The sequence below is a fragment of the Thermotoga petrophila RKU-1 genome (assembly GCF_000016785.1).
Lineage (GTDB): Bacteria > Thermotogota > Thermotogae > Thermotogales > Thermotogaceae > Thermotoga > Thermotoga petrophila.
This window is the reverse complement of record NC_009486.1, coordinates 230,687-286,449: the sequence shown is the minus strand read 5'-3', so window position 1 is coordinate 286,449 and position 55,763 is coordinate 230,687. Positions and strand designations below refer to the sequence as shown.

Annotated in this window: 67 protein-coding genes (2 of these 67 running past the window's edge); 36 read left to right on the top strand and 31 right to left on the bottom strand. The window is 47.5% G+C overall.

The window, feature by feature from the left end; translation table 11 throughout:
* On the top strand, window positions 1-313 hold the 3' portion of the coding sequence (locus tag TPET_RS01530) for an AAA family ATPase (protein ID WP_011942970.1). It extends 845 nt beyond the left edge of the window; the window shows 313 of its 1,158 coding nt (coding positions 846-1,158); its start codon lies off the left edge, out of view; its stop codon occupies window positions 311-313.
* 54 nt (window positions 314-367) lie between these two features.
* Here the strand turns inward: TPET_RS01530 and TPET_RS01525 are convergent, their stop codons facing one another.
* From TPET_RS01525 to TPET_RS01470, 13 genes are all read right to left on the bottom strand, one after another.
* Window positions 368-718: a nucleotidyltransferase domain-containing protein gene (locus TPET_RS01525; protein WP_011942969.1), complete on the bottom strand. Its 351-nt coding sequence runs from the start codon at window positions 716-718 to the stop codon at window positions 368-370.
* Window positions 669-1,079: a HEPN domain-containing protein gene (locus TPET_RS01520; RefSeq protein ID WP_011942968.1), complete on the bottom strand. Its 411-nt coding sequence runs from the start codon at window positions 1,077-1,079 to the stop codon at window positions 669-671. The genes TPET_RS01525 and TPET_RS01520 overlap by 50 nt, the downstream gene beginning before the upstream one ends.
* 18 nt (window positions 1,080-1,097) lie before the next feature.
* Complete coding sequence (locus tag TPET_RS09260) at window positions 1,098-1,217, bottom strand: WD40 repeat domain-containing protein (RefSeq protein ID WP_010865162.1); 120 nt, start codon at window positions 1,215-1,217, stop codon at window positions 1,098-1,100.
* A 267-nt stretch (window positions 1,218-1,484) separates the two neighbouring features.
* Window positions 1,485-2,564: a non-hydrolyzing UDP-N-acetylglucosamine 2-epimerase gene (gene wecB / locus TPET_RS01515; protein WP_011942967.1), complete on the bottom strand. Its 1,080-nt coding sequence runs from the start codon at window positions 2,562-2,564 to the stop codon at window positions 1,485-1,487.
* 4 nt (window positions 2,565-2,568) lie between these two features.
* Window positions 2,569-3,732, bottom strand: a complete 1,164-nt coding sequence (locus TPET_RS01510; protein ID WP_011942966.1) for a glycosyltransferase — start codon at window positions 3,730-3,732, stop codon at window positions 2,569-2,571.
* 209 nt (window positions 3,733-3,941) lie between these two features.
* Window positions 3,942-5,009, bottom strand: coding sequence for an EpsG family protein (locus TPET_RS01505; RefSeq protein WP_011942965.1), 1,068 nt, complete (start codon window positions 5,007-5,009; stop codon window positions 3,942-3,944).
* 181 nt (window positions 5,010-5,190) lie between these two features.
* Window positions 5,191-6,306 carry a glycosyltransferase gene (locus TPET_RS01500; protein ID WP_011942964.1) on the bottom strand — a complete coding sequence of 372 codons (1,116 nt, stop codon included), beginning with the start codon at window positions 6,304-6,306 and terminating at the stop codon, window positions 5,191-5,193.
* Window positions 6,285-7,511: a sugar transferase gene (locus TPET_RS01495; RefSeq protein ID WP_011942963.1), complete on the bottom strand. Its 1,227-nt coding sequence runs from the start codon at window positions 7,509-7,511 to the stop codon at window positions 6,285-6,287. The genes TPET_RS01500 and TPET_RS01495 overlap by 22 nt, the downstream gene beginning before the upstream one ends.
* 25 nt (window positions 7,512-7,536) lie before the next feature.
* Complete coding sequence (locus TPET_RS01490; protein WP_011942962.1) at window positions 7,537-7,944, bottom strand: glycoside hydrolase family 73 protein; 408 nt, start codon at window positions 7,942-7,944, stop codon at window positions 7,537-7,539.
* A gap of 42 nt (window positions 7,945-7,986) precedes the next feature.
* Window positions 7,987-8,367, bottom strand: coding sequence for a sigma factor (locus TPET_RS01485; protein WP_011942961.1), 381 nt, complete (start codon window positions 8,365-8,367; stop codon window positions 7,987-7,989).
* Window positions 8,360-8,593, bottom strand: a complete 234-nt coding sequence (locus TPET_RS01480) for a hypothetical protein (protein ID WP_011942960.1) — start codon at window positions 8,591-8,593, stop codon at window positions 8,360-8,362. The genes TPET_RS01485 and TPET_RS01480 overlap by 8 nt, the downstream gene beginning before the upstream one ends.
* A gap of 18 nt (window positions 8,594-8,611) precedes the next feature.
* Window positions 8,612-8,821, bottom strand: coding sequence for a DUF2922 domain-containing protein (locus tag TPET_RS01475; protein ID WP_011942959.1), 210 nt, complete (start codon window positions 8,819-8,821; stop codon window positions 8,612-8,614).
* A gap of 14 nt (window positions 8,822-8,835) precedes the next feature.
* Window positions 8,836-9,030 carry a DUF1659 domain-containing protein gene (locus TPET_RS01470; protein ID WP_038033775.1) on the bottom strand — a complete coding sequence of 65 codons (195 nt, stop codon included), beginning with the start codon at window positions 9,028-9,030 and terminating at the stop codon, window positions 8,836-8,838.
* A 225-nt stretch (window positions 9,031-9,255) separates the two neighbouring features.
* On the opposite strand from TPET_RS01470, the gene TPET_RS01465 reads away from it, so the two are divergent.
* From TPET_RS01465 to TPET_RS01445, 5 genes are read left to right on the top strand one after another with little or no spacing between them, the layout of a single operon-like run.
* Window positions 9,256-12,234 carry an SLBB domain-containing protein gene (locus TPET_RS01465; RefSeq protein ID WP_011942957.1) on the top strand — a complete coding sequence of 993 codons (2,979 nt, stop codon included), beginning with the start codon at window positions 9,256-9,258 and terminating at the stop codon, window positions 12,232-12,234.
* A gap of 1 nt (window position 12,235) precedes the next feature.
* The gene (locus TPET_RS01460) at window positions 12,236-13,438 is read left to right on the top strand and encodes a hypothetical protein (RefSeq protein ID WP_011942956.1); all 1,203 of its coding nucleotides are present in this window, start codon (window positions 12,236-12,238) and stop codon (window positions 13,436-13,438) included.
* Window positions 13,428-14,039, top strand: coding sequence for an HAD family hydrolase (locus TPET_RS01455; RefSeq protein ID WP_011942955.1), 612 nt, complete (start codon window positions 13,428-13,430; stop codon window positions 14,037-14,039). The genes TPET_RS01460 and TPET_RS01455 overlap by 11 nt, the downstream gene beginning before the upstream one ends.
* 4 nt (window positions 14,040-14,043) lie before the next feature.
* Complete coding sequence (locus TPET_RS01450) at window positions 14,044-15,471, top strand: hypothetical protein (RefSeq protein ID WP_011942954.1); 1,428 nt, start codon at window positions 14,044-14,046, stop codon at window positions 15,469-15,471.
* A 13-nt stretch (window positions 15,472-15,484) separates the two neighbouring features.
* Window positions 15,485-16,951 (top strand): clostripain-related cysteine peptidase, encoded by a 1,467-nt coding sequence (locus tag TPET_RS01445; protein ID WP_011942953.1) that lies wholly within the window; start codon window positions 15,485-15,487, stop codon window positions 16,949-16,951.
* A 29-nt stretch (window positions 16,952-16,980) separates the two neighbouring features.
* Here TPET_RS01445 and TPET_RS01440 read toward each other — a convergent pair whose 3' ends face one another.
* Window positions 16,981-18,912 carry an exopolysaccharide transport family protein gene (locus TPET_RS01440; protein WP_011942952.1) on the bottom strand — a complete coding sequence of 644 codons (1,932 nt, stop codon included), beginning with the start codon at window positions 18,910-18,912 and terminating at the stop codon, window positions 16,981-16,983.
* Window positions 18,913-18,938: 26 nt separating this feature from the next.
* A complete protein-coding gene (nadE, locus tag TPET_RS01435) occupies window positions 18,939-19,784 on the bottom strand; it encodes an NAD(+) synthase (RefSeq protein WP_011942951.1) in 846 nt (281 codons plus the stop codon).
* Between the two features lie 66 nt (window positions 19,785-19,850).
* Between nadE and ispF the strand changes: the two genes are divergently transcribed.
* Window positions 19,851-20,333, top strand: coding sequence for a 2-C-methyl-D-erythritol 2,4-cyclodiphosphate synthase (gene ispF, locus TPET_RS01430; RefSeq protein ID WP_011942950.1), 483 nt, complete (start codon window positions 19,851-19,853; stop codon window positions 20,331-20,333).
* Entirely contained in the window at window positions 20,315-20,674 is a 360-nt protein-coding gene (locus tag TPET_RS01425) for a nucleotidyltransferase family protein (protein WP_011942949.1), read from the top strand. The genes ispF and TPET_RS01425 overlap by 19 nt, the downstream gene beginning before the upstream one ends.
* 1 nt (window position 20,675) lies before the next feature.
* Here TPET_RS01425 and TPET_RS01420 read toward each other — a convergent pair whose 3' ends face one another.
* From TPET_RS01420 to TPET_RS01390, 7 genes are all read right to left on the bottom strand, one after another.
* Window positions 20,676-21,404 (bottom strand): hypothetical protein, encoded by a 729-nt coding sequence (locus TPET_RS01420; protein ID WP_238374309.1) that lies wholly within the window; start codon window positions 21,402-21,404, stop codon window positions 20,676-20,678.
* Entirely contained in the window at window positions 21,373-22,176 is an 804-nt protein-coding gene (locus TPET_RS01415) for a Cof-type HAD-IIB family hydrolase (protein ID WP_012895992.1), read from the bottom strand. The genes TPET_RS01420 and TPET_RS01415 overlap by 32 nt, the downstream gene beginning before the upstream one ends.
* On the bottom strand, window positions 22,154-23,014 hold the full coding sequence (locus tag TPET_RS01410) for a phospholipase D-like domain-containing protein (RefSeq protein WP_011942946.1): 861 nt from the start codon (window positions 23,012-23,014) through the stop codon (window positions 22,154-22,156). The genes TPET_RS01415 and TPET_RS01410 overlap by 23 nt, the downstream gene beginning before the upstream one ends.
* On the bottom strand, window positions 22,977-24,308 hold the full coding sequence (gene miaB, locus TPET_RS01405; protein ID WP_011942945.1) for a tRNA (N6-isopentenyl adenosine(37)-C2)-methylthiotransferase MiaB: 1,332 nt from the start codon (window positions 24,306-24,308) through the stop codon (window positions 22,977-22,979). The genes TPET_RS01410 and miaB overlap by 38 nt, the downstream gene beginning before the upstream one ends.
* 73 nt (window positions 24,309-24,381) lie before the next feature.
* Window positions 24,382-25,263, bottom strand: coding sequence for a polyamine aminopropyltransferase (speE, locus tag TPET_RS01400; RefSeq protein WP_012895994.1), 882 nt, complete (start codon window positions 25,261-25,263; stop codon window positions 24,382-24,384).
* A 13-nt stretch (window positions 25,264-25,276) separates the two neighbouring features.
* Window positions 25,277-25,669: an adenosylmethionine decarboxylase gene (gene speD / locus TPET_RS01395; protein WP_011942943.1), complete on the bottom strand. Its 393-nt coding sequence runs from the start codon at window positions 25,667-25,669 to the stop codon at window positions 25,277-25,279.
* Window positions 25,670-25,693: 24 nt separating this feature from the next.
* The gene (locus TPET_RS01390) at window positions 25,694-26,224 is read right to left on the bottom strand and encodes a cupin domain-containing protein (RefSeq protein ID WP_012310429.1); all 531 of its coding nucleotides are present in this window, start codon (window positions 26,222-26,224) and stop codon (window positions 25,694-25,696) included.
* Between the two features lie 281 nt (window positions 26,225-26,505).
* Between TPET_RS01390 and TPET_RS01385 the strand changes: the two genes are divergently transcribed.
* The 5 genes from TPET_RS01385 to TPET_RS01365 all read left to right on the top strand — a co-directional run bounded on the left by TPET_RS01385 (window position 26,506) and on the right by TPET_RS01365 (window position 29,475).
* Window positions 26,506-27,018 carry a rubrerythrin family protein gene (locus TPET_RS01385; protein WP_004081119.1) on the top strand — a complete coding sequence of 171 codons (513 nt, stop codon included), beginning with the start codon at window positions 26,506-26,508 and terminating at the stop codon, window positions 27,016-27,018.
* A gap of 12 nt (window positions 27,019-27,030) precedes the next feature.
* Entirely contained in the window at window positions 27,031-27,426 is a 396-nt protein-coding gene (locus TPET_RS01380) for a class II SORL domain-containing protein (protein WP_004081116.1), read from the top strand.
* Window positions 27,427-27,436: 10 nt separating this feature from the next.
* Window positions 27,437-27,598: a rubredoxin gene (gene rd, locus TPET_RS01375; protein ID WP_004081114.1), complete on the top strand. Its 162-nt coding sequence runs from the start codon at window positions 27,437-27,439 to the stop codon at window positions 27,596-27,598.
* A 159-nt stretch (window positions 27,599-27,757) separates the two neighbouring features.
* On the top strand, window positions 27,758-28,549 hold the full coding sequence (locus TPET_RS01370; RefSeq protein ID WP_004081113.1) for an SAM hydrolase/SAM-dependent halogenase family protein: 792 nt from the start codon (window positions 27,758-27,760) through the stop codon (window positions 28,547-28,549).
* Window positions 28,546-29,475: a PIN domain-containing protein gene (locus tag TPET_RS01365; RefSeq protein WP_238374308.1), complete on the top strand. Its 930-nt coding sequence runs from the start codon at window positions 28,546-28,548 to the stop codon at window positions 29,473-29,475. The genes TPET_RS01370 and TPET_RS01365 overlap by 4 nt, the downstream gene beginning before the upstream one ends.
* A gap of 6 nt (window positions 29,476-29,481) precedes the next feature.
* On the opposite strand, the gene TPET_RS01360 is transcribed toward TPET_RS01365, so the two are convergent.
* The 5 genes from TPET_RS01360 to cysE are packed head-to-tail and all read right to left on the bottom strand — an operon-like array spanning window position 29,482 to window position 33,148.
* Window positions 29,482-29,727: an acyl carrier protein gene (locus TPET_RS01360; RefSeq protein ID WP_004081111.1), complete on the bottom strand. Its 246-nt coding sequence runs from the start codon at window positions 29,725-29,727 to the stop codon at window positions 29,482-29,484.
* Window positions 29,728-29,760: 33 nt separating this feature from the next.
* Window positions 29,761-31,329 (bottom strand): MBL fold metallo-hydrolase, encoded by a 1,569-nt coding sequence (locus TPET_RS01355; RefSeq protein WP_011942940.1) that lies wholly within the window; start codon window positions 31,327-31,329, stop codon window positions 29,761-29,763.
* Window positions 31,268-31,699 carry a GIY-YIG nuclease family protein gene (locus tag TPET_RS01350; protein WP_011942939.1) on the bottom strand — a complete coding sequence of 144 codons (432 nt, stop codon included), beginning with the start codon at window positions 31,697-31,699 and terminating at the stop codon, window positions 31,268-31,270. Before TPET_RS01350 ends, TPET_RS01355 begins: the two co-directional genes overlap by 62 nt.
* A complete protein-coding gene (cysK, locus tag TPET_RS01345) occupies window positions 31,696-32,571 on the bottom strand; it encodes a cysteine synthase A (protein ID WP_011942938.1) in 876 nt (291 codons plus the stop codon). Before cysK ends, TPET_RS01350 begins: the two co-directional genes overlap by 4 nt.
* On the bottom strand, window positions 32,486-33,148 hold the full coding sequence (cysE, locus tag TPET_RS01340; RefSeq protein WP_011942937.1) for a serine O-acetyltransferase: 663 nt from the start codon (window positions 33,146-33,148) through the stop codon (window positions 32,486-32,488). The genes cysK and cysE overlap by 86 nt, the downstream gene beginning before the upstream one ends.
* A 164-nt stretch (window positions 33,149-33,312) precedes the next feature.
* Here cysE and TPET_RS01335 point away from each other — a divergent pair, with 164 nt between their 5' ends.
* Together TPET_RS01335 and TPET_RS01330 are read left to right on the top strand one after the other, a co-directional pair.
* Window positions 33,313-34,083, top strand: a complete 771-nt coding sequence (locus tag TPET_RS01335; RefSeq protein ID WP_011942936.1) for a TatD family hydrolase — start codon at window positions 33,313-33,315, stop codon at window positions 34,081-34,083.
* Window positions 34,080-35,213 (top strand): DegT/DnrJ/EryC1/StrS family aminotransferase, encoded by a 1,134-nt coding sequence (locus tag TPET_RS01330; protein WP_011942935.1) that lies wholly within the window; start codon window positions 34,080-34,082, stop codon window positions 35,211-35,213. Before TPET_RS01335 ends, TPET_RS01330 begins: the two co-directional genes overlap by 4 nt.
* Here the strand turns inward: TPET_RS01330 and TPET_RS01325 are convergent.
* Entirely contained in the window at window positions 35,210-35,806 is a 597-nt protein-coding gene (locus TPET_RS01325) for a hypothetical protein (RefSeq protein ID WP_011942934.1), read from the bottom strand. The two genes, TPET_RS01330 and TPET_RS01325, sit on opposite strands and share 4 nt — an antisense overlap.
* A gap of 24 nt (window positions 35,807-35,830) precedes the next feature.
* On the bottom strand, window positions 35,831-36,142 hold the full coding sequence (locus tag TPET_RS01320) for a hypothetical protein (RefSeq protein ID WP_238374307.1): 312 nt from the start codon (window positions 36,140-36,142) through the stop codon (window positions 35,831-35,833).
* A gap of 145 nt (window positions 36,143-36,287) precedes the next feature.
* Here TPET_RS01320 and TPET_RS01315 point away from each other — a divergent pair, with 145 nt between their 5' ends.
* Genes TPET_RS01315 through fliY form a run of 10 tightly spaced genes read left to right on the top strand, consistent with a single transcriptional unit; the run spans window position 36,288 to window position 46,168 of the window.
* Complete coding sequence (locus TPET_RS01315) at window positions 36,288-37,202, top strand: MotE family protein (RefSeq protein ID WP_011942932.1); 915 nt, start codon at window positions 36,288-36,290, stop codon at window positions 37,200-37,202.
* A complete protein-coding gene (gene fliK, locus TPET_RS01310) occupies window positions 37,199-39,205 on the top strand; it encodes a flagellar hook-length control protein FliK (RefSeq protein ID WP_048810847.1) in 2,007 nt (668 codons plus the stop codon). Before TPET_RS01315 ends, fliK begins: the two co-directional genes overlap by 4 nt.
* The gene (locus tag TPET_RS01305; protein ID WP_011942930.1) at window positions 39,202-39,876 is read left to right on the top strand and encodes a flagellar hook assembly protein FlgD; all 675 of its coding nucleotides are present in this window, start codon (window positions 39,202-39,204) and stop codon (window positions 39,874-39,876) included. The genes fliK and TPET_RS01305 overlap by 4 nt, the downstream gene beginning before the upstream one ends.
* Window positions 39,876-41,747, top strand: coding sequence for a flagellar hook protein FlgE (locus tag TPET_RS01300; RefSeq protein WP_011942929.1), 1,872 nt, complete (start codon window positions 39,876-39,878; stop codon window positions 41,745-41,747). Before TPET_RS01305 ends, TPET_RS01300 begins: the two co-directional genes overlap by 1 nt.
* Before the next feature lie 6 nt (window positions 41,748-41,753).
* The gene (locus tag TPET_RS01295; protein WP_011942928.1) at window positions 41,754-41,957 is read left to right on the top strand and encodes a flagellar FlbD family protein; all 204 of its coding nucleotides are present in this window, start codon (window positions 41,754-41,756) and stop codon (window positions 41,955-41,957) included.
* Window positions 41,958-41,961: 4 nt separating this feature from the next.
* The gene (locus tag TPET_RS01290) at window positions 41,962-42,750 is read left to right on the top strand and encodes a motility protein A (protein WP_011942927.1); all 789 of its coding nucleotides are present in this window, start codon (window positions 41,962-41,964) and stop codon (window positions 42,748-42,750) included.
* Window positions 42,750-43,616 carry an OmpA/MotB family protein gene (locus tag TPET_RS01285; protein ID WP_011942926.1) on the top strand — a complete coding sequence of 289 codons (867 nt, stop codon included), beginning with the start codon at window positions 42,750-42,752 and terminating at the stop codon, window positions 43,614-43,616. Before TPET_RS01290 ends, TPET_RS01285 begins: the two co-directional genes overlap by 1 nt.
* Before the next feature lie 9 nt (window positions 43,617-43,625).
* Window positions 43,626-44,135 (top strand): flagellar basal body-associated FliL family protein, encoded by a 510-nt coding sequence (locus TPET_RS01280; protein WP_011942925.1) that lies wholly within the window; start codon window positions 43,626-43,628, stop codon window positions 44,133-44,135.
* A gap of 9 nt (window positions 44,136-44,144) precedes the next feature.
* Window positions 44,145-45,131, top strand: a complete 987-nt coding sequence (gene fliM, locus TPET_RS01275) for a flagellar motor switch protein FliM (protein ID WP_011942924.1) — start codon at window positions 44,145-44,147, stop codon at window positions 45,129-45,131.
* Window positions 45,128-46,168 (top strand): flagellar motor switch phosphatase FliY, encoded by a 1,041-nt coding sequence (fliY, locus tag TPET_RS01270; protein ID WP_011942923.1) that lies wholly within the window; start codon window positions 45,128-45,130, stop codon window positions 46,166-46,168. The genes fliM and fliY overlap by 4 nt, the downstream gene beginning before the upstream one ends.
* Here fliY and TPET_RS01265 read toward each other — a convergent pair.
* The gene (locus TPET_RS01265) at window positions 46,158-46,898 is read right to left on the bottom strand and encodes an MBL fold metallo-hydrolase (protein WP_011942922.1); all 741 of its coding nucleotides are present in this window, start codon (window positions 46,896-46,898) and stop codon (window positions 46,158-46,160) included. The genes fliY and TPET_RS01265 overlap by 11 nt on opposite strands.
* A 62-nt stretch (window positions 46,899-46,960) precedes the next feature.
* Between TPET_RS01265 and csaB the strand changes: the two genes are divergently transcribed.
* The 3 genes from csaB to TPET_RS01250 are packed head-to-tail and all read left to right on the top strand — an operon-like array spanning window position 46,961 to window position 48,992.
* The gene (gene csaB / locus TPET_RS01260) at window positions 46,961-47,911 is read left to right on the top strand and encodes a polysaccharide pyruvyl transferase CsaB (protein ID WP_011942921.1); all 951 of its coding nucleotides are present in this window, start codon (window positions 46,961-46,963) and stop codon (window positions 47,909-47,911) included.
* A complete protein-coding gene (locus TPET_RS01255) occupies window positions 47,905-48,522 on the top strand; it encodes a site-2 protease family protein (protein WP_011942920.1) in 618 nt (205 codons plus the stop codon). The genes csaB and TPET_RS01255 overlap by 7 nt, the downstream gene beginning before the upstream one ends.
* A complete protein-coding gene (locus TPET_RS01250; RefSeq protein WP_011942919.1) occupies window positions 48,519-48,992 on the top strand; it encodes a tartrate dehydratase subunit beta in 474 nt (157 codons plus the stop codon). The genes TPET_RS01255 and TPET_RS01250 overlap by 4 nt, the downstream gene beginning before the upstream one ends.
* Here TPET_RS01250 and TPET_RS01245 read toward each other — a convergent pair.
* Entirely contained in the window at window positions 48,989-49,558 is a 570-nt protein-coding gene (locus TPET_RS01245) for a transglycosylase SLT domain-containing protein (RefSeq protein ID WP_148186681.1), read from the bottom strand. The genes TPET_RS01250 and TPET_RS01245 overlap by 4 nt on opposite strands.
* Before the next feature lie 88 nt (window positions 49,559-49,646).
* On the opposite strand from TPET_RS01245, the gene dnaX reads away from it, so the two are divergent.
* The 8 genes in view from dnaX to TPET_RS01205 are tightly spaced (at most 52 nt apart) and all read left to right on the top strand, a layout consistent with a single transcriptional unit that may run on beyond the window.
* Window positions 49,647-51,083 carry a DNA polymerase III subunit gamma/tau gene (gene dnaX, locus TPET_RS01240; RefSeq protein WP_011942917.1) on the top strand — a complete coding sequence of 479 codons (1,437 nt, stop codon included), beginning with the start codon at window positions 49,647-49,649 and terminating at the stop codon, window positions 51,081-51,083.
* Between the two features lies 1 nt (window position 51,084).
* The gene (locus TPET_RS01235; RefSeq protein WP_011942916.1) at window positions 51,085-51,441 is read left to right on the top strand and encodes a YbaB/EbfC family nucleoid-associated protein; all 357 of its coding nucleotides are present in this window, start codon (window positions 51,085-51,087) and stop codon (window positions 51,439-51,441) included.
* A gap of 16 nt (window positions 51,442-51,457) precedes the next feature.
* The gene (gene gap, locus TPET_RS01230) at window positions 51,458-52,459 is read left to right on the top strand and encodes a type I glyceraldehyde-3-phosphate dehydrogenase (RefSeq protein ID WP_011942915.1); all 1,002 of its coding nucleotides are present in this window, start codon (window positions 51,458-51,460) and stop codon (window positions 52,457-52,459) included.
* 52 nt (window positions 52,460-52,511) lie between these two features.
* Window positions 52,512-53,711, top strand: coding sequence for a phosphoglycerate kinase (locus TPET_RS01225; RefSeq protein WP_011942914.1), 1,200 nt, complete (start codon window positions 52,512-52,514; stop codon window positions 53,709-53,711).
* A 32-nt stretch (window positions 53,712-53,743) separates the two neighbouring features.
* On the top strand, window positions 53,744-54,475 hold the full coding sequence (tpiA, locus tag TPET_RS01220) for a triose-phosphate isomerase (protein ID WP_011942913.1): 732 nt from the start codon (window positions 53,744-53,746) through the stop codon (window positions 54,473-54,475).
* Between the two features lie 45 nt (window positions 54,476-54,520).
* Window positions 54,521-54,970 (top strand): GatB/YqeY domain-containing protein, encoded by a 450-nt coding sequence (locus TPET_RS01215; protein ID WP_011942912.1) that lies wholly within the window; start codon window positions 54,521-54,523, stop codon window positions 54,968-54,970.
* Window positions 54,967-55,617: a tRNA1(Val) (adenine(37)-N6)-methyltransferase gene (locus tag TPET_RS01210; RefSeq protein WP_011942911.1), complete on the top strand. Its 651-nt coding sequence runs from the start codon at window positions 54,967-54,969 to the stop codon at window positions 55,615-55,617. Before TPET_RS01215 ends, TPET_RS01210 begins: the two co-directional genes overlap by 4 nt.
* Window positions 55,614-55,763, top strand: the start of a protein-coding gene (locus TPET_RS01205; RefSeq protein ID WP_011942910.1) for a holo-[acyl-carrier-protein] synthase. The gene runs 360 nt beyond the window's last position; 150 of the gene's 510 nt are visible here — the first part of the coding sequence; it begins with the start codon at window positions 55,614-55,616; its stop codon lies beyond the right edge, outside the window. Before TPET_RS01210 ends, TPET_RS01205 begins: the two co-directional genes overlap by 4 nt.

The window sequence follows — 55,763 nt, the reverse complement described above, 5'->3', positions numbered from 1 at the left end:
ATTGACAAAGGCGATCTACGACAACATTCACAAGGAACTGTTGAGTAAAGAGGATCTGATCAACACGATCAACAGGACGATATCAGAGTACACCGGGCTGACTCTGAACCTGACAGAAAACCAGAAAAAGGCCATTCGAGTCCTGAGAGGTTCTGTCTACTCCAGAGAAAAGATCATAGAAACACTTCAGAAAGAGGGCTTCAAGCGAACAACGGCGTACTCAGTCATGGATCAACTCCTTCAAAAGCGGATACTCCTTGTTGAAAAGGAAGGCTACAGGATCTCTGGAAAGTTCAGTTACATGGAGATCTGACGGTTTGTCGATCCCGTTCGATGTCTGTCGAGTTTGTCGAGGTTGTCGAGATTTCTATAACGCTTTATAAACAACCACTCCACCCTCGATCATCTTCGAGATGGTCTTTTCCATCTGTTTGTATTCACTCAGAGAGTAGACGTGCGGTTCCAGTCCTTTCAATTTGATGGTCCTTTTCACGATTTTATAAGCGTCTTCTCTGAACGGGTCTTCGTACACGACAAGAAGATCGACATCGCTGAAGGCGGTGAAATTCCCCTTTGCATAAGAGCCAAAAAGCACAACAAGCTTTACAGGAAGTACCTTCAAAAGCTGTGGGAGGGAGTTTCTGATTATCTCCAGGACCTTTTCCCGATCATATTCTGGATAGAAGATCTTCGCAGAACCTGACAATCTTTTTGACATAGTCCACCAGCCTTTCGGCTTCAATTCTGGAGTACCTGTTTCTGGGAGATCCGGAAGGAAGGGCATCCGGGTACCTGGTGGGGATATAGGCTTTGTCCAGTTCAAGGGCGAAATCCATGAGTTCTTCAGGGATTTCAAAACGGCTGGAGAGTTCCCCGAGAAAATCCGGTACAGAATATCCCCATGCCTGTGCACCCATTCTCTGGAACACAGCTTTCACGGCTTTTTCTGCTGCCTGCTGGGAAGAAAAGCATGCCCAGTTGTAGAAGCCGTGCTCCAAATCGTGTTTTGCATGCTCCAGATCATCTTTTGCCGCATCCAACCAGTCTTTGCTTCTCTCCAGATCAATACCACCTTTCAATGGGGACTTCTCAAACTATTATAAAACACGCCAGATCTCAACGGTGCCGCAAATATCACCTACAGCCAGGTATTTTCCATTCGGTGAAAAGGTAACAGATCTCACGATTTTTGTGTGCTCTTTCAACGTTTTGATCAATCTACCATCAGAGACTCTTCAGATTCTGAGGGTATCGTCAAGATCTCCCGAAACCAGGTACTCACCACATTTTACTGCTCCATCTCACACTCTCGCTCCACAGCATAGACAGAGCTTTTTCATGACTTCCTTTCAATCCCTTAGAGGGATTCTGACGACTCTCGGGTGTATCTGAAACCACGGGTGGATGTTTTTCTCGTGTAGTTCTGGATTTTTTAGTTTGTGTTATCACCGGGACTTGTGCGCTCTTTCTTCACTCAAAGAGACTCAATGAATTCCTCGAAGGCTTCGAAACCATTCCTCTATCACCTCAACGATCTTTCCAGCGGCGTTTCCGTCACCGTACAGTCCTGATGGATATTCTGAACAGTCTTCTTCCATGGTCACGTCGAAGAGGTTCTCTTCGCTGGCCAGCTTGTTCCATCCCGCTTCAACGAGTTCTCTCCATCCCGTGTCCGGCATTATGACTATCGCTCTTTTCCCTGCAAAATACGCTTCTTTCTGAAGACCACCGCTGTCTGTCACCACCTTCCAACACCTTTTTACGAGTCCCATGAGGTTCAGATAATCTACCGGGTCTATCACAACCATACCTTCCAGGAGGTTTTCGAGGCCGAATTCCTTCACTCTATTTTTCGTCCTGGGATGGATGGGAAAGACTACTTTCTTCTCTCTGGAGATTCTTTTGAGTTGCTCTAAAATCTTTCTCAGCTTCACTGGATCGTCCACGTTGAAATCCCTGTGGAGAGTAACGAGAATGAATTCGTTCTCTTTCAGCCCCAGCTTTTCGAACACATCGTATCTGAATCTATCCTCCATTTTAAGGAAAAGATCGTACATCACATCCCCCACAAAGTAAACTCCTTCTGTGATTCCTTCTCTCTCGAGATTCTTCACCGCGAGTTTGCTTGGACAGAAAAGAATCTGAGAGACTCGATCTGTGACGATCCTGTTTATCTCCTCGGGCATGTCTTTGGGATGTTGCCTCAAACCCGCTTCAACGTGGGCAACAGGTATTTTGAGTTTTGCAGCCACGAGCGCACCAGCAAGGGTTGTGTTGGTGTCACCGTAAACCAGAACAAGATCAGGTTTTTCCTTCAAAAGGACCTTTTCGAACTCTATCATGATCTTTCCGGTCATTTCACCGTGGGTTCCGGATCCCACGTTGAGGTTGTAGTCTGGCTTTCTGATTTGAAGGATCTCAAAGAACACGTCAGACATGTTGTAGTCGTAGTGCTGTCCGGAGTGAACAAGAACTTCTTTGATCCCCTTTTCTTTGAACCTTCTGTGAAGCACCGCCTCTTTTATGATCTGAGGCCTTGCACCAACCAGTGAGAGTACTTTCATTCGATCACCTCATCTCCATGATCCTTTCAACAAGTGGTTTCATTTTGATTTCCCAACTGAGGTGCTCTTCCGCGTATTTTCTCATCAAAAGAGGATAGTCAGGATGTGTCTTTTTCAACTCTTCGTAGAAGGATATCACTTTCTGGATATCAACGGGTGACTCATCCGAAGGAATTCTCAGCAAGAATGGAAAATCTTCGGGAAAATCAGGATCGTAACTTGCAGAGACGAATGGAATGCCTCTCGCACAGTATTCTCTAATTTTCAGTTCTGAAGTTGTCAATAGTTTTTTTCTATGGTTTCCCAGAGCACCAATACCAACATGCATTTTCTCGAACATCTTATCTAATTCTTCACCGTGCTTTGGTCCATGGAAAACAACGTACTCTTCCAGTTCCAGTTTTTTGGTGAGTTTTCTCAGCCTGGGAAGTTCCGGTCCGTCACCTACGATGTGAAAGTACACCTTCTTTCCAGGGGTTTTCCTGTAATACTCCCAAAGCCCTTTTATCACTCGATCGTAGCCGTGCCAATATGCAACGTTGGCAACACCTATTAGATGTAATTCTTTCTCAAACTTTGGAGGATCGATCACGGGAATTTCGTTAAGATCAATACCGTTTCCTATCACAAGTACCTTATCTTCTAATCCCTTCAAAACGGGAGACATTTCACCTATTGAAACTATTAAATCGGCAAGCCTGTATATCTTTTTGTGGTAGAGCAGGAAATTGAAGAGTTTGTACCAGCCTTTTGGAAAGCTGTTGATGTACTCTTTTACAAATGCTGGCGTCGGTATTTCCAGAACGATCTTAAAGCCTTCCTTCTTCAAAGCTGTCAGAAGATTGAGAAGGTGTTTATCGTAAACCACTGTCCTTGTGTAAGCAACCTTGAACCGCAAAGAACTGTCAGCGGTTAACCTCGGAAGAACACCGAGGAGTTTTCTGTAATAACGGCTCTTTTCGAAGATGCCGTTGACATCGAAAAGCTTTTCTGAAAACAGAATATCTTTACCGGCCGTCAGCACCTGCCAGAACGTGGCTCGATTCTTCGTGAGAATGATATGCGTGTTTTCGCCAGTGTAATGGGCAAACCATCGTGATTGTGAGTAAATTTTCTTTCGAACTCCCGGTGTAAATTCCAGATCTTCGAATGTGGAAATATAGATCATAAGTTTATTTCACCTCAGTCGTATAATATGGTAAAGTAAATATTACTCAGCAGACTTTCTATCTTTTCCTCCTTGAGATGCTGTTCTTTTATAGTGTAGCTTTTTATTTACTGATAAAGTTCTCTCCCATCTTCTTATCTGTCGCAAGGTTATGTCTATTTTAACTATTCGGTATTTCAAGATGCTCTCTTGCCTTAATGGTTCTGGGTTTATTCTAATAGCTTTAAAATAAGATTTTTATAAGGTATCCAGTACGGAGCGTGCTTAGCAAATAGTAACCATACAGTCATTGCCAGGCAGTATACAAAGATAATACTGATAAACAACATAGCCTTAACCTCAATCTCTTTTAAAACGTATTCTAGACGTACAAAAACAAGGGGCTGTATCATGGAGAAATACAGTAAAAGTCTATCGGCAAATGTAAATTTCAGGATACTTGGTATGGATAGTATCAACACTATAACAGATATTATCAGCCAGAACTTGCTGTCGGGATATCTTCTTTCAAAGTATCTAAACAGGACTATAAAAATCAAAGCCGGTACCAGGTTCATTACAGCCCTTATTGTACCGCCCTCTGAGTACATGGGATTTTCCACATATAATGCATAGTACCTGACGAAAAGTTGCCCGAAAAAACTGAAGGCAATTGCAAGAATCGCCAGAATTAGTGGCAGAATCCATTTTAGTGTTTTTCTATGAAATAGAAAAATTATGAAGCCAATCGCAGATGTCTTATGAAAGAAAAAAGCCAACATTTGGCAGAGGAAGGAGGACATATACCTTTCTTTCAAAAACAGTGAATATGACAGCATGATCAATCCAAGCGCCACCGATTGTCTTGTGTACCCGTTTGCCACAACCATTATCAGATATGGATAAGAAACCAGAAGGCCCAGATAGAATCCTCGGTCGTTTCCCAGATAATCAAGGAAGGCAAACAAACCTATCAAGAAAATAGAAGCACAGAGCAGATTAACCCCGTAGATTCCCCATCCAATTTTTGATGATAGCCAGTTGAAAAGGTTATAACCAAAATCCTTGAGGAATATATCTTCAAAAGACAATGTCAAACCACCAGAAGAAACCCTTCGGAACCAATCTAAATAACCAAACCAGTCACCTCCAACCTCATGTCTCAAACCTATAAAGAGAACCAGAAGAATAAAGAGAAGCGATCTTACAGTTACGCTCGTTTTTCTATCAAACTTATATTGATAGCTCAGGAATAATGTTGAAGCTATGACAAGAAAAATAAAAATGTACCAGAACATTTTTTATAGTTCCTCCCTCTATGCATGCTTACTGTCTTATCAGGCCATAGTACATGTAGAACATTTAGCATGATTTTATAACCTCCGAGGCATCCTTAGCCAATCCTGTTTCAAAAATGTCGTTCAAGCAACTGATAGAGATAGGCATCTTCTCTTGATTGATAAACCCTCCATCAATCGATCACTTCCTATAGATCGATATATGATTTTCTATGAACCTGTCGTATATCTCTTTATATCTATGACTTACATAGTCGTTTTCATTCAGTATCTTGAGGAGATTTAATGCAAGATCCTCTTTTTTTGAATAAACGCTGTCTATCATCTCTCCCACACACCCTACATCTGTGCTCACCACAGGTATTCCAAGCTGTTGCGCTTCAAGAACAACAAGCGGCATTCCTTCATTGTCAGAAGTCAACAAAAACACATCAAAATCCGCCATCAGTTCTATCGCATCTTTTCTGAAGCCAAGGATTTTTACCTTTTCTTTCAACCAAGGTCTTTCATCAAGATACTGCTGAACTTGCTTGGCGTAGAAGTCTTCAACTATACTTCCACCTATCCATACAAATATCACGTCATCTCTTTCCTGAACAACCTTTTCTGCGACTTGGAGAAATCGCATAGGATTTTTTGGTCTATCAAGCCTTGCTACGTTTCCAACAATTTTTACGTGATCTGGTATTCCAAGCTCTCTTCTCAGTTTCCCTTTCTGAATGTTACCAATTGGCAGTATCGCGTTTGGAATTATCACGTATTGGGAAGGATTCCCGATTCTGTATTTTTCAGCTTTCTCTTTCTCTCTGTTACAAAGAAATACGAGATAATCGGAGTATCTCGCCGCGAATCGTTCTGCCCAGATGAGGAGACTCTTCTTAATACCCCTGTACTGCTCTATTCCCCAGAAACCATGGTATGTATAGATGACCTTTTTCACTCCACACTTTTTCGCCGCAATTCGAGCCAGAAAACCTGCTTTTGAAGAATGAGCATGGACAATGTCGTAATTTCCCTGCTTTATGAGTTTTTTTATCTCAAAGTACGCTTTCAAATCCTTTACCGGATTTATCTCACGGACGAGATTTTCTACCACATGATACTTGACACCTACTTTGTCCAGCTCTTCAAATAACATTCCATTTTCCTTTCCAGCTGCAACTTCAACTTCGAATTGATCTGAATAATTTTCTTTAAGACCATAAACAATTCCGTACAGAACCTTTTGTGCACCTGTCCAATCTGAACGCGTTATGATATGTAAGATCTTTTTCCTCACTTCGCCCCTCTCCTCCATAGCACAGCCTCCAGTGTTTGAAGAATTATTCTCAGATCCAGAAAGATGTTTCTGTTTTTCACGTACCAGAGGTCGTATTCGGTTTTCACCCTGTAATCTTCGAGTGTCGAAGTGTGTTTGTAGCAAAGTTGAGCCCATCCTGTGATACCCGGTTTGACGATTAATCTTTTGCAATAGAAAGGAATTTGCTCCTTCATCATATTGTGAAACTCCACCATCTCAGGACGGGGACCCACCACACTCATATCACCTTTTAAAACGTTCAAAAACTGAGGAGATTCGTCTATTCTGAGTTTTCTAATGATTTTTCCTACTTTCAAAGGTCTCTCATCGATTGCTTTGTTTGGATTGTTCGGATCAATTTCCCCTTTCCTCAGGGAGCGCAGTTTGTAGATAATGAATGGTTTTTCATCTTTCCCCACCCTCTCCTGCTTGAAAACCACCGGCAGTCCATCTTCCAGGTATATTATTATAGCAACGATCAGCATGATCGGCGAAAAGACAGTGAGCGCAACAAGTGAAACAGCAACATCGAGTATTCTCTTTGCGGGTGAGTCGTCTTTTACGTTGCTGAAGGCAACTTCGTAGTACTCCCTGAACTTTTCCATGACCACGAGGGGAATTCTCTTGAGGGTCTTTTCCACAAGATTTGGAAGGTATTCCAGATTCTCGACGTGGACTTTCTCTAAGATGTGTTCGAACCGAGGATCTGCGAGGAGAACGGCATCGTAGAGTTTTTGCTTTGCCTTCACCGTCTCGGCGGAGGGATTGATGTACTCAACGAATCTGTATCTTCCAAGGGATTTTTCCTCGATCTCTTTCAGAACGGGTTCTATCTCTTCTCTTCTTCCCAGAACGAGATATCTCTTCACGGGCAGTTTCTCTTTGATAAGTCTGTGCACCAGAACGTTTAAAACGGGAACCCCTGTCACGGAGAACAGGAAGTTCCCGAATAAATGGTGTCTGTTTATTTCGTTTTCAAGCAAAGGATAGAACATCAACACGATGATGAAACCCGCCATCGTTCCAGCGATGGTTCTTATCAATTGTTCGTTGTAACTTTGAAGACTTTCCGTGTCATAGAGTCTGAAGGCAAAAAAAGAGAGGGTCAAGCTTGCAGTGAACAGGAGGCCCAAATACCAGTTAAAAAAGAGGAGGTTGAATGTAAAAACCGCCAGAAAATCCACGAGGATTAACCCGTTCAACCTGTCTCCTCCTCTTCGTCAATTCTCAGAAACACCTGTACACTCCTATGCACTTTTCCGCGTACGATGGATCTGTCGCGTACCCGAATTTTTGAAGAAGTTCGAAGTATCTCTCTGGTTCCTTTCTACACTCCCAAGCCTTATTATAACACTCTTTGATAAGAATCAAGTAGGCGATCATACTGTTTTCTGGACTGACAAAAGTTTGAAACATATCGATCGTTTTCACTCCATCGAATTCTTTTGTTTCTGCTTCGATTCCTCCTTCGAGCCAGGAAAGTTTCTTTATGCCAAAAAGGTTGTTTCCCACCGTGTGTCTTCCCCAGCCGGTTTCGAGGGCGGACTGGGCAAGGAGTATCTTCGGATCCATCCCGGTGAGCTTTCCCAGAAGAAAGGCGGTCTCGCTGAACCTTTTGAGAAATTCCTCTTTCATTTTATCACCTCCGGAAGAAAGAAAGCGGGGATGGCCCCGCTTTCAGTTTTCGATCTTTTCGTCGTCGAGGTCTTCTGGATAACACGGCTCTTTGAGATACTCAGGTTTGAGCACGTTGAAAGGATAATCGCAACAGCGAGGAGGTGTTTTCCCTGCTACGATGTCGTTCATCTTCCTGTTTACAATGCATCTGAAGTAGGGTTCGAACTCTCCTTTGTCTTTGTCCCACAGTTTGTGCGCGTAACAAAACAGATAACAGATCGTCTGGTAGAGGTCTTCGTAGGAAATGAACTTGTATCCGAACTTCTTGAAGAAATGTCCTGCCTTCTTCTTCAGATCTGGTTCGTATTTTTGAAAAAGCAAATCGATGGAGAGATCTTCGTCCTTTGTGTTCTCGAGTTTTCTTCTGATGTGATCAGGCATTGTTCCACACCCGATCGTTGAAGAAGTCCACCACGAAGTCTATGGCGTAGTCTAAGATGTGATCCAGGATATCGTCGTCGAAGGGAAGGTCGATTCCGAAGCTGTCGAAGAGGCTAAAGACGATCTCTTTCACTTCCTCCTTCTTGGACTCACCGTCCCCCGGCCTTTCGACCAGGGAGACGGCGAGCGGGAGGACGTCCTTGAGAAATGGAAGTATTGTCATCATACAGACGCCCTCCCTTCGTCACTGGATGAGATCGAAGAATTCGTTGGAGTTGGTTTCAACTATCACTGCTCTATCGATCGTGTAGCCTTCCAGGACTTTTGAGTCCAGAAGCGTCTGCATGGCTGCCTGAACCTGATCAGCTGTGAGACCGTCAGCTGGACTGTTCACTATGATTCTCCTTCTCTTTCCCTCTGCCTCGTTGTAGAAATCCATGTACAATCTCTTCATGCCGCTTCACCTCCTCATATGGTTTCGTACGTGACGAGCTGGGCGGAAACGTAGGTGTAGCTCGAGAGAGAATCGAGGGCGTTCACCGCATTTGCAAGGTCCTGTGCCGTCGCGTTTGAACTGACGGAGATGGTCTGTCTTCTCGTCACAGGGTTTCCGTTTTCGTCCACTTCACCTGTTGCCCACACGATCCTGAGGGCCTTTTCCATGATAACACCTCCTGTGAATTTTTTGGTGGGCTGCGCAGCCGCTCCATATATTATAGTCCGTGTTTTTGACATAGATTGTGTAACGATTGTGTTAGGATGAAAAATCTATTTTATGTATTCAACATATTAATGAATAAAAGACGGTTAACGAATCAGTTCTGATTCGGTCTTTTTACAGACATAAGGTATAATCTTCAACAGAAAAGACGAAGAGGAGGGTTCGGCATGAAAAGAGTGCTGATCTTTCTGTTTCTCTTAGCTGCGGTGTTTTCTCTATCTTACACCATAAGAAAGGGAGACGTTCTGAGAGTAGAAGTGGTGGGATACCCGGACCTGACGAGAAATTGCGCGGTGGACATAGAAGGAGCGATCACTTTTCCGTACGTGGGACGTGTGAAGGTGGAAGGCCTCAGTGTGGACCAGGTGACAGAGTTTCTCAAAGAGAGGCTCTCCAAGAGTTTTTCTGATCCTGAGGTGATCGTGTCTCTTCAGCAGATCGCACCAAGGAACGTCTACGTCTCCGGTGTTGTGAACAGAGTGGTGGACATGGGAATAGAAGATCTCAGCGTTTCTGAGCTTCTCTCTCTTCTCTCTGTGGATCTTTCCTCCGTTGACCTTTCGAAGGTGAAGGTCCTCAGGGATGGGAAGGTCTTTGAACTGGATCTCTCCTCGCTTCTCTGGGGAGAAGCTCCCGATAAGGACGTGGTGCTCCAGGAAGACGATCAGGTGATACTTCCAGAAAAGAGCTACACGGAGTTCGTGAAGGTCGTTGGGGCTGTGGCAAAGCCCGGGATCTACCCCTACAGAAGAGAGATGACCCTGCTCGACGCCATCGCGGCAGCGGGTGGCACCACGCAGGAGAGTTCAGGAAAGATAATCGTCCTCTCGAAGGACCAAACGACCGAGATATCTGAGAAAGATCTCTATCAAAAGAACCTTCTTCTGAAGCCGGGAGATACGGTGCACGTTCAAAAGCTCGACGAGAGGTTCGCTTACGTTGTGGGAGCGGTGGCAAGACCGGGGATGTACACCTTCTCCAGAGAAGAGTCTCTCACACTCAAGAATCTCGTGGCGAAGGCCGGTGGCACCTCCGTTGAGGACAGGTACATAGAAAAGGTTCTGATCACAAGGGATGGAAAGACCACCGAGTACACACCGGAAGTGCTGAACGAAAACGTTCAGCTGAATGTCGGAGATGTCGTTGAGATAAAGAAGTACGAAGAAACGAGGGTTTACGTATCTGGATACGTCTCAAGACCCGGTGTTTACGAGATCTCCCCGAAAGAGTCGGTGACCTTAGAAAAGCTCCTCTCGATGGTGGGAGGGTTCAAGGGAAGTGTGGAGGGAGTCGATTCGATCGTCATCACAAGAGATGGGAGTGTCATAGAGCTCTCACCAAGCGAGCTGGACTTTCCGGTGAAACCGGGTGACATTGTGAACGTGAAGGAGTTCGTTCCGAAGAAGGCCTACATCCTCGGATACGTGAGAAATCCTGGACTTTACACCTTTGGAAAGGGCGAGGCGTTCACACTGAGAAACCTCATAGCGAAGGCCGGTGGTTTCATCGATGAAAATCAGGTTGTCTCCGTGAAACTGTCTGGAAAGGAATACTCGCCGGATGAGATCGTGAAGATCGATATCCTGCTCGAAGATGGCGTGTTCGTCTACGTGGAGAAGTACACGGACAGGTTCGTTTACATGGTGGGAGACAATACCGCGAGGAACGGAAGGATGAGCTTTGCAAAAGACGAACCGTTCACTCTCTCGACGGCCCTGAAGAAGTACGGTATCGAGGATTTCTCTCTTGTGAAGAGTCTTTCACTTTTGAGAGACGGCGAGGAGAAGATCTTTGATCCGAAGAAGATATTGACGGAGGATGTTTCCCTCAAGACCGGTGACACGGTTCTCGTGAAGACCGTTCAGGCGAAAAGGGTCTATTTCACCGGAGACGTGTACGGATACGTCGATTTCACTAAGGACGAAGACATCACGCTCGAAAAGGCCCTCGCAAGGTTTGGAAAGATACAGAAGAAGTACATCGCGGGATTGAAGGTTCACTCAAACGGAAAAGTGCAGGAGCTGACGGAAGTTGCCGATCTTCCGCTCGAAGACGGCGCAGTTGTCGAGGTGGACGTGAAAGAGGCCGTCAGGGTGTATGTGGACGGCTTCGTGAAAGTTCCTCAGATGGTTGTCTTTGAGCCCGATGAACCGGTACTCCTGGACAGGGCCATTGTGAAAGCCGGAGGATACAAAGAAGACGCTCTCTTCGAAGCGGGAGACGTCGTTGTTCTGAGGGACGGCGGTGAGATCAACGTTCCCGAAAACCAGCTGAGTTCGTTCGAGCTGAAGGACGGCGACCTCGTGTACGTGAAGTACACCGAAAGACCACACGTTTACGTCTTCGGAGAAGGTATCACGAACACGCTTGTGACCTTCAGGGACGAAGAGACGCCTACACTCAGGAACGTTCTGGGCAAGGTGTGGGGCATAAAGAGCACAGGATCGAGAAAGATCGTCGTTGTGAGTCCATCGGGAGAGAAGAAAGAAGTGGACTATGAAGACGTGATCAACACGGGCGGTCCTGTTCTCGAGAGTGGAAGCGTGGTCTTCGTGCCTCTCGAGACGGAGAACTTCGCCTACGTTGTGGGAGAGGTGGCAAGGCCCGGTGCGTACGAACTCAAAGGAGATGTGACACTTCTCAAACTCATCGCACAGGCCGGGGGCTTGAGCAACTGGGCGCTGAAGACGAAGGTGATCTTGAGAAGGGGAGAAAACGAGACAGCCTACGACTTCACGAACATGGACGAGGTGCAGAAAGTAAAGATAGAGCCGGGGGACGTGGTGTACGTGCCACCCGTTGAGACGAACTACGTGTACGTGCTCGGTAATGTGAGAACACCAGGTATCGTGAAGGTAGACAGGTACTCGACGGTGTTCGATGTGGTGATGAGGGCCGGTGGGTTCACAGACAGGGCCGCCACGGGAAGGATATTCCTCTTCAAAGGAGGGCCTCAGGGAGAGGTCACCGTCTGCGATCTCTCCGGAGTTCTCTCTGGAAAGGGTGGAGGAGTGAACCCGAACGTCGCGCCGGGTGATGTGGTCTTCGTTCCCGACAACCCGCTCATACAGGTGACAGAAGCGCTCTCCATAGTGAACACCATCCTGAACACGATAAGCAACGTCAGAGACTTCATGGGGTGGTAACGTGAGGAGATTGGTTGCATTTCTGATCGCTCTACCGGTTTTCATCTTTGCGGGCACGAACGTTTTTTTGGATCTGTCTTATGAGAACGGTTTCAAATGGACGGGAGAGCTTTATGGGAATGTCTGGCTCGACGAGGACTGGCGGTTCAACTACAGAGCAGGTGTTGGCAGGGGCTTTGGGATAGTTCACACCGGGATCATAGACGAACTCAAAAACTTCGTGGAGTTCTACTACTTCCCGGAGACGAATCTTTCTGGAAAGATAGGCCCCTTCGAACTGAAAGCGGGAATTCTGAACGAGGAGAGAGGCCCCGGGATCGACAAGCTCTTTCTGGACGACAACTCACGTTTTTACGGCTTTCCCGGGTTCTCTCTGAAGTACACCCAAAACAACTGGCACGTTGAATCCCTCTGGCTTCGCATAAACGACAAGAAGAGTTTCAACTACAGAACGGTGGTGTTCGACCTTGGGCTTTTGAAGATCGCATACGAAGACGCTGTGGTTTATCTGAACGAGGTGTTCAACCCTTACTACTTCCTTGTTCCCATACCGACAATCGCCATACAGGAGATCTGGCAGTATCAGGAGGGGTCTCCCTGGAGAGATCCCTTGGAGAACGCGAACGCCCTCATGGGTGGATGGGTCGAGTTCAGCTTCGGTGCGGGAAAGATCTATTTCGAAGCGCTGATAGACGATATGAGCCTGAACAGACTCCTCGGGACGGGAGATTATCTGAACCCGGACAAGATAGCGCTCCTCCTCGGCGGTGAGTACAGAACAGGTCTCTGGAGGTTCTACGGGGAAGTCTCCGGTGCGAGCGCGTACACCTTCGAAAGGACAAGCTCAAACGTTCCCTACGAGTACACGTACTTCTCTGAAGGAGCGATCGAAGACAGGATGATCGGATACAGATACGGTGAGAATTCCTTCTCTTTGAAACTCGGCCTTGAACGCACCTTTGGCTGGTACTCTCTCGGTGTGATGTACCACTACCTCGTCTACGGAGACAGAACACCGGAGGAGCCCTGGCACGGTGAAGAGATGCCACCCGACACGAAATGGCTCATCGGAGAACTAACAAAGGAGCACACAGTGAAGTTGTCCCTGAACGCCTTCTTTGGAGAGTACGGAGGAAACGTGGATGTCTGGTGGAACAGTCTCGACGGTCTCGGCCTGGAGGTGAGGTTCGAAGTTGGTTTTTGAGGTGAAAAACATCGTTTTCGATCTTGGAGGGGTTCTGATCGACTGGAGACCCTGTGAGTACCTGCTCGAGTCCTTCCCGGAGGAAGTGGCGAGGGTCCTTGAAAAGGAGATCTTCAAACACGAGGACTGGAAGCTGATGGACAGAGGGGTTCTGCCTGAAAACGAGTTGTGGGAAAAGAAAAAGAGAGAGCTTCCAGAGTTTAAAGAGTACGTGGAAAGACTCGAAAGGGAAGTTCCAGAACTTTTGAGACCCATCGAAGAGAACGTGAGACTGCTTCCAGCCCTGAAAAAGAGCTTCAAGCTCTACGCTCTTTCCAACTACGGAAAAATCTACTTCGAGATGGTGAGAAAGAAATACGATTTCTTCAAGCTCTTCGACGGCATGGTGATTTCCTCTCACGTGGGTTATCTGAAGCCGGAGAAAGAGATATACCTCGAACTGATCAGAAGATACGGGATCGCTCCGGAAGAGAGCCTCTTCATAGACGACACACCGGAAAACGTCGAGGCCGCAAGAGAACTTGGTTTTCGAGCTGTTCGTCTTGAAGAGCCGTCGAGATTGAAAGAGATTCTGACCAGAGAGCTGAACATCGAATTGTGAGGGGATGATCGTGAGAAAGTGGTGGATTCTTTTTGGTTTAGTCTTCTCTTCTGTTTTGTTTTCAGAGCCGCTGATCACAGAGCTTGCACCTCAGATGGTTTACGAGTACGTTCTTGAAGGAAGAGCACTTCCCGGCGTTCTTCCTCTGCCGTCCGGTGAGAAGGAGAATAGAATTTCTCTTGAAGTCTCACCGTTTTTTTATTTCGGGAATTTCCAGAGAAATACGAAAACGGGCTGGTTCGTTCTCTCGGATCCTCCATGGGAGAACTTTTACCTGTACGAAAACACCCCTCCCTTTTTGAACGTTTCTCTGGAAGGAGTTGTGGGAAAGGTTTCGTTTTACACCGAGATTCCCTTCACGAACAACTACAACGCCTTTTATATGGATTTTCACAGCAACGTTCCTCCCCTGTGGAAAGAGCTCTCGAGTGCCGATTCGACTTTTCCGTACACTGCCTACGGTGTCTACGATGATGAGAATTTCTACGTGGTCGTGGGAAGATCAAAGCTCAGATGGGGAAGCGCCGAGTTCCCCGTTGCGATCTCTGATGTGAGTCCTTATTTCAACCATTTCACGTTCTCGACGAAGGCGCAGATACAGTACACGTTCCATCTGGTTTCGATAAATCCCGTTCTGACGACTGAAGAGTGGGAAAAACAGAGCACTTTCAGGCCGGTGAACGCCGATCCCCTCTCTCCGTACACCGAGAAGGTGAAAACCTTGGTGGCCCACAGAATCGATCTGTATCTTCTTGAGAACTTCAGGTTCGGTGTGGGAGAGCTCACAATGATCGGTGGAAAGTACCCCGATCTTTTCTCCGCGAGTCCCTTCGCGATCTGGCACAACAACTACAACGAGGGCTACACAAACTCCATGGCGGTGCTCGACTTCTCTTACGTTCCACTGAAAGGATGGGAGATCCACGGAGAGTTCGCTCTCGACGACCTTGTGGGAACGACGGAGAACGAATCGAAACCCACAGCCTGCGCGTTCAACGTGGGAGCGAGAAAGGTGTTTTCTGCGGGAGGCTTGAGAGGTGTTCTGGGTGTCGAGTACGTCTTAGCCACAAAGTTCGTCTACAACACGTTCCTTCCCTACTTGAAATTCAACAACAGATTTCTCTACCTCACGAACTTTCCTTCCTCCAGAACGATCGTTGACTATCCAGTGGGGTTTGCCTTCGGGCCGGACGCGAGGATCTTCAACGTCTCGCTCGATCTGTTCAGCGGCGATCTGAGCGTTGGAGTGGATGCCTTCTATCTCGTGAAAGGACCGAACACGCTGCATTCGGAGTATCCGAAGGAGGAAGAGGGAGAACCAAAGAGGACGCCCGGTTTGAGCATCAGAGGAAGTGTGAAGAATTTTCTCTTTTCTTTAGAGCTGTTTGAAGGGAATGCAAGTGTGGGACTCGGCATGAAATGGGAATTTTGAGGGAGGCGAAGAGATGAGGTGGTTTCTTCTTGTGGCATCTATGATCCTTCTTGTTGCAGGATGTACGCTACCTGATTTGACGAGCAGTTTACAGACCCCCGCTTCTCTTGTGGTGAACACGAGTGGAGAACACGTAGCGGGAAGGTACGCGCTGATCGATGTTCAGGTGCTCGATAAGAGCGGAAATCCTGTTCCTGGTGTGACAGTGGAACTCTACAGGAAGATTAAAGATTCCAATGGTTATTACTACGTGAAAGAAGATGAGGCGGAAACGAATTCTTCTGGATGGGCTGAAGTTTCGTTCTTTTCCCCGAAAGAAGGTGAGTACGATCTTTACGTTCAGGTGAAAGAGAATCCTTTCCTCATGAAAAGCTTTTCCCTCGATTTCACCCCTCCTGAGTGGCTCTTTGTGGTGTGGATGTGTGGAGACAACAATCTGTGGGGAGCCGGTGATAAAGACCTTGAAGAGATGAGAAATTCCAACGAAAATGTCTCCGTGGTGGTGTTTTACGATGGAGGAGGTACGAGCGACGGAATTCTTGTTCTCGACGATGATGGAAACTGGAAGGCGATCATGGGAATAACTGGGGTGGACTTCAACAGCGGTTCTTACGAAGACCTCGAGTACTGGTTGAAGTATGTCTTTGAGAACTTCTCGTCAACTTACAGGGCGCTGATCATGTGGGATCATGGAAGCGCTTGGATATATGATTCGATTTACGTTTCTTCAAAAGCGATCAGCTTCGATGATACCTCTGGAAGCGCCATAGCAGTGAAAGATCTGGGGACAGCTCTTAACAACGTGGTCAACAGCGTTCTTGCCGGACAGAAGATCGACATTCTCGGGTTCGATGCGTGCCTTATGGGTTCTCTGGAGGTGATATACGAACTCAGAAACACAGCTCAGTACATTGTGGCTTCCAGCTTCAACGAACCAGTGGATGGATGGGATTACAGTTTCTTGGGTGAGGTAACTCCAGATAGTACACAGCTCGATGTGGCAAAAATGATAGTTGACAGTTACAAATGGTACTATTCTTCTTACGATTCTTATCGTCAGAATGGACTGAGTCTTGCGGTGTACGATACTTCGCAGGTGGAAGATTTTGTTTCTGATTTGAATTCGTTCATCAGTGATCTGAAAGCAGATCTGAACAAGGTTAATTCTGTCTACAGCGAAGTTGTGAAGAGTTGCGATGATGCGAGCGGTAAAGCTATCCTCGTTGATCTCGGTGATTTTATAGACAGGTGGGTTAAATGGGATGAAACAAAGGATGTTTTACCGGTTCCAGATCCATCCTCGTTCGTTGTTTATTCCTATGGTGAAAAAAACGGACAAACTCTTTCCGCTCCTGTCAGTATCTTTATGCCTGAGAATCTGGATATTTATCGAGCTTATGAGAACGACTATATGACTCTCTCCTTCCCCATCGACACACAGTGGGACGAGTTTTTAGGATACTGGCTATCGCAACCGTGAAAAAAATGAAAGGAGGGGATTTCCCCTCCTCATTTTTCTTCTACGTACGCTGAGTTTCTCCGTGTCAGGCCGTTCAGGATGAAGCCGTCTATCTTCTTCAGAGAGTGGAGCATTTTCAAGTCTTCTGAGTAGGTGTGTTCGAGTCTGATCACGATGTAGACAGTGTCGCTTTTTTCCGATACCGGGAGGAACTCCGGTGTTCTCTTCAGTGAGGGTGCGTCGATGATGATTCTGTCGTAACTCTGTTTGAGATTCTCTAAGATCTCTGGATCCTTCAGAAGTTCGAACAAGTCCCTTTTATCGAAAGAGCCTTCCGCGTTTTCTTCGGTGAAAAGAAGCACTTTCTCTTTCTTTGAGACAAGATTTGCCATGTGTTTTGCTATGGTGCTCACACCCGCTCCGTCTTCGATGGCGGTGATGAACACCACCTTTCCAGCTTTCACCGCGGGGATTCCGAGGGCTTTTTCTATCACTTCACTTTTGCTTGTCAGAGGAACTCTCGCCACGATCTTTTCTACACCGAGGAGGTACTCCGCTTCACTTTCCGATTTGATCCTTCTGTCAGAGAACTCTGCAAAGAAGACAGCGAGAATTCCGAGGAAGATTCCGAGCACTCCTCCGACCGCGAGGGTGAGTTTTTTGTTCGGCTTCGAGGGTGAGAGAGGCGGAACAGCCCAGTCTATGACGTTGACGTTGGCCGTGATCGCTGCTTCAGATATGAGCGACTCGTATTTTGCCTGAAGAAGCGTGGTGTAGATCGTTTCTTTCACTTTGTAGTCTCTTTCGAGCTCGATGAGTTTCTGTTCGAGTTCCGGAAGCTTTGAGAGTTCCTTTTCAAAGTTTTCAAAGAGCTTTTTGAAGGCTTCGTACTGTGTCTGGTAGAGGATCCTTTCAGACTCTGCCTTTATGAGATTGCTGAGCGCTTCTCCGTAGATGGTGTAGCCTGTCTTTTTCACCTGAGATGTGAGGAGTCTTTCGAGTTCCGCCTTGAGCTGTTTCTGAGTTTCTTCGAATTCCGCTTTCTTTTGAACTACCGCAGGGTTCGATTCGGTGTAGCGCTCCATGAGCCCTGCGAGTTCTATTTGAATGTTGATCAGTCTGCTCTTGAGCTGGGAGATGATCGGATCGAACGTGATACTGTCTCTGAGCTGTTCTATCTCAACATCGAGATCTTTGAGTTCGTTTGAGAAGAATTCAGCCTGTTTCTGTGCTGCTTCCATGGCGATCTGAGATTCTTCCATCTTTTGAAGAAGAGAAGCGTAACGTTCTATAAGCGTTTGGTACTGTGCTTCAACGGAGTAGATTTTGTTCTGTTCTTTGAAGACCTTGAGTTTGTTCTCTGCTTCTCTGAGTTCCTGCTCTACCTTGGGGATTTGCTCTTCAAGAAATTCTTTTTTCGCCCCGAGCTGGGTTTTGGCGATGCTTTCACTGATCTTGACGTAGTTTTCTACGATCTTGTTCGCTACCTCGGCAGCGAGTTTTGGATCCCGCCAGGTGAATTTAACTTCCAGTATGTTCGAATTTTTCACAGGTTCTACGGTTATGAGCTTTTCTACCATGTAACTGTAAAGAGAGAGTTTTAAATCGTCTTCTGTGAGGCCGTTTCCCATAGCTTTCTTTATATCTTTCTCGTCGAGAAGTTTGTGAACGAGATCGAGTTCGTCTATCACAGCCACGATGTTTCTTCGAGAGAGCATGATCTGTATTTCGTCTTCAAGGCTTCCTCCTCCACCTCCTAGAAGACTGGAGAGGCCTCCGAGAAGCCCTTCAATGGAGAGTCCAAGACTCATACCCTTCTGTGTGGAGACCTTCACCTTCGCGGAGGCTTCGTATTTTGGTGTGGCGAAGAGAAGATAAATCCCCGTTGCAAGGACGGTCAGAACAAGAACGAGCCAGAAGAGTTTTGATCTTCTTTTGAACATCAAAAGAATGTCACCGAGTGTTAGTTCTCTTTCTTCCACGTCTTTCCCTCCTTAGTGTGTTCTGTTCATATTTTATCAAATGTGACAGGAATTCCACGGCGGTGCTTTTCTGCAAGTTCGAGGATTTTCTTCACTCTCTCTACTTTCTCCGGGTCCTCATCTGATAGGTCTTCTTTTCTTTCGATCTTCATCAGGATGCGGTCGAGTTCTATGTAGCTCATCCCGAAGGCCATTTCGTCCGTGACACCGGGAATGAGATCTGGTGAAGGTGGTTTTTTCTGGATTTTCTCCGGAATGTTCAGTTCTCTTGCGAGTTCAAAAACCTGCGTCTTGTACAGGTGCATGATGGGTTCTATATCTACCGCTTCGTCACCCCACTTCACGTACAGACCCGTGAGATACTCTGTTCTGTTCGTTGTTCCCACGACGGCGTAGCCTCTCTTCTCTGCTTCGAAGTAGAGAAGACACATTCTGATTCTGTGTTTGATCCTGTAATAGGCGAGGCCTTTCAGAAATTCGTCGGGGCCGGAGTTTCTGAGATCGTCCAGGAAGGGATCCTTCGAGAGAGAATTCCATTTGTTGAGGACGTATCTTTTCACCACCGATTCTGGAAAGAAGAGCTTTGGAGGGAAGAGCCTGTAAACACCTATTTTTCTCAAGATGGGAGTGATGGATTTTATTTTGTACTCAACGTTCAGGCTTTCGCAGAGTTCAACGGCGTCTTTCACCGAGTCTTTCGAGGAGTCGCGCTCGGGGAGAATGAGACCAAACACCCGATCTTTTCCGAGAGCTTGAACACACAACGAGAGAACTACAGCGGAGTCGATCCCACCGCTCACACCGACGACCGCTCCTTTGTAATTGTACTCTTCTATCTTTTCTCTTATGAAACTGATGAGACTTTCTTTCATTGTGGTCACCCTGATGAATTCTACCATGGTAGAATTCCGGTGGGGAAAGAAAAGGAGAGTGATCCCGTGTTCATCGGTTTTGGATACGACAGACATCCACTCGTTGAGGGAAGAAAACTTGTTCTGGCAGGTGTGGAGATAGACTCCCCCGTGGGAAGTCTCGGGCACTCGGATGGGGATGTTCTCTCACACGCGATCATAGATGCCCTGCTCGGTGCTGCTGGTCTTGGCGACATAGGAACGTGGTTTCCGGAGACGGAGGAGTACAAAGACGCGAACAGTCTTGAGCTTCTGAAGAAGACGATGGATATGATAGAGGAAAGAGGGTTCAAGGTGATAAACGTTGACTCGACGGTTGTTCTCTCCGGTGTGAGACTGTCGACCTACAGAGACAGAATCCTCGAAAATCTGAAAAGCGTGTTGAAAACTCCTCACGTGAACGTGAAGTTCAAGAGCGGAAACACACTGGGGTTCGAAGGGGAAGGCAGAGGCATTTCGGCTTACGCGGTGTGCCTTGTAGAGGAGAAAGAATGTACGAAGAGTACATAAGGGCCTGGGTAGAGAGAAAAAAGAGAGAAGAAGAAAAGATGAAATTGCTGGCTCAGAAGGCCCTCAAAGAGGCGAAGAGGGTCGCAGAAGTGTTGAGGGAAAGGTACGGTGTGAGGAGAGCGGTTCTTTTTGGCTCGCTCGCAAAGTACCTGAGAGGAACAGGCGAGTTCACAGAAAGGTCCGACATCGATCTTGCGGTGGAAGGCCTTCCGAAAGAGGAATATTTCAGGGTGCTTTCTGAAATCAACAGGTTCTCTGAGTTCGAGATAGATCTGATCGATCTTGAAGGATGTCCCGAGTTTCTCAAAAGATTGATCGAAAGAGAGGGGATAGAGATTTGAACTATGGTGTCCTTCCTGTAGGGGCTCTTCTCCCATCGAGCACGTCCTGTGCGATCTTCAAAAGCCACTCTTCATCAGAGAAAACGAGCACTCCACCGCTCCACGGATCGTTCACACTGATTTTTTTGACGTTTCTATCAAGAAGGACGATAGAATTTTCCAGTACTTCCCTTCTGAGAGATTCGTAGTCTATCTCTTTTTCATAGGCCCAGGAGAATCTCAAGGGTTTTCCAACAAGAACGTTTCCTTCCGTGTCGATGACGAGCGTTGTTGTGTAGCCGAGCCTTTTCAGCCGTTCGTACTTTTCCACGCTTTCCACCATCATGGGATAGGTGGCCTTTCTTGTGATGAGAGCACTGATCACCTGCTCGTTCACCTCTCCAGCTGCGCTGAAAACGGGCACAACTCCCGCTGTGGAGAGTCCCTCCGCGAGAAGAGATAGCACCTGAGCGGTGATATATGGGGAAGTTGAGACCTTTGCGAGGGGATCTGTGTCGGTTATTCTCAAAACGTCGAAACTGCCGAAGACGTAGTAGGTCACACCTTTTTCTTTCAGGATCTTTCCTACAGCGATTCCGACGTCTTTTGCGAGGGTCAAATTTCCAGAACTTCCAAGGCACAGAAGAGAGACGTCTTTCAAAACGTTCTGAAGAGGAACTCTCACCGCCACCAGACCCGTGGAGTTCTCTGGAATCTCATCAATCAAGACAATCTGTGGAAATAAGCTCAAGAACGTGAGACACACCAGAATCGTTGTTAGTGAGCGTGACAACGTCCGCCGCCTCCTTCACCTTGTCGATGGCGTTTCCCATGGCCACGCGAAGCCCCGCTTCCTCGAACATGAACAGGTCGTTCTCGTTGTCGCCGAAGACGACGATCTCTTCTTTCTTCCATCCCATTCTCTCCCGGAGAAACCTCAGCGCCTTTCCCTTGTCTACGTTCTCTGGAACGATCTCTAAGTACGTCGGGAACGACTTGAAGACCTTCACCACATTGTTGAACTTCTCCAAGAGGATCTTCTTCAGTTCGTCGAGTTTTTCCGGAGTATCGATGAGAAGGATCTTGGTTGTTCCCACCTTTGAGACAAGCTCCAGAAGTTTCGGTTCAACCCGGTATTCCACACTCGAGTGTTTCGCATAGCCCCTTATCTCTTCGTTGTCTTTCTCGGAGTAGAGCACGTCGTCTATGTACGCTTGCCAGTGCACGTTGAACTGCTTCACGTACTCCACGATGTCTTTTGCGACCTCGGGTGGAATCTTTTCGTTCAAAATCACACCTTCTTCTGGAATGTACACCATCGCGCCGTTGTATGCGATTGTGGGAAAAGTCCTGCCGAAGTACTTCTTCTCCACGTTCAGCGTCGAGACGAGCATCCTGCCGCTTGCAAAGACAACCCGGCACTTTCTGGAAAGCCTCTCTATGGCTCTTCTGTCCTTTTCTGAGATCTCCAAACTGTCGTTCAAGAGCGTTCCGTCCAGATCAAAAACGAACACCCTGTACAAAGTATCCCCTCCAGATCCTTTCGAACTCTTCCACGAAAGATTCTACGTACTCTCTGTTACTCGTTTTGAACACGACCTCCACATTTTTGTGAAAACCACTCTCTGTGAAGTTCGCAGAGCCCGTGATCAGAGTTTTTCCATCGACGACAAGAAACTTGTGGTGCATCAAGGGTTCTCTCACCTCGAGAACGTGAAAGGTTCCAAGTGGAAGTTCTCTGAGCTTTGAAGACTCGAACCACTCGTCCGTGATGATGTACACCTCCACACCCTGCGAGGAGAGGAATTTCAGCGTGGCAAAGACGTCTTCATCTGTGAAAGCGTAGCTGCAGAGAAGAACGTACTTTTTCGCCTTCCAGAGCGAATCCAAGACGATCTCTTCAACATCCACCGCGGGAATCAAAAAGAACTCACCTTCTTCTGTTTTGAGCTGAACCTCCGGTCTTTTTCCAAAAACGAGCCAGTCATAAATTCCCTCGAAAAAGTCCGCTATCTCTTTGGAGTGAAAGACGATGAGGTTGTTCAGATGTTCTTCTAAGCTGGAGCGGTTGAAGTTCGCAGAGCCGAAGATCACCGTTTCATGGTCGAGAACTATGAACTTCGAGTGAAGAAGTCCCTCTGAAACGTGAACGAAAGCACCCTGAACGGGTACCTCGGAAGCCATTTTCGCAGTTTTCAATCCGAGATACTCCGGGTCGATCGAGTAGGCAACGATCGTGATGTCGCTTGCAGAGTTCAGGTGTGAGAGAACCAGCTGTGAAAGATCGTCCACCGTGCTGAAATAGACCCGCGAGAAAATTATCTCATTTATCAGTAGAAACAGGAGAAGGAGTTTCTTCAATCCATACCACCTTTCCGTAGAGCGGACCGGCCGTGATCTTTTCGATCTTCACGTCGGCGAATCGGCCGATCATCCACTCCTCACCCTCGAAGGCGATGATCTTGTTTCTGATGTCCCTGCCGTAGAAGAGGCCGTTCTTTGCCTGAGCCTCCACGATGACGCGCACCGTCTTTCCCTTGTAGCGCTCGTTCAGCTTTCTGTTGATCCTCTTTTGGAGGTTCATGAGAAACTGCATGCGCCTCACTTTCTCTTCGTAGGGCACCTCGTCTTTGTAGTGTTTCCACGCCACCGTACCTTTTCGTGGAGAGTAGATCGCGAGGTTGAGGCGTTCGAACTGCGCCTTCTCCACAAGATCGATCGTCTCCATGAAGTCTTCTTCCGTCTCCGTTGGAAAACCGACGATGATGTCGCTGCTTATGGCAACGTCCGGCACCTTCGATCTGATCCTCTCAAGAAGGGCGAGGTACTCTTCCTTCGTGTAACTTCTGTTCATGAGCTTCAGTATCCTGTTGCTTCCGGACTGCACGGGGAGGTGGACGGACTTTGCCACCTTCGGATTTCTGGCGATCACCTCTATGAGTTCGTCGGAGAAGTCCGTCGGATAGGAAGTGAGAAACCAGATTCTTTCAATTCCCTCTATCTTTGAGGCCTCTTCGAGGAGTTTGGCGAGGGAAGAGCCGTCCTTCAGGTCTTTTCCGTAGGCGTCTACGTTCTGACCGAGGAAGGTCACCTCGCGGTAGCCCTGTTTCGCGAGCTCTCTCACCTCTTCCAGAATATCCTCCATCGGTCTGCTCTTTTCCCTGCCGCGCGTGTACGGAACGATACAGTAGGTGCAGAATCTGTCACAGCCGAATATGATCGTGACCCAGGCGTGATGCTTGCTGGATCTGATACGTGGAAGCTCATGTGTGTACTCGTCGAGATGGTCTTCGAAGAGCGCCACCTTCTCCCCCTGAAGCGCCCTTTTCACCGCCTCTGTCACTTTCAGGACGGCGCGGGTTCCAAGGACGAAGTCGGCTCCTCTCTCCAGGAGTTTCTCTCTTTCCTTTTCGGCGACACAACCCGCAACTCCCACAACGAGCTTTCTTTTCCTTTTGATCTTCAGCATCTGACCGAGCTCGCTGTAGGCCTTCTCCTCAGACTTTCTTCTCACTGCACAGGTGTTTATGATGACCACATCCGCCTCTTCGGGAGCCGAGGCGGGGGTGAACCCTTCCTTCATTAGAAGACCGGCCATCGTTTCCGAGTCGTTCTCGTTCATCTGACAGCCGAAGGTCTTGATGTAAAATCTCATGTTCGACCTCCCAGTTCGTTCAGGCTAATTAGATTATACCAGAAAGGAAAAACCCCGCCGGAGCGGGGTCGATTCACATCAGTCCGAGTTCTTTCTTCACGAAGTTCGGAAGGGCGAAGGACGCGACGTGAACTTCTTCGTTGTAGTACTTCAGCTCTTTGTTGAAGTTTTTCACCTTTTCGGGGTTGAAGTCTTTTATCGGGTCTATTCCCTTGGAGGCGAAGGTGTAGGACCACATGCCGGAGGGATAGGTGGTCATGAATCCAAGGTAAACCTTCGTGATAGGAAAGACCTTGCTGATCCTCTTGTAAGCGAGCTTGAACCATCCGATGTCGTAGAACGGGTCTTCCGTCTCGGCGGAGAAGACTCCGTCTTCCTTGAGGGCATCGTAACAGGCCTGGTAGAACTCTTCGGTGAAGAGGTGCCCACCCTGGCCCGCCGTCGGGTCCGTGGAGTCTATGATGATGACATCGAACTCGTTCTTGAACTTCCTCACGTATTCGGCACCGTTTGCGATCACGATCTCTGTCCTTGGATCGTCGAAACCGCACGAAGTCTGCTTCAAATACTTCCTTGCGGCTTCTATGACGAGTCCGTCCACTTCGCAGAGAACCGCCTTCTCCACGCTGTCGTGTTTCAGGACTTCTCTGAGCGTTCCGCCGTCTCCACCGCCGATGATGAGCACCTTCTTCGGGTTCGGATGGAGGAACATGGGAACGTGTGCGAGCATTTCGTGGTACATGAACTCGTCCTTTTCCGTGGTCATCGTGATGCCGTCGAGCGAAAAAACCACGCCAAGATCGGGATTCTCGAAGATATCTATCCTCTGAATGTCGCTCTGTCCGGAGTAGATCATGCGGTTTATCTTCATGAAGAGTCCCACGTTGTTTCCTGTATAGTACTCGAAGTACCACAGGTGCTGTCTTGGCTGGAGATCTCTTTCAAATTCTTTCAACTTTTCCACCTCCTCAAACGGTGACTTTGTGTGGCGAGTCCTCGGGTATTCCTATCTCGTCGTACCTGCCTCTTTCATGCTCCACCACGTGAACTCTCTTTGCCTTCAGCGCTTTTTTCAGATGTTCGAAGGCTTTCCAGGGATCGACATCCTCTCCGCAGGTGAAGAGATCGATAGCAGCGTACCCGTACTCTGGCCAGGTGTGAATGGTTAGGTGGGATTCGGATATCACCACCACACCACTCACCCCATAGGGGAGGAACCTGTGAAACGTTGACGTGACTATTGTTGCTCCACTTTCATAGGCTGCCTGCTTCATCTCCTGTTCTATCAGCTGCACGTTGTCAAGAACCTCTTTGTCACATTCGTAGAATTCCGCCACCAGGTGCCTTCCCAGACTTTTCATGTTAATCCCTCCCCTCTGAAATTTTTAGTCAATCATGATCCAGAGTAACACCGCCTTCTTCTTTCCCGAATTCTTTACGTAATGCTTTTTGTCTGCTTTGTAGTAGAAACAGTCTCCCTCTTTCAACCTGTAACGTTTGTCATCGAGGTAAAGATCTATCCTTCCCTGGATCACAAAGCCGAACTCCGAACCTTCATGGTACGATTCTTCCTCCGTCTGTGCACCGGGTTCCAGTGTTACGAGAATCGGATCGATCTCTTTGTCTTCCACACCGCTCATCAGAATCTCACTCTTCACACCCTCTGGCTCGTCGTAGACCGGAACCCTCTCTTCTTTTTTGAACACAACCCTCTCTTCTTCCACGTCGGAGAAAAAGTGCTTCAAATCTGTACCCAGCGCTTCCAGAATCCTTTCAAGGGTATCTATAGATGGAGACGTCTTGTCTGATTCGAGCTGTGAAATGAAACTTCTTGAAAGATCTGTGCGTTCTGCGAGTTCTTCTTGTGTGAGCCCTTTTGAGAGCCTTAATTTCCTGAGTTTTTCTCCGATCCTCACAAAGTTCCCAACTCCTTTGTCCACTATAGTTGACAAACTTGTTCAGTATCACAGACATTATTATACCCACCCCCCTTTCGTTGTCAAGGTTAATTTTGTGTTACTTAAGTTACATTAAGGTAACTTATCTTGGAGGAATGATCTAAAAGCAGATCGCAATCTTTTCTCAGTTCAATTAGAACAGCCTCATCGTTTAATGTAACTATTCAAAATCATTACAGTTTATAATTATGTGGTAAAATAAATCCAGGAAATACCATGGAAATAGGGAGGTGCAGAGTATGAGAGAGATGACGAAGAAGTTCCTTGAGGACGCTTTCGCAGGGGAGAGCATGGCGCACATGAAGTATCTGATCTTCGCGGATGAAGCAGAGCAGAGGGGACTGAAGAAACTCGCGAATCTCTTCAGGGCGATCGCGTACGCGGAGTACGTCCACGCGAGGAACCACTACAGAGAACTCGGAAAGATCTACAAAGAGATGGCCGAAAACGTCCAGCAGTGCATCGACGGTGAAACCTTCGAAATCGATGAGATGTACCCGGTTTACAACACCGTCGCACAGTTCCAGGAAGAAAAAGGAGCGGAAAGAAGCACCAAGTTCGCCTGGGAAGCCGAAAAGATCCACGCGGAGATGTACAAAAAGGCCAAAGAACTCGTGGAAAAGGGAGAAGACTACACAGCGGAGAAGATCTACATCTGTCCCGTCTGTGGTCACACCGTTGAAGGAGAGCCACCAGAGAAGTGTCCGGTTTGCGGAGCACCGAAGAGCGCTTACAGGGAATTTTCAATTTAAAGGAGGGATAGCATGAAACTTTCTGATTTCATCAAGACGGAAGATTTCAAGAAGGAAAAGCACGTTCCGGTCATAGAAGCACCCGAGAAGGTGAAAAAAGACGAAAAAGTTCAAATCGTGGTTACCGTGGGAAAGGAGATCCCGCACCCGAACACAACAGAACACCACATCAGGTGGATCAAAGTTTTCTTCCAACCTGATGGTGATCCATACGTTTACGAGGTGGGAAGGTACGAGTTCAACGCGCACGGAGAGTCCGTTCAGGGGCCGAACATCGGCGCTGTTTACACAGAGCCTACTGTCACAACCGTGGTAAAATTGAACAGATCGGGAACGATCATAGCCCTCTCCTACTGCAACATACACGGCCTCTGGGAAAGCAGTCAAAAGATCACTGTTGAAGAGTGAGGTGAGTTCTGTGAAGAAGTACAGGTGCAAACTCTGTGGTTACATCTACGATCCTGAACAAGGAGATCCCGACAGCGGAATCGAACCGGGGACACCCTTCGAGGATCTTCCAGACGACTGGGTCTGTCCGCTCTGTGGAGCTTCGAAGGAGGATTTTGAACCGGTTGAGTGATCTGGAAGTCTTACCGTCAGAGAAAGGGGAGGCTGGCCCTCCCCTTTCTCTTTCCCCACGACCCGGCGGGCTCGGGCGGGATCCGAAAAGAAAATGATAACTCTCGTTATAATAATACCATAAAGTAGATAAACAAACAAAAAATCTGGGGGGAGAAAGATGATCGGATTTCTCACAGACTGGGGCTTGAAGAGTCACTACGTGGGAGTCGCGAAGGCGGTGATCAAGAGGATAAACCCCTCCGCGGAGATCATCGACATCACGCACGAAGTAGAACCTTTCAACGTGAGAAAGGCGAGTCACGTTCTCTACAGAGCCTCCCTCGATTTTCCTCCTTCCACCGTCTTTCTTGTGGTTGTCGACTACGGCGTTGGAACTTCAAGAAAGGCGATCGTGATGAAGACCAAGAACGACCAGTACTTCGTGGCACCCGACAACGGAGTTCTCACGGTTGTAGCTGAAGAATACGGAGTTGCCGAGATCAGAGAGATAGAGAACAGAGAGCTCTTCTACAAGAAGAATCCTTCCTTCACTTTCCACGGAAGGGACATCTTCGCACCGGTTGCCGCCCACCTCGACATGGGACTTCCGCTGGAGAGAGTGGGAGACAGACTGCTCTCGTACGAGGTTCTCAAGATGAGAAAGCCTGTTGTCGAGAACGAGAAAGTCATCGGAGAAGTGGCGATAGTTGACACCTTCGGAAACGTGTCGACGAACATTCCCTTCGATCTCTTTTTGAAGCTCAGTGTGGATTTCGACGACGTGGTGAGAGTGAGAGTGGGAAGAAAAGAGTTCAAAGCGGCTGTCGCGAAGGCCTTCGGAGATGTGGACACGGGAGAACTGCTCGTTCATCCAGACAGCGCAGGTTTCCTCGAAATCGCCGTGAATCTGGGAGACGCGAGTCAGGTGCTTTCGGTTAAAGAAGGAGACGAGATCGAGATATGCAGATGAAACAGGTTCTTCTTGAGGCAAGGCAGGATTTTCTGAGTCTTCTCAAAAGAAGAGGCTGGAAGGAGAAAGACCTGAATATACTGAGAGGAATCTTCCTTGGAGAGCTTTCCAGGGTGGACGTGCCGGCTGACATCTTTGAGCTTGCTATCAAGGAGGCCGTGAAGGGGAACTTGAAGCTTTCTTCGAAACTCCTTGGAGTGAGTGAGATAGACACTCTTGAGATCCTCTTCTGGTACCTGCCGAAGAAGTATCCCCTTCCTTCAGAGAGGCTCAAAAAGAGGCTGAAAGCCAGAAGCGTGAAAGAGTTCATCGAAGAAGCCAACAGACTTAGGGTGAAACTTGGAAAGAAGGATTTCATGGAGCTCTACCTTCATCTCGAAGAAGCGGAAGAAGAGGAAGAAAAAAGAGAGAACACGGATCTTCTGGAGAGAGTTCGAAACCTTTCGATTGAGAAACTATCAGAGAGTGAGATTGAGGAGTTGAGATACTTCTACTCCTTGCTCGATCTTCGAGGAAAGGAATCCGTGAGAACGCTGAACATTCATCCGTACATTCTTTCTGCCATCATCAGAAACCCTTCTGCACCGATCGTCATCGATGGAAGCAACCTGCTCTGGCGTGGAGGGCTCTCTGTCTCTTACATCTACGAGGTGTTTGAGAGGCTCGCTGTTTTCCGGGAGTTCTTCTTTCCCTACAGGATCGTTTTCGACAGGAACGCGGAGTTCGTGCTGCCAGTTCACGAGAGGAAGGGATTCGAAAGGTGGAAAAACTCTCCGAACGTTCTCTTCGAATCTCCAGCGGATGGCCTCATCATCTCCCTTGCGAACACCATGGACGCGGTGGTTCTGAGCGGTGACAGGTTCAGAGATCACGGTCTTCCCAGGAGGGTTAGGGTCCTAACACCGGAGGAGATAGAAAAGGGGTGAGCGAGCTCACCCCAATTTCTTTTCAATGTAGCTGACGATGTCGCCGACCGTTGAGATCTTTTCAAGATCGGCGTCATCCACCTTTACACCGAACTCGCTTTCAAAATCCATCACGAGATCGACAAGGTCGAGGGAATCCGCACCGAGATCGTCTATGAGTTTTGCCTCCTCTGTGACCTGTGACTCATCCACTCCGAGTTTTTCAGAGATTATGCTCTTCACCTTTGAAAAGATCTCCTCTCTGCTCGCCACTTTTCCACCTCCTCTTAGAAGTGTCGAAAAAAATTATAACACAATCACATTCTCAAGTAAGACCCTTTCATCCCAGCGCTCGACGAACCAGCCCGGATTCAGGGTGTGAACGGGCACTATGTAATCCGGGTTCAGTTCGTTCAAAATCTTTTCCAGGCCCTGAGGAGAAACGTGGCCCGAGGCGTGGAACTCTTTCGTGAAGACGATGTTTCCGTTCACTTCTCTTATACCGAAAGGAACTATGTTGAAGTACCTGAGCCAGTTCATGAAGCGCCTTGCGTCGATCTCCTGCTCTTCCGTGTAGGCTTCGCTCGTTGAGTGGATATAGACGGCGCCGTTCAGAACTCTTTCGTCGAGATCGAGGATGTGCGGGAAGTCCCAGTATCCCGCAACCATGGTGTGTTTTTCTGGATGCAGGTTTATCTCCTCTGGTGAGAGAAGGATCCCTTCCTCTTTGGCTCGAAGCAGTGCGTCTTTTTCGAGGTTTATGTAGGTGACCTTCCCGGGGTGGTACACACGAACGAAGGACCTTTCCTCATCCGTCAGCTTCCAGAGTGGTTCCACTCGTTCCATCTCGAGAAGATAGGCGTAGTCTTTTGGCATGAGAACGAGTCTTCTGTCGTTTTCCATGCAGACCTTAAGGAAGGTGAAGAGCCTCTCCAGGTGTCTGATGGGAAAATCTACGAGTATCAGATTCTTCGTCCCCCTGAAAACTCTCATCGCGTTTTCGAAGACGTCCTTTTCCGTGTTCTCCACGTTCTCTTCCCTCGTGACTCTGGTTCCCTCAACGATGAGAACGAGCGGGCGCTTGTCTTTCAGATTCTCAAAAAATCTCGAGGTCCTGAGAGAAAGCGCGAGTCTCTTTTCACCGAGAGTGTCCAGCCAGTAGCGCTCTTCTTCTGCTGTCTCGGGACCCGTTCTGAAGTCTCCGGTGTAAGCGAGCCAGAGATCGTCCACCCTTGCCGCAAGGCCCGCGGCTCCTATGACGGAGTGGTACACAGGTTCAACGAACAGCTCGTTCTTCCACAGGGAGTTCATATCGACAACAGTTGAATCGTCGTTGAGTTCGACCTCTTTAGGAAAAGAAACGCGTCTTGTCAATCTTTCCGCGCTCTTCGAATTTCCCGGGCTCACCGTGAGGTCTTCGCGGATTCCGTTTTCCAGATCTTTATCTGAGGCCTTTCTTCTTTTCTTTCCACCGAGCTGAGTCAGAACGTTTGAGTTGCTCGTGTACACACTGGCTCTCATCACCGCGAAGGTTTCACCGGTCATGAGGAGGGGGATCTTTTCGTCAATGAGGCCCACCATTCCGGTGTGATCCGCGTGCGCATGGCTCAAAAAAAGAAAGGCGTGGTTCACAGGATCTTCGAACTTTCCATCGAAGAGGTCGTCCCTGTAAATGTTGAGCCGGGGAATCATTTTGAGCTTCAGCAGGTCGTGAAGGATCCTCCCCGTCCTTGGGTTCAGAAACTCCTCGAAGAACTCTCCCCATCTGGAAAAGTTCAACCCGAAGTCCAGCAGGAAACCGTCGTTCTCAGAATCAACCACTCTGATCTTGTTTCCCCCTATGTTTCTGTGGCCATCGAGTATCTCTATTCTCACGGAACCCCCCCAGAAGAGAAAAGAGTTTGTCGGGATCAACGCGGTAGAGATTGGTCTTCACCCTGAGATCGTTCGCACCGAAACTCTCTATTCCTTCAAAATGATATGATAACACATTCGAGATCTCCTCTTCGATATTTCTTCCGCTGAACATTATCAGCCCGGCGATCCGCGCGTGATCCAGTAGGTAGTCGATGTGCCAGTGTTTCTTCCCGGGACCGAGAAAATAGCGGGGGATTCTCCTGAAGAATCCCCCCATAGCGGATCCCACGTAGGCATAGTAACCCGGTTCCAGGTGTGATGTTTTCTTGCCGTACTTCAGACCAACGCCCTTTTCGAGCTTCAAAAGCAGAACGTAAGTTCCCTTCATAATATGCTCAGGTATCTTTCCGCGTGGTCCGGCGCAACGGTCACGACCCTCGCGTCTGGCCCGAGTTTCTGGGCCACCTTCAGAGCGGCTGCAACGTTGGCACCGGAGGAGATCCCCACGAGGAGTCCCTCTTTCTTTGCGAGGTACCTCGCCATTTCGTAAGCCTCTTCGTCTTCCACGGTGATCACTTCGTCTATCACGGATCTGTCCAGGATCTTCGGAACAAAGCCAGCTCCTATGCCCTGAATGGCGTGTTTTCCCGGCTGGCCTCCGGAGAGAACAGGAGATTTCGCTGGCTCCACCGCCACTATTTTCACTCTGTCTCCGAAAAATCCTCTCAAAACCCTTCCAACTCCGCTGATCGTGCCTCCCGTTCCCACTCCCGCAACGAATGCGTCTATCCAATAGTCCATTTGCTTGAGAATCTCCGGACCCGTGGTGAACTGGTGGGAATAGACGTTGTAGGGGTTTTCGAACTGGTTGAGCATGTGTGCGCCGGTTTCTCTGGATATCTCGATCGCCTTTTCCACAGCACCTTTCATTCCCAGTTCCCCCGGTGTGAGAACGAGTTCTGCTCCAAGCATTTTCAGGACCTTTCTTCTTTCAACACTCATGGTCTCGGGCATCGTAAGGATCACCCTGTGACCTCTCTTTGCTCCGATCATCGCTATGGCGATTCCCATGTTGCCGCTCGTTGGTTCCACGATTCCATTTTTGAGGAGTCCTCTTTTTTCCGCATCGAGAATCATGAAGAGGGCAGGTCTGTCCTTTACGCTGCCACCGGGATTATTCTTTTCCAGTTTCAAGAAGATTCTCGAGTCTATCGAATCGAGCCTCACTATCGGAGTGCTCCCTATCAGTCTTTCCATCATCGCAGAAATCCCTCCTCCACTTGATTATTCTCGCAGGAACGCCTACGACAACAGCTCCATCAGGAACGTCTTCGAGAACGACCGCGTTCGCACCCACAACGGCATTGTTTCCCACTCTTATCGGGCCGAGGATCTTAGCCCCCGTTCCTATCATCACGTTCTCACCCACATCGGGGTGTCTCTTTCCGAAGCACGGCTTTCTCGTTCCGAGAGTGACCCCATGGTAGATGAGCGTTCCCTTTCCCACCGAAGCGGTGCTTCCGATGACCACACCGATGCCGTGGTCTATCACCACTCCCGGAGCGATCCTTGCCGCTGGATGGATGTCCATGGAGAACACAACGCGCACGAAGTAATAAATGATGTAGGCGAGGATTTTCAGTTTCCATTTGTAGAAGAAATGGGCGAACCTGTACCACATGAGACCCTGAAAGGAAGCGTAGAAGAAAAACACCTGAAGCTTACTCTCTGCGGCGGGATCGAGCTTGAGGTACATCTCAAGATCTTCTGAGATGTGCTTGAAGATACTCACGAAATCCCTGAAGAACTCACCAGCCTTTCTGAACAACAGCCGCATCCCGATGCCATATTCACCACCTCCAGATCGTTTGGTTCAATAGAATTATATCAACCTAATTGTTAAAGTCAAAGAAACCTTTTCATCACAAAAAGGTGAACCTCTTCACTTTTTTCACAAAGGCCTTTGTGTAGTATATTAACACAGAAGGAGGGATATTTCAAATGGTAGACACGCACACGCATCTTCATTTTCACCAGTTCGACGGTGACAGAAACGTTGTCATCTCCAATTTCGAAGAGAACAACATCGAATTCGTGGTGAACGTGGGTGTGAACCTCGAAGATTCGAAGAAATCCCTCGAACTCTCAAAGACAGATGATCGAATCTTCTGCTCTGTGGGTGTGCACCCGCACGACGCGAAAGAAGTTCCTGAAGATTTCATAGAACGCCTCGAAAAACTCGCGAAAGATGAAAAGGTGGTTGCCGTCGGTGAGACCGGACTCGATTTCTTCAGGAACATCTCTCCACCAGAAATCCAGAAAAGGGTCTTCGTTGAACAGATATCACTCGCAAGGAAGTTGAACCTTCCCCTCGTTGTTCACATCAGAGACGCGTACAGTGAGACGTACGATATCCTCAGAACAGAACCACTTCCGGAGAAGCGGGGGGTGATTCACGCTTTTTCTTCGGACTACGAGTGGGCGAAGAAGTTCATCGACCTCGGTTTTCTGCTTGGGATAGGAGGTCCTGTGACGTATCCAAAGAACGAAGCTCTGAGGGAAGTGGTTAGGAGAGTTGGTCTCGAACACATCGTTCTGGAGACGGACTGTCCTTTTCTTCCACCTCAGCCGTTCAGGGGAAAAAGGAACGAACCGAAGTACCTGAGGTACGTCGTGGAAACAATCTCTCAGGTGCTGGGTGTGCCTGAAGCGAAGGTGGATGAAGTGACCACAGAAAACGCCAGAAGAATCTTTCTGGAGGTGGAGAAATGATCCCTCTTTTCGATCTCACGAGGCAGTACGAGAGAATCAGGGGAGAAATCTTGAACGCGATAGACGAGGTGATCTCTTCAGGAAGGGTGATCCTTGGAGAGAACGTGAGAAGACTCGAAGAAGAAATCGCCAGCTTCATCGGCGTGAAACACGCTGTTGGAGTTGCAAGTGGAAGTGACGCACTCTTCATAGCGCTGGGGGCAATGGGGATTGGGAAAGGAGACACGGTGGTCACAACACCCTACACCTTCTTCGCCACGGCGAGCGCACCTTACAGACTCGGTGCCAGAGTTATATTCGTAGATGTGGACGAAAACACCTTCAACATGGACCTGAACCAGCTCGAACACGTTCTGAAAAAAGAGAAAGTGAAGGTGATCATCCCCGTTCACCTCTTCGGTAGAACCGTGGACCTCGAGGCACTGAGCTTTTTGAAGGAGAAGTACGGAGTGATGATCCTCGAAGACTGCGCTCAGTCGATGGGATCGGAATGGAAGTTCTCAAGCGGTGAGATCAAAAAGAGCGGGTCTGTGGGGGACGCGGCGATTCTCTCTTTCTTTCCCACGAAGAACCTGGGGACTTACGGTGATGGCGGAATGATCGTGACAAACAGCGATGAGATAGCGGAAGAAAGCAGAATCCTGAGAGTGCACGGTGCGAGGAAGAAATACTTCCATGAAAAAGTGGGATACAACTCGAGGCTCGATGAGATACACGCGGCGATTCTGAGGGTGAAACTCAGGTATCTGGAAAGGTGGACAGAAGAGAGAATACGTGTGGCGAGGACGTACCAGAAACTGTTCGAGGAGAAAAAACTGCCCGTGGTCTATACCCGCGTGGAGGAGAAGGGTTTCAGATACCACGTCTTCCATCAGTATGTGGTACTCTTCGAAAGCGAAGAGGTGAGGGAGAGAGCCAGAGAAGGGCTGAAAGAGAGGGGCATCCAGACGGCAATTTATTACCCTCTGCCTCTCCACCTTCAGGAGTGCTTCAAGGATCTGGGATATCGAAAAGGGGATTTCCCGGTGGCCGAATCTCTTTCGAGGAGAAGTCTCGCTCTTCCCATGTTCCCAGAGCTGAGAGATGACGAAATAAAAGAAGTCGTTGACACGATAGCGCTCTTTCTTTAAGCGAGATCTTTTACCACCTTCAGTGTGGCCATGGCCACTGACTTTAAAAAGTCTCCTTCGAGGGGTGCGACCCCCACTTCTGTTCTTTCTCGATCCTCGTCCTGAATCGTGAGATGGACGAGCACGAATTCTTTTCCAGCCAGAAAAACCTTCTGAACATCGTCCACCGAGACGGGGCAATCAGGATTGAACGCCTCTATCACCGCTTCTCCAACGAGCCTTGGAAGATTCGTGGATGTTCCAGGACCTGCGCTTTCCCCCACCATGTCTTCATCTTCAAGGGGGTTGTGTATCGTAACCTTCACCTGCTTTTTCCTGTCGAGGTTTTTCACCTCTATGGAGGTGATCTCATAAGTTTGTGAGGGAGAGAATCTTCCCTGACTCAACTGGGCGATACTGATGATCCTTCTGTCTATCTTCATTCCGAGAGACGCGAGGGCGACTGTTTCGATATCACGAACGATCTGTTTTGGATTCCTGGAAGGATCCGCTATGACGTGGATCTCTCTGGGCTGGCCGTTTTCTTCTATCACCTTGACGGAGATGACTCCAGATATCTTCGATATGACTTCTTCCAGTGTTTTTGCACTCATCTAAATACCCCCCACTGTTTTTAACTATTTTATCAGAGCATCTATTACTGCGAGAACGATGCTCTGGAGAAGATCTTTTTCTAAAGGAGCCACACCGATTCGCCAGCTTTCCTTTCCATTCTTCAAAAACGTGAGATGAGCAAAAACAAATCTTCTTCCTGCGAGAGTGGTTTCTTTGATGTCGTCTATGGACACATCATCGTATTTATGAAAAGCTCTGTTGAAAGCTTCGGTTACCGCTTCTCCGATGAGTCTGAGAAGATTCCGGGCTGTTCTGGGCCCTTCACTCTCACCGGAAAAGATCTTACCATGAGGGTCTCTCAAAGCGATCTCCACACGGTATCTCTTCCCGGAAGAAGAGATTTTCAAACAGGTATTCTATCCATATTTGTTCCCCTTTTTTGTTTTACCATATTTTACCATCCTTTAGGAAAAGATAGATCCACCGTAGAAGTATGAAACCGAGGGAGGTAGATGGACCTTGCCTGGAAAACGAAGAGGTTTCTTCGTTGCTTTTTTAATAACGTTTCTGATTCTCGTGATCGTGTTCATGTACGGCTACATCTCCTTTGAAATAAACAGGCTTTACGGTGGAAGGATGTCTCCTTTTGAAGACTGGAGGAGTTATATTGCTTTTCTTGCCTCTAAGGTACCGTTTTTGAAAGACAGAATCAACTATCAACCCCTCAAAGCGGAAAGTCCCGCCGAGTACTACTCGAGAATCTATCAGAAATACATCGAGATATACAACCAGAAGATAGACGAACTGATCAGCAAAGAAAAAGAGCTCGAAGAACAGGCGAAAGTGCTAGACACACAGAAGAATGTCGTTGAGAGAATGATCGAAGAGATTCAATCTCTCAAAAATCAGTTGCTCGAAGAGAAAAACAGACTGGAATCCTACAAGAAGCAGGTGGATGAACTCGTCAACGTGCTTTTGAACACCGCTCCGAGGAATCTTGCGGGCGCGCTCAACGAAGTGGACGATGAAACACTCGCCGTGATCTTTAAAAGAACCGATCCAGAGTACGCCGGGGAGTTCCTCGAGGCGCTCGCCGGTGTCAATCCGCAGAAAGCTGCACGGGTGATGGAGCTCATGGTGGGTGTAGAAAGCACCATTGAAAGACTCGAAATGCTGGTTAAACAAGCTCAGGAAGCGGTGAAACAGATGACAGAAAAAGAATCTCAGCTTTTTCAGAAAGAAGCCTATTTGAAATCGGTGGCGGACGCTTTGAACAACATCACACCAGAGGTAGCCGTCGATTTCCTGAGAAGGGAGAATGTGGATCCAGAAACTTTGAGAACGGTTCTTTCCATGATGGATAGGGAACACGCTTCTGTTCTGGTTCAGTACATAGTTCAGAACGCTCCGGATCTTCTGGAGGAGAGAAAGTGAAGGTAGGACAATTTTCTCTTTTTGCGATGATCAAGACAGCAGAGGAAAAAGGTGAATTAAAAAAGAAATCAGCGGCGGTTCTGTTCTCTCAGTCTGTTAAGGACCTGATGAAATCGCTGGGGAGAAAGGGAAAAATGATTGATTCCACATATGAGAAGAAAAAAGAGATCGCTGGAAAGAAAAGCGAACGTCAAAAGAATAATGATATTGACCTTCTGAATGTTCAGGAAAAGGTAAAGTCAGAATCTACTGAAAACCGTGATGAAGTCCTCAAAAAGGTGAAAAGGAACACGCTGGACGATCTCGACAGTGTCAGCGCTCAGCACATTTCGATGTCGGTTGAGGAAGATGTGAATTTGGAAAAGATGCTGGATGGACAGTTTTCGGAAAGGCTTCAGAATGTCTCTGAGGATCAGAAAGAACGGGAAGAAGAAGTTGGACGTTCATCTTCGAGCAAGCTGAGCAAAGAGATCAAAACAACCGATGATAAATCCAGTGAAAAACATGTTTTGGAAGAAATGTCTAAAAGAAACGAAAAGTTAGAACAGCTCATTGATGAAAATCATGATGAGTACCGAAAAAGTGAGCAAGGGATTTTCAAATCCAGAACACATGATATTTCAACGGAAAAGCTTTTGACTTCCACTGAACATGAAGAAAAGAGAGAAAACGGTTTTCTGGTGAAAGATTCAGAGAACAAAGAAAGTGCAAGTCAGATTTCGTTCGAAAAGAAACACCGTTCTATCTTGTACTCGGAATCAGAGACTTTTCGGAGTGAATCGAACAAAAAGCTTCCGAGTTCTTTTAGAACACCTGTTGAAGTTTCTCAGACAAGTTCTGAAGTTTTTTTGAAATCAGATGATCGGAAGATAAGGCACACAGCAAAACGACCGATTTTCGACGAGACAAGATCTCTTTTTAAGAATTCCGATACAGAGAAACTTTCAGGAGACTTTGAAAAGACAGCAGGTATCAAAAACGAACCTTCTGAAGAAAGGATTACGGGAAATATCGGGAATGAAATAAAAATGTCCAAACTCAGTTTTGTTCCGCTTCTCTCTGCAGACGAAAAGCAACAATCATCGAACGGTGATGGAGAAAAGGTCTGGAAGGTTAACAATCAAAGAATTTCACAGGCGAGCTTTGACGATACTGGTTTGAATCTCGTAAATGAAAATTCCGAGAATTCCAGAGAAAATCAGAAAATCAACTCTTTCACAAAGAGAGGAGATACTCACACAGAAGAACTATCAGAGAAAACCTCTTCCAGCTTGAGAGAAACCGTCCTGTCATTCAGAAATGATGGTTCCTCTCCAGAAAAGAACACCAGAAACGTACTGAACGACCGTAGTGAAACTTCTTCGGTGAGGAGAGAACCCCCCGCAAACAGATTTGATGGTCAGAAGGTTGTTGAAAACAATTCCAAGGTATCTCCGGAGAAAACTTCTGAAAAACCGCCCTCCCAAAACCGAGAGAAGAATCAGCCAATGGAAATGAAAATGAGTTACGAAGAGAAAGGAAAAATCGAAAGTTACAGAGAAATAACAAACAGAGAGGCGTTGGAGTTTCTGTCTCAGGAAAGGGCGAAGCAGGTTTACTCACTCCCCGAACTGAAAAGAACAGAGACTGTTCATCTACCAAGGTTTGTGGAACAGATGTACTACCACAAGACAGAAAGGGCCGTCATAGACCTTGAACCACCGGAGTTAGGAAAACTGGAGATCACCATAACAAAGGAAGAGAACCAGCTGAAGATAGTGTTCAAAGTTCAGACAGAAGAAGCCAAGCACGTTTTAGAACATGACGTACCACGGCTGATCGAAAGATTCAACGAAAAGGGATTCGATGTGCAGGTCTACGTAGAAAAACAGGAAGAAGACTACCTGTATCAGGAAAATCAGAACAAAGAGGGAAATCAAAGGCAGCAAAGAGAAAGCAAAAACCACAAACGTGAAACTTCGGGCAGTCTATTTGAGGAGTTCATCCAGGAGGTGAAAACGTGATCTACGACATGAGCGGTATATACCTTTCTTCTCTTACAGGAGTAAGAAATAATTCCAGCTCTTCGAGTAATTCTCTCGACAAGGAAGCTTTTCTCAGACTCCTTCTTCAAGAACTGGAAATGCAGGATCCACTGGAGCCCATGGAAACGAAGGACATGATATCTCAGCTTTCTCAGCTCGCGAGCCTTGAACAGATCACAAACCTCACCAGTGCGGTGAAAGATTTCGTCGAAGCTCAGACGAGTGTGAACCCAGCCCAGCTTGCTTCTCTGATAGGAAAGTACGTCGTGGTGAAGAACAACACGGTAAATCTTGTAGACGGTCAGTCAGACAGCATCATATTCAACGTGGATGAAGATGCACATGTTGTGGTTCAAATACTTGACGAAAACGGAAAAGTGGTGAGAACAGAAGATCTTGGAACTGTTCAGGCGGGAGTTCACGCCTGGCAGTGGGATGGAAGAGATGACAGCGGGATCAGTGTTGAAGATGGCAGTTACACTTACCATATTTATAAACTCACATCGAGCGGACTGGAGGAAATAGGAGGAATGGAAGGCGGAGTGGTGGAAGCCGTTCAGATAAAGAATGGAGAGGGATTCGTTCTTGTGAACGGTTCACTCTATCCTGTTGATTCTATCCTGGAGATCTCTCAGGAGGGTGATGCGTGATGATGAGGTCACTCTACAGTGGCATAACGGGTCTCAAAAACTTCCAGGTAGCGATGGATGTTGTAGGAAACAACATCTCCAACGTGAACACAGTTGGGTTCAAAGCGTCACGGGTGAATTTCGAGACGATGCTCGCTCAGACGATCAAGGCGGGAAGATCTCCTCAGGAAAACGTGGGCGGTACAAATCCCATGCAGATAGGTCTTGGTTCTCAGGTGTCCAGTATCGACAAGATCATGACGCAGGGCTCGTTCCAGAACACGGGTGTGAAAACCGACCTTGCCATTCAGGGAGACGGGTTCTTCATCGTATCAGATGGCAGTTCCTATTATTACACAAGAGCCGGCGCATTCACTCTGGACAGCAACGGAAACCTGATTCAGACCTCTACTGGTTACAAGGTTCAGGGATGGACAGCTGTTCAGGATCCAGAGACCGGTGAAAGGTACATCGACACCAACAAACCCATAGGGGATCTGGTGATCAGTGCAGGTATGACGATGCCGGCAAAGAAAACTTCGAACGTTCGTTTTGAAGGAAATTTGAACTCCAAATTGGGACCTGGTTCGTTCGTCATCACTTTAACTGATGAAAATGGAATTAATCACGATGTCAGGGTGTGGTTTGAAAAGACACAGAGTGATCTGGGAACAGATCCGTTCAGTTCTTCTCAGAGGTACACGATGAAGATCGATATCGACAACGATGGAACAGCCGATGTGGATGGTTACATGGTGTTCAACGAATTTGGAAGAGTGGAAGAGGCCGGGGTGTACGCTGAATCTCAGGTCATAACGGCAACCACCGATGGAAGTATTTCTGGAAGCACAGCTCTACCAGATGGCACCTATCAGGCCATCGTTCTGGATTCTTCTGGAAATGTGGTGTACAACGGTACCACGACGGTTTCAGGTGGTAGTTTCACAATCAACGATTCTGACATCACAGCTGGAAACAATTACACCGTGATACTCTTAACCCCAAACAACGCATCAAATTCTCTCACAATAGCACCCGGTGCTGAACTTGTCATTCCTACCTCCGGTGAGCCCAGGTTCTACGAATCAGACAATCCGACGAATTTCGTTCAAACTGATTACACTTCTCCAAGGTACACCACCGCCGTCCAGGTTTACGATTCTCTTGGAAACGCGTACACCGTTTACTATGAATTTGTCAGACTTGGAAACACCACTATTGGTTCAGAAAGTTTCAAGAACGCCTGGATCTGGAGAGCGTATACGGATAGTGGAGAACCGATCTCACTGATCGATGAAGACGGTGGTAGTGGCTATGTAGCGGGGTTGATAGATTTCGATGAATCAGGAAGACCCATTCAATACAGAGGGCTGGACTCTTCATACAATCTCAGCTCTGGAGAGGTTAGAACGATCCAGTTTGATGCAGGTCAGAGTGGAGATGGGGTGGTAACAATAACAGCTGATTTTTCCGGAGCAACTCAGTTCTCCGGCGACAGCACTCTGAACATTCCATGGCAGGATGGAAATCCGATGGGTGTTTTGGAATCCTTCGCCATAAACGAGCAGGGAGAGATCATAGGAACCTTCAGCAACGGACTCACCGACGTTCTTGGACAGATCGCCCTCGCAGTGTTTAACAATCCTTCGGGACTCTCAGAGGTTGGTAATTCGCTCTACGTCGTGTCTGCCAACAGCGGCGTTCCAAAGATAGGAGCCCCCGGTAGCGGTGGAAGAGGAATTTTGATCCCCGGTGCCCTTGAGATGTCCAACGTGGATCTTGCGGAAGAGTTCACCAAGATGATCGTCGCACAGAGAGGTTTCCAGGCGAACGCGCGTGTTATCACGACAGCCGATCAGATTCTGAACGAACTTGTGAACATCAAGAGATGATGAAAGATGATCAGGTTGACCAGAATAGATGGTAGATGGTTTTTCCTGAACGCCGATTTGATAGAAACCGTAGAAGCACTGCCCGACACAACGATCACCCTCATAAACGGTAAAAAATACATCGTGAAGGAATCCGCAGAGGAGGTTGTTCAAAAGGTGATAGAATACAAGAGAAAGATCTTCAACTGGTGGAAAAACCAGGGTAGGTGATCCTATGGACCTTGCAACCCTGATGGGTCTTGTTCTTGTGATAGCGGCTCTTTTCATAGGAATCCTGACGGGTGGAGGAGACTTCGCAGCGTTCATAAACATACCTTCACTGTTCATAACCGTTGTTGGTTCTATCGCAGCAACCATGGTGGCTCATCCGAAGGACAAAGCCTTCAAGATCGTGAACATCATGCTTTCAACTCTGAAAGAGCCAAAGCTCGATCACGTTTCTCTGATTCAAACGATGGTTTCTTTTTCTGAAAAAGCACGAAGGGAAGGTTTGCTTTCTCTGGAGGAGAATCTGGAGAGTATAGAAGATCCATTCATGAAAAAGGCACTCCAGCTTGTGGTTGACGGAACAGATCCAGATCTTCTGAGGAACATGATGGAAACGGAAATGGAACTCTTCGAGGAGGAACTCGACGGAGAAAGGGCGGTTCTGGAATCCGCAGGGGCGTACGCTCCTGCGTTCGGTATGATTGGAACGCTGATCGGACTCATTCAAATGCTCAAATCCTTGAACAATCCAGAAACACTGGGACCTTCTATGGCGGTTGCTTTGATAACGACACTTTACGGTGCAGTTCTGGCCAACGGTGTCTTTCTTCCCATGGCTGAAAAGATCAAAAAGAGAAGAGATATTCTGGTTTTGGAAAAAAGAATGATACTGGAGGCTGTTCTTTCTATCCAGGCAGGAGAGAACCCGAGGATCCTCGAGGAAAAACTCAAATCGTTCCTCCCTGAGAAAGAAAGACAGGCTTACGAGGCTGCTTCTCAGGAGGCAACCGCGTGATGGCGAAAAAAAGAAAAGAGGAACAGAAAAGCAGTCCTCAATGGATGACGACCTATTCGGATATGGTGACGCTGCTCCTCACGTTCTTTGTGGCTCTGATCTCGATGTCCACCATCAGTCCCGGAAAGTTCCAGCAGGTGGCGGTAGGGCTCAGAATCGCGTTGAGTGGGAACCCGCCGAGCGTCCTCATGGGAGGAAAAAGCATAAACGAAGAACCCTTGATCACATCAAAAAGAGGAATATATCAAGAACTCATGAGATTGTCCGAAGAATATAAGGGAAAGATCACAGTTGAAGAGAGAGACGAAGGAACACTGATCGTGTTGAAAGACATGGTGTTTTTTGAGACGGGAAGCGCCAAGCTCACAGTGGAAGCCAAAGAACTCCTGGCCAAAGTGGGACAGATAGTCATAGAACACACCACGAACGTGCTCGAGATCTACGGTTATGCGGACGACAGATTGCCTCTTCCAAATTCAATATATGTCTCCAACTGGCATCTTTCGAGCGCCAGAGCAGCGAGTGTGGTGAATTTCTTTCTCACCGAGTTGAGAGAGAAGAGAATGATCGAAAGGGCTGCAGACATAAAGCTTGGACGTTTCAACATCGATCTTTTCTACAATCCTGACAGATTCTACCCAATAGGGCTTGGAGACAGGGAGATAAAGAAAAAGATCCAGGATCTTGAAAACCAGATCAACGTCGAGAAAACACTTATCAATGAAAGGTTCAGAAACGGGGAAATTTCTCGATCGGAATACGAATCGGAACTGAAAAAATTGGAAGAAAAATATCAGCAGGAATTGGATAGATTGAGAAGAGAATTCAGGAGAATAGATATCCTCATAAAACGAGAGAAACTGTGAGGTGAAAGAATGGCAGAAGAAGAAAGAAGAGAAGAAGAACAACCAAAACGTCGAATGGGTGCGTCTTTGATCACGAGCATTGTTGTTCCGCTTGTGGTTTCCGTGGCAGTGTATTTTTTGCTGCCCATGTTCCTTGGTTCGAATCAAGGCAAGCAGGGTGAAAACGTACCTTCGACCCCCGTCAGGATAAAGGCGGTTCTCATTCAGCGGGGGGAAAACCAGACCTTCCTTCTCAAAGGAGGAAGGGACGTAGTCGTGATAGATTCTCTTTCTTTCAGTGTGGGAAGCGATGCCTGCAGGGCGGCTGTAGCTGAGAAGAATGACGAGATCATGGATGCGCTCATGATGATCTTTCTCAGCAAAGATAAGAGTGAACTGAGCACCGTTCCGGGGCTAGAACTGTTGAAGCGTCAAATAAGAGATGCGGTGAACACGATCACTGGATTCGTTGGTGATAAGGAGAAATACGGGGTTCTGGATGTGTACCTGTACATCAAAGCGTTCGCAACCACCGAGTGAGGTGGTAACATGTCGGATGTTCTCAGCCAGGAAGAAATAAACCAGTTGATCGAGGCACTGATGAAGGGTGAGTTGAAGGAAGAGGACCTCCTGAAGGAAGAAGAGGAGAAAAAGGTTAAGCCTTACGATTTCAAGAGGCCGAGCAAGTTTTCCAAAGAACAACTTCGAACCTTTCAGATGATACACGAAAACTTTGGGAGGGCTCTTTCTACGTATCTCTCAGGAAGGCTGAGAACTTTTGTGGATGTCGAAATCAGCATAGATCAGCTTACTTATGAGGAATTCATAAGATCCGTGATGATACCATCGTTCATAGTTATCTTCACCGGAGATATTTTTGAGGGAAGCGCCATCTTCGAAATGAGACTGGATCTCTTTTATACCATGCTCGACATCATAATGGGGGGGCCCGGCGATAACCCTCCAAACAGACCTCCCACGGAGATAGAAACCTCCATAATGAGAAAAGAAGTGACCAACATGTTAACCCTTCTTGCTCAGGCCTGGAGTGATTTTCAGTACTTCATTCCTTCGATAGAGAATGTGGAAACGAATCCTCAATTCGTTCAGATTGTACCTCCCAACGAGATCGTTCTTCTTGTAACCGCCTCCGTTTCCTGGGGCGAATTCACAAGCTTTATCAACGTGTGCTGGCCGTTTTCACTTCTTGAACCTTTGCTCGAAAAACTTTCGGATCGCTTCTGGATGATGGGAAGAAAACCCGAAAGAGTCGAAGAGCGAATGGAAGAACTCAAAAAAGTTTCTCAAAAGGTACCTGTGACTGTCCAAGCGGTGATAGGAGAAACTGAGTTGAGATTGAAAGAAATCCTGGATCTGGAAGTGGGAGACGTCATAAGGCTCGGCACTCACTACAAGGATGAAATAAGAATAGACGTTGAGGGGAGACCCAAGTTCAGGGGAATTCCCGGAGTGTTCAAGGGAAAGTATGCGGTGAAGGTGACCGGTGAATTCACCAACGGAGGTGAATACGAATGACGGAAAAAGAATTCCTTTCTCAGGAAGAGATAGACAAGCTTCTTGGCGGTTCTGATACTGGTGGTGTTCTCACTCTTGAAGAAAAAGACATGATAGGTGAGATAGGAAACATCGCGATGGGAAGCGCTGCCACGACGCTCTCGATGATTCTCGGAAGGGATATTCACATCACCGTTCCAACTGTTCGGGAAGAAAAGATGAAGAACGTCAAGAGTGACTTCAGTGGTGAGCAGGTAGTGGTGAGTGTGGAATACATAGAGGGGCTGGAAGGATTGAATGTCCTTGTCCTAAATAAAAAACTCGTAGCGGTGATAGCTGACCTCATGATGGGGGGAAGTGGAGAGGTAGAAACCGAGGAACTGGACGAGATCAAACTCAGTGCGGTTGGAGAAGCGATGAATCAGATGATGGGAAGCGCTGCAACGTCGCTTTCTGAACTTCTGGGAATAACCATCAATATCTCTCCGCCAAAGGTGGAGATATTGAATTTCGATGATCCAAGCACTCAGTTTCCACCGGTGACCGACAATCCAGAAAAAGATGTCGCCGTCGTCGAATTCGAAATAGAGATAGAGGGACTTCCGAAGTCGAAGTTCTACCAGGTGATAAGCGCCGATCTGGTGAAGAAGATGTACGAGTATTTCACGAAAAAACAATCCGAAGCTAAAGGCAGTGAGAAAAAAGAAGAAAAGAAAGAGGAGAAAAAGGTGAAGGTCGAACCGGTAGAATTCGCCGAGTTGAAACCTTCTGAAACCAGAAAAACCGAAGTACCGAGTGACAAGCTGGAACTGCTTCTCGATATTCCTCTCAGAGTCACAGTGGAACTTGGAAGAACGCGAATGACCCTGAAACGAGTTCTGGAAATGATCCCCGGCTCCATAATAGAGCTGGACAAACTCACGGGAGAACCTGTGGATATCCTCGTGAACGGAAAGCTCATCGCCCGCGGAGAAGTTGTCGTGATAGATGAGAACTTTGGGGTGAGGATAACAGAGATCGTGAGTCCAAAAGAGAGGCTCGAACTTCTCAACGAATGATGTTTTCCAGCCCCCAGCTCAGAAGCTCCGGGTGTTCCCTGTTGATGAAATTCGGGTCTTCCAGGAGTTCTGAGTGTTTCACACTGCCTTCTCTGAAGCGCAGGACTTTTGAGATGTAGTCTTTCATGTTTCTGACATCTTCGATGGTGCCCACTTTTCCGTGACCCGGTACGAAGTAATCTGCCCGTATTTTTTCGATTTCGCTGAGCGCTTCTATCCATTCGAAGAGGTCACTGTCCGTGACTATTTCGGCGTGGATGCCGGTTGTCAGAAGGTCCCCGCAGATGACGATTTTTTCGTTCTTCAAAACGAAGATCGAAGAATCCGGGGTGTGTCCTCCCAGGTGAACCGCTTCCACCACGATGTCTCCAAATCTGTAATTTTCTCTTTCGGAGAAGGTCTCATCTGGAAACTTCAAAGAAACCTCCACTCCGATCTTTCTTATGTACTCTTCATCCATTTCTTCCAGGGCTTTTCTGGTGAGACTGTGAGATATGATTCTGTCAAAAACCTCGTTTCCGAAAGTGTGGTCGGGATGGTAATGCGTGTTGAAGACAACGACGATTTCTTTGCCCAGAATTTCTGTGGTGAATTCTTTGATCTTCCTTGCCTTTTCAGGAAAAAGTGTTGAATCGAAGAGTACACAGAATTTCTTTCCACAGACAAGCACACTGTTCGCCGACGTTCCTGTTCCTATCACGAACACTCTGTCGGAAAGATTCGTGATCATCTTTTCACCTCGTGTAGTATAATTCTCCAAGAGTATTCTTCTACACAATGAGGTGATTTTCCTTGGCAACGGCCTTTCTCTGGGGATACTACGGCTTTGACAACTTCGGGGATGAATTGATGTTCAAGGCGTGTGTGAATCTTCTGAAAGAGCTGGGATTCGGGACCATATACACACCCCTGCCGAAGGGGAAAAAATCCATGGGGATCACCTCTGTCGATAGATATTCGCTCAAGATACTCTCTCTTTTGAAGAAATCTCAAGTTTCCATAGCGGGTGGAGGGGGATTGTTTCAGGACGTTACCAGTTTCCGGAGTCTTCTCTACTATTACTCTCTTTCAAAAGCTTCACTTCTCATGAACAAACCTCTCATATTCTTTGGAAACAGCGTGGGACCGTTGAGAAGAAGGCTTTCAAAAAAGCTTGTGTGGGACGTTTTCAAAGATAAAAGAACCGTTTTCATAGCGCGTGATCCCGCTTCTTACAGGTACGTCAGAATGGTTGGCGGAAATGCAATGCTCGGAACAGATCCGGCCATAATCCACCTTATGGAGTCCGATATGGAAAGAAATACCGAAAAGAAAGCGGTGTTTTTCCTGAAATCTCCGATGGATGTGTCGTATATATTGAAGAGCCTCAAGGATCAGGGAATCAACGACTTTGTCATATCAACGGCTTTTCCAGGGGATCACTCCTATCTTCCACCTCTCAGAAATGGAGAGAACTTGCTCGAAGAGATAGTGAGTTCGTCCATTGTGATAACGGAGAGGTTCCACCCGGCGCTTGTGGCAGCGTATTTCGAAGTACCGTTCATTATCGTCGATTGTCAAAAAGCGAGAAGATTTTTCACAAGATACACAAAAGAGGATCATTTCTTTTCAAAGAGAGATCCTCTGGAAATCTCTTTGAAGGTTCCCGTTGTGTTGAAGAAAGAATTGAAGCTGAAAGAGAAAATGAAAAACGACGCTATCGAGATGAAGGAGATGCTGAAAGGAGTCCTGAAAGGATGGTGAACATGAGGATAATCGTTCCCACACTGAGCAACATACTCACAGGGTTTCTCGCAGTGCTCATAGTCGCTACTCCCAGAGAGTACATCAAAGGCTTTGTAGCCTACAAACTCGGTGATACCACACCGAAACAGGCCGGAAGGCTTTCTCTGAACCCCTTTGTTCATCTCGATCCACTGGGAACGATCTCTTTCATCCTCTTCGAGTTCGGGTGGACGAGATCCGTGCCCATTCGCTATTGGAAGCTCAAAAACAAAAAGAAGGATCTTTTGAAAATCTCGCTGCTCGGTCCTGCCGTTAGCTTCATCCTTTTCTTTCTTTGTGGATTGATCGCCTCGCATCTTCCCGAGGAGGATTTCTGGTGGTTTCTCATGGTGAAGGCCGCAAAGTACAACCTCACGTACGCGCTCTTTTCTCTTTTTCCCATACCCCCTCTCGATGGAAGCAAGATTCTCGCTTCTCTTCTTCCCGACAAGTATATGGAGTGGCTGGTAAAATACGAGGTGTACGGGGTTCTCTTCATGATCGCTCTGCTCGTGCTCTGGATAATACCACTCGTTATGAATCCCTTTGTGAGGTTCATCGATGGTTTTGTCTGGATGATCGTGAGGTGATTCTTTTGATAGTACTCAGATATCCCGTGTCTCTGAACGTCATAAGAAAGTTGAAGACAGGAGATGTTGTCTACTACACGGGAAAGATCGTTGTTATGGACAGAAGCGTTGTGGACGTCCTTGAAAAATACGAAAGATACGAAGGAACAAAGCTCTACGATCTGACGGGAGAAATAGCGGTATTGGGAACGTTCAGGAAGAACAAGCTTCAGTTTCAAGAGATGAGTGAAGAGCTCCTGGAAAAACTCTTTCTCTTGGGAGTGAACGGCGTGATTCTGGAGAAAGTGCATCCTTTTTCTGCAACGAAGAGGTTTTCCAGGGTGGTGTTCGAGCCCCTCGAAGAAGTCATGGGAACGAGGAGGGTGATTTATAAAACTCCGGACAACAAGAAACTCGAGGAACTGGAAGTGGAAAAGCTGATTCTCCGTGTGGTACAGGACTCTTCCGGCAAGGTCTACTCGAAGGTTTAGATCCCCAGTTCTTTCTTGAACTCTTCGTACGTTTCCAGTATCTTTCGTGCGTAGGACTTTCTGCTGTTTCCACCGTTGTAGTACTCGAGTGCCAATCTCAAACTGTTGAACTTGTCGAAGAGGTACTTCAAATAGTGGGCTCCGTACTTTATGTTCAACCGGTAGTTCCACACGAGTTCTGTCCAGCCTGACTCTGGGATTTCCAGACCGTACAGGTTCGCCACCATCTCCGCCGTCTCTTTCTTTATCTGCATCATACCGAGTTCTCCGTACAACCCCACAACATTTCTGAAGTCACTTTCCACATCTATGACGGATATTATGAGAATAGGATCGAAATTCGTTTCTTTTGCCACGTTGTTTATCGTTTTCCACAGATCTTCGAGGAATTCTTCATCGCTTTTCAGTTTGTAGGAGGCTCTTCTTGATCTGACCAGTTCTTTGAACCATTCCTTCACCGCGATGGAGTTGATCTCGCGAAAGGAAATATTATCTTCCGGAGGAACGGTGCTCAGAAAAACAGGGACCACCACGAGCACCAAGATCAAGATAGTTATTTTTTTCACGATTTTCCTCCTCTGTTCAATCATTCTTAATGTCTCCTCTGGTATAATAAAAGCTGGATGCAATTCGATTATAACACGGGGGGATTCTGTGGAAGTTCTTTACAGGAAGTACAGACCAAAGACTTTTTCTGAGGTTGTCAATCAGGATCATGTGAAGAAGGCAATAATCGGTGCTATTCAGAAGAACAGCGTGGCCCACGGATACATATTCGCCGGTCCGAGGGGAACGGGGAAGACTACTCTTGCCAGAATTCTCGCAAAATCACTGAACTGTGAAAACAGAAAGGGAGTTGAACCCTGCAACTCCTGCAGAGCCTGCAGAGAGATAGACGAGGGAACTTTCATGGACGTGATAGAACTCGACGCGGCTTCCAACAGAGGAATAGACGAGATCAGAAGAATCAGAGACGCCGTTGGATACAGGCCGATGGAAGGCAAATACAAAGTTTATATAATAGACGAAGTTCACATGCTCACGAAAGAAGCCTTCAACGCGCTCCTCAAAACACTCGAAGAACCTCCCTCCCACGTCGTGTTCGTGCTGGCAACGACAAACCTTGAGAAGGTTCCTCCCACGATCATCTCGAGATGTCAGGTTTTCGAGTTCAGAAACATTCCCGACGAGCTCATCGAAAAGAGGCTCCAGGAAGTTGCGGAGGCTGAAGGAATAGAGATAGACAGGGAAGCCCTGAGTTTCATCGCAAAAAGGGCCTCTGGAGGATTGAGAGACGCGCTCACCATGCTCGAACAGGTGTGGAAGTTCTCGGAAGGAAAGATAGATCTCGAGACGGTACACAGAGCGCTCGGGTTGATACCGATACAGGTTGTTCGCGATTACGTGAATGCTATCTTTTCTGGTGATGTGAAAAGGGTCTTCACCGTTCTCGACGACGTCTATTACAGCGGGAAGGACTACGAGGTGCTCATTCAGGAAGCGGTCGAGGATCTGGTCGAAGACCTGGAAAGAGAGAGAGGGGTTTACCAGGTTTCAGCGAACGATATAGTTCAGGTTTCGAGACAACTTCTGAATCTTCTGAGAGAGATAAAGTTCGCCGAAGAAAAACGACTCGTCTGTAAAGTGGGTTCGGCTTACATAGCGACGAGGTTCTCCACCGCAAACGTTCAGGAAAACGATGTCAGAGAAAAAAACGATAATTCAAATGTACAGCAGAAAGAAGAGAAGAAAGAAATGGTGAAGGCAAAAGAAGAAAAACAGGAAGGCAGCGAGTTCGAGAAACGTTTCAAAGAACTCATGGAAGAACTGAAAGAAAAGGGTGATCTTTCAATTTTCGTCGCCCTCAGTCTCTCAGAGGTAGAGTTTGACGGGAAAAAGGTGATTATTTCTTTTGATTCATCGAAAGCTATGCATTACGAGTTGATGAAGAAAAAGCTGCCTGAGCTGGAAAACATCTTTTCCAGAAAACTCGGGAAAAAGGTAGAAGTTGAACTTCGACTGATGGGAAAGGAAGAAACAATAGAGAAGGTTTCTCAGAAAATCCTGAGATTGTTTGAACAGGAGGGATAATTTGAAAAAGATCAAAAGCTTCGGAGGAAAGAACCTGGGTGGGGGAAAGCAGGAAAAGCTTTTGAAGGACTTCGCCAAAATGCAGGAGGAGCTCCAGAAAAAAATCCAGGAACTCGAAGAGAGCTTTTCGCAGATAGAGGTCGAGGCTTCCGTTGGTGGAGGAGCCGTCAGAATCGTTGCAACCTGTGATAGGAGAGTCAAGGATATAGAAATAGACGAGGATCTGAAAGAAGACTTCGATACGTTGAAGGATCTTCTGATAGCGGGAATGAACGAAGTCATGGAAAAGATCGAGAAACGCCGTGAAGAGGAGATGAGCAAAATAACTCAGCAATTTGGAATACCAGGATTGATGTGAGAAGGAGGGAAAGAGCATGGCAAGAGTGGCTATTAACGGTTTCGGTAGGATAGGAAGGATTGTCTACAGGATCATCTACGAAAGAAAGAACCCCGATATCGAAGTAGTGGCCATCAACGATTTGACAGACACCAAGACCCTCGCATACCTTCTGAAGTACGACTCCGTTCACAAGAAGTTCCCCGGTAAAGTCGAGTACACCGAGAACTCTCTGATCATCGACGGAAAAGAGATCAAGGTCTTCGCGGAACCCGATCCTTCGAAACTTCCCTGGAAAGACCTCGGTGTTGACTTCGTGATCGAATCCACCGGTGTCTTCAGAAACAGAGAAAAGGCAGAACTTCACCTGCAGGCTGGAGCGAAGAAAGTCATCATCACAGCGCCCGCTAAGGGAGAAGACATCACCGTTGTTATCGGTTGTAACGAAGATCAGCTGAAACCCGAACACACCATCATCTCCTGTGCGTCCTGTACAACCAATTCCATCGCCCCCATCGTGAAGGTGCTCCATGAGAAGTTCGGAATCGTCAGCGGAATGCTCACGACCGTTCACTCTTACACGAACGACCAGAGAGTGCTCGATCTGCCTCACAAAGATCTGAGAAGGGCAAGAGCAGCTGCGGTGAACATCATCCCGACAACCACGGGTGCCGCAAAAGCAGTTGCACTCGTTGTTCCTGAAGTGAAGGGTAAACTCGATGGTCTCGCTCTCAGAGTCCCAACTCCCGACGGATCCATCACCGATCTCACAGTACTGGTCGAAAGAGAAACCACGATTGAAGAAGTCAACGCCGTCATGAAAGAAGCCACAGAAGGAAGGCTCAAGGGAATCATCGGATACAACGATGAACCCATTGTGAGCAGCGACATCATCGGAACGACGTTTTCTGGTATCTTCGATGCCACACTCACCAACGTTATCGGTGGAAAACTCGTGAAAGTGGCTTCCTGGTACGACAACGAGTACGGATACAGCAACAGAGTTGTCGATACACTCGAACTGCTCCTCAAGATGTGAAGAACGGGCGGGTTTCCCCGCCCTTCTCAGACTCAAAAGAGGGGGTGCGAACATGGAAAAAATGACCATAAAGGACGTTGATCTGAAAGGCAAAAGAGTCATAATGAGAGTGGACTTCAATGTTCCAGTGAAGGATGGAGTCGTTCAGGACGACACGAGAATAAGAGCCGCCCTTCCAACGATAAAGTACGCTCTCGAACAGGGTGCAAAGGTGATACTCCTGTCCCATCTTGGAAGGCCCAAGGGAGAACCTTCGCCGGAGTTCAGCCTCGCACCTGTCGCCAAGAGGCTCTCCGAGCTTCTTGGAAAAGAAGTGAAGTTTGTCCCCGCAGTTGTCGGTGACGAGGTGAAAAAGGCCGTTGAAGAGCTCAAAGAGGGAGAAGTTCTCCTCCTTGAAAACACCAGATTTCATCCGGGAGAGACCAAGAACGATCCTGAACTTGCAAAGTTCTGGGCTAGCCTCGCCGATATCCACGTGAACGATGCCTTTGGAACAGCGCACAGGGCGCACGCTTCCAACGTTGGGATTGCGCAGTTCATTCCCAGCGTAGCGGGATTCCTTATGGAAAAAGAGATAAAGTTCCTTTCCAAAGTGACTTACAATCCAGAAAAACCGTACGTTGTGGTTCTTGGAGGGGCAAAGGTATCTGACAAGATCGGTGTCATCACGAACCTCATGGAAAAAGCCGACAGAATTCTCATAGGTGGAGCCATGATGTTCACCTTCCTGAAGGCTCTTGGCAAAGAGGTTGGATCGTCCAGGGTTGAAGAAGACAAGATCGACCTTGCAAAGGAACTCCTCGAAAAAGCGAAAGAAAAAGGTGTTGAGATCGTTCTTCCCGTCGATACTGTCATTGCTCAGAAGATAGAGCCCGGTGTGGAAAAGAAGGTTGTCAGAATCGACGACGGAATACCCGAAGGATGGATGGGACTCGACATCGGACCTGAGACAGTAGAACTCTTCAAGCAGAAGCTCTCCGATGCCAAAACCGTTGTCTGGAACGGGCCTATGGGAGTCTTTGAAATCGACGATTTCGCTGAGGGTACAAAGCAGGTCGCACTTGCAATTGCGGCGCTCACGGAAAAGGGAGCGATCACCGTTGTGGGTGGAGGAGACAGCGCAGCGGCGGTGAACAAGTTCGGTCTGGAAGACAGATTCTCCCACGTTTCAACGGGTGGAGGGGCTTCTCTCGAATTCCTTGAAGGAAAAGAACTTCCTGGCATTGCCAGCATCGCGGATAAAAAAAAATAACACGTAAGCTGATCCTCGCTGGAAACTGGAAGATGCACAAAACGATCGCGGAAGCGAAGAAGTTTGTGTCGCTGCTCGTGAACGAGCTCCACGATGTGAGAGAGTTTGAAATAGTGGTCTGTCCTCCGTTCACAGCTCTATCTGAAGTGGGGGAAATACTCTCTGGTAGAAACATCAAATTGGGAGCTCAGAACGTTTTCTACGAAGATCAGGGAGCTTTCACTGGAGAGATTTCTCCTCTCATGTTGAAAGAGATCGGCGTTGAGTACGTTATCATCGGGCATTCCGAGAGAAGGCACATCTTCAAAGAAGACGACGAACTCATAAACAGAAAAGTGAAAGCGGTGCTTGAAAAAGGTATGACTCCTATTCTCTGCGTTGGGGAAACACTCGAGGAAAGAGAGAAAGGACTCACTTTCTGTGTTGTGGAAAAACAGGTGAGAGAAGGTTTCTATGGTCTCAGCAAAGAAGAAGCACGGAAAGTGGTAATAGCTTACGAGCCGGTTTGGGCAATTGGAACGGGAAGAGTGGCGACACCACAGCAAGCTCAGGAGGCACACGCGTTCATAAGAAAGCTGCTCTCGGAGATGTACGATGAAGAAACAGCTGAAGCGGTGAGGATTCTCTACGGTGGAAGCATAAAACCGGACAATTTCCTCGGTCTCATCGTTCAGAAGGATATAGATGGTGGTCTCGTTGGAGGAGCGAGTCTCAAAGAGTCTTTCATAGAGCTTGCACGAATAATGAGAGGTGTGATTTCCTGAGGCCCCGCCCCGCGGGGTCTCGATTTTTGGGAGGAGGTATTCAACATGTCTCTGAAGGAGAAACTAATGTCGGATCTGAAAGAGGCTATGAAAAACAAAGACACGATAAAGATGAATACCCTTCGCATGATACTCACAACCCTGAGGAATCTGGAAGTGGAAAAGATGAAGGAAGCCACGGATGAAGAAGTAATGGAAGCGTTGATGAGAGAAGCCAAGAAGAGAAGAGAGGCAATAGAGGAGTACGAAAAACACGGAAGAGAAGAACTCGCAGAGAAGGAAAGGAAAGAACTGGAAATAATAGAGTCGTACCTTCCGAAGCAGCTTTCGGAGGACGAGATAAGAAAGATCATCATGGAAGCGATAAACGAGGTGGGTGCTTCTTCTCCAAAGGATCTGGGAAAGGTTATGAAAGTAGTGATGCCAAGGATGAAGGGAAGAGCGGACGGGAAACTTGTGAACAAGATGGTCAGAGAGATCCTGGAATCGTTATGAAGTTCGACCCCGATATCATCAGATGTGTCGAGATAGTGGACGCGGGTCCTCAGCAAAGACCAACCCACGCCTCATCGCTTCTCGTATGGTATGCGAAACCATCCAAGGACGTCAGAAACGTTCTGGAACTTGGTAGCGGTGTGGGAACGGTGAGTTTTGCCCTTGCAAAGCTCTACAACGTGCAAGTGGTTGGAGTGGAAAAAGAAAAGGAATTGTACGAGAAGGCTCTCGAAGGTATCTCGTTGAACAAACTTGAGGGAAAGGTCTCTTTTGTGAATTCCTCGGTGGAAGAACTTCCCTTTCCATGGGAATCTTTCGATATGGTCGTTTCGAATCCCCCTCATCACACAAAAGTTAAAAGCCCCAACCACTTGAGAGCCTCCACCCGGAGCATTGAAAAGAGAGACATAGAAAAGTTTGTACAGGCAACGTTTCGTTTTTTGAAGAACGGGGGAACAGCCGTTTACGTTCTTTCGCCGGAGAACCTTGTGGAGTGGCTGGAAATGTTTTTGTCTTTCAGATTGGAGCCCAAGAGAATGTGTTTTGTCCATGGTAAAATTGAGAAGGCTGCAACCCTCGTTCTTTTAAGATTGAGGAAAAACGGAAAAAGGGGATTGATTGTAGATCCTCCGGTGGTCCTTTCATGATAATTGGTGTGGGTGTTGACATTCTGGAGATAGATAGAGTACCAGAAAAATTCGCAGAAAGGATCCTCGGTAAAGCGGAAAAGAGACTGTTCTTGGCGAGAAATCGAAGGAAAGAGTTCATCGCTGGAAGGTTCGCTCTAAAAGAG

Bases quoted from the DNA above. Each gene is read 5' to 3' on its own strand.
- TPET_RS01525 (WP_011942969.1), bottom strand. From the start codon at position 718: ATGTCAAAAAGATTGTCAGGTTCTGCGAAGATCTTCTATCCAGAATAT.
- wecB (WP_011942967.1), bottom strand. From the start codon at position 2,564: ATGAAAGTACTCTCACTGGTTGGTGCAAGGCCTCAGATCATAAAAGAG.
- TPET_RS01510 (WP_011942966.1), bottom strand. From the start codon at position 3,732: ATGATCTATATTTCCACATTCGAAGATCTGGAATTTACACCGGGAGTT.
- TPET_RS01505 (WP_011942965.1), bottom strand. From the start codon at position 5,009: ATGTTCTGGTACATTTTTATTTTTCTTGTCATAGCTTCAACATTATTC.
- TPET_RS01500 (WP_011942964.1), bottom strand. From the start codon at position 6,306: ATGGAGGAGAGGGGCGAAGTGAGGAAAAAGATCTTACATATCATAACG.
- TPET_RS01490 (WP_011942962.1), bottom strand. From the start codon at position 7,944: ATGAAAGAGGAATTTCTCAAAAGGTTCAGCGAGACCGCCTTTCTTCTG.
- TPET_RS01485 (WP_011942961.1), bottom strand. From the start codon at position 8,367: ATGCCTGATCACATCAGAAGAAAACTCGAGAACACAAAGGACGAAGAT.
- TPET_RS01480 (WP_011942960.1), bottom strand. From the start codon at position 8,593: ATGATGACAATACTTCCATTTCTCAAGGACGTCCTCCCGCTCGCCGTC.
- TPET_RS01475 (WP_011942959.1), bottom strand. From the start codon at position 8,821: ATGAAGAGATTGTACATGGATTTCTACAACGAGGCAGAGGGAAAGAGA.
- TPET_RS01470 (WP_038033775.1), bottom strand. From the start codon at position 9,030: ATGGAAAAGGCCCTCAGGATCGTGTGGGCAACAGGTGAAGTGGACGAA.
- TPET_RS01465 (WP_011942957.1), top strand. From the start codon at position 9,256: ATGAAAAGAGTGCTGATCTTTCTGTTTCTCTTAGCTGCGGTGTTTTCT.
- TPET_RS01450 (WP_011942954.1), top strand. From the start codon at position 14,044: ATGATCGTGAGAAAGTGGTGGATTCTTTTTGGTTTAGTCTTCTCTTCT.
- TPET_RS01445 (WP_011942953.1), top strand. From the start codon at position 15,485: ATGAGGTGGTTTCTTCTTGTGGCATCTATGATCCTTCTTGTTGCAGGA.
- nadE (WP_011942951.1), bottom strand. From the start codon at position 19,784: ATGAAAGAAAGTCTCATCAGTTTCATAAGAGAAAAGATAGAAGAGTAC.
- TPET_RS01425 (WP_011942949.1), top strand. From the start codon at position 20,315: ATGTACGAAGAGTACATAAGGGCCTGGGTAGAGAGAAAAAAGAGAGAA.
- miaB (WP_011942945.1), bottom strand. From the start codon at position 24,308: ATGAGATTTTACATCAAGACCTTCGGCTGTCAGATGAACGAGAACGAC.
- speD (WP_011942943.1), bottom strand. From the start codon at position 25,669: ATGAAAAGTCTGGGAAGGCACCTGGTGGCGGAATTCTACGAATGTGAC.
- TPET_RS01385 (WP_004081119.1), top strand. From the start codon at position 26,506: ATGAGAGAGATGACGAAGAAGTTCCTTGAGGACGCTTTCGCAGGGGAG.
- TPET_RS01380 (WP_004081116.1), top strand. From the start codon at position 27,031: ATGAAACTTTCTGATTTCATCAAGACGGAAGATTTCAAGAAGGAAAAG.
- TPET_RS01370 (WP_004081113.1), top strand. From the start codon at position 27,758: ATGATCGGATTTCTCACAGACTGGGGCTTGAAGAGTCACTACGTGGGA.
- TPET_RS01365 (WP_238374308.1), top strand. From the start codon at position 28,546: ATGAAACAGGTTCTTCTTGAGGCAAGGCAGGATTTTCTGAGTCTTCTC.
- TPET_RS01350 (WP_011942939.1), bottom strand. From the start codon at position 31,699: ATGAAGGGAACTTACGTTCTGCTTTTGAAGCTCGAAAAGGGCGTTGGT.
- cysK (WP_011942938.1), bottom strand. From the start codon at position 32,571: ATGATGGAAAGACTGATAGGGAGCACTCCGATAGTGAGGCTCGATTCG.
- cysE (WP_011942937.1), bottom strand. From the start codon at position 33,148: ATGCGGCTGTTGTTCAGAAAGGCTGGTGAGTTCTTCAGGGATTTCGTG.
- TPET_RS01335 (WP_011942936.1), top strand. From the start codon at position 33,313: ATGGTAGACACGCACACGCATCTTCATTTTCACCAGTTCGACGGTGAC.
- TPET_RS01330 (WP_011942935.1), top strand. From the start codon at position 34,080: ATGATCCCTCTTTTCGATCTCACGAGGCAGTACGAGAGAATCAGGGGA.
- TPET_RS01325 (WP_011942934.1), bottom strand. From the start codon at position 35,806: ATGAGTGCAAAAACACTGGAAGAAGTCATATCGAAGATATCTGGAGTC.
- TPET_RS01300 (WP_011942929.1), top strand. From the start codon at position 39,876: ATGATGAGGTCACTCTACAGTGGCATAACGGGTCTCAAAAACTTCCAG.
- TPET_RS01295 (WP_011942928.1), top strand. From the start codon at position 41,754: ATGATCAGGTTGACCAGAATAGATGGTAGATGGTTTTTCCTGAACGCC.
- TPET_RS01290 (WP_011942927.1), top strand. From the start codon at position 41,962: ATGGACCTTGCAACCCTGATGGGTCTTGTTCTTGTGATAGCGGCTCTT.
- TPET_RS01285 (WP_011942926.1), top strand. From the start codon at position 42,750: ATGGCGAAAAAAAGAAAAGAGGAACAGAAAAGCAGTCCTCAATGGATG.
- TPET_RS01280 (WP_011942925.1), top strand. From the start codon at position 43,626: ATGGCAGAAGAAGAAAGAAGAGAAGAAGAACAACCAAAACGTCGAATG.
- fliM (WP_011942924.1), top strand. From the start codon at position 44,145: ATGTCGGATGTTCTCAGCCAGGAAGAAATAAACCAGTTGATCGAGGCA.
- fliY (WP_011942923.1), top strand. From the start codon at position 45,128: ATGACGGAAAAAGAATTCCTTTCTCAGGAAGAGATAGACAAGCTTCTT.
- TPET_RS01265 (WP_011942922.1), bottom strand. From the start codon at position 46,898: ATGATCACGAATCTTTCCGACAGAGTGTTCGTGATAGGAACAGGAACG.
- TPET_RS01255 (WP_011942920.1), top strand. From the start codon at position 47,905: ATGGTGAACATGAGGATAATCGTTCCCACACTGAGCAACATACTCACA.
- gap (WP_011942915.1), top strand. From the start codon at position 51,458: ATGGCAAGAGTGGCTATTAACGGTTTCGGTAGGATAGGAAGGATTGTC.
- TPET_RS01225 (WP_011942914.1), top strand. From the start codon at position 52,512: ATGGAAAAAATGACCATAAAGGACGTTGATCTGAAAGGCAAAAGAGTC.
- tpiA (WP_011942913.1), top strand. From the start codon at position 53,744: ATGCACAAAACGATCGCGGAAGCGAAGAAGTTTGTGTCGCTGCTCGTG.
- TPET_RS01215 (WP_011942912.1), top strand. From the start codon at position 54,521: ATGTCTCTGAAGGAGAAACTAATGTCGGATCTGAAAGAGGCTATGAAA.
- TPET_RS01210 (WP_011942911.1), top strand. From the start codon at position 54,967: ATGAAGTTCGACCCCGATATCATCAGATGTGTCGAGATAGTGGACGCG.